Genomic DNA, 55831 nt, shown 5'->3' on the forward strand with positions numbered 1-55831 from the left:
TCACCGAGGTCTTCGCCTGCGGCACCGCCGCAGTGGTCACCCCCGTCGGCTCGGTCAAGGGCGTCGACCGGAGCTGGATCGTCGGCGACGGCACCCCCGGGCCGGTCACGATGAAGATTCGCGAGGAACTCGTGGGCATCCAGTACGGCAGCCGCCCCGACGCCCACCACTGGATCCACAAGATCTGCTGACGGACGCGGCGCCGTACGGCGCTCGCCGTCCGCTGCTCCCTGTCGCGGTGCGCCCCGCCGTCAGGCCATGCGCGCACCGTGTAACGGGCCGGGTGATCTTCCGGAGCCGTGTTCGCGGGCCCGGCTCAGCCGTACGCGACCGGGCAGGCCGTGCCCTTCCCGAGGGTGGACAGCGACACCAGCCCTCCGATCAGACCGGCGCTCACGCTGACCCTCGCGCCGGCCAGGATCAGCGACCGGCCGGGGCACGGCGCCGCGACGGTCGCGAGGGGCATCGGTGCGGCGGACACGACGGGCGTGGGCGTGGGCGTCGCCGTCACCGTGACGGTGACCGTGGGCACCGGAGCCGGTCTGGCCGCGGGCCGCTCGGTCTCGCGCGGGCCGGCGACGGTCACGTGCTGGGTGATGTTGCAGACCCGGGCGCGCCGGCACAGTGCGTTCTGCACGTTCGAGGAGCCGCCGGCGGTGTTGGCGCTCGTGTGCTGGTAGCCCCGGTTGCGCGTGGTCCCTTCCACGGACAGCTTCGTGCCGGGGCGGTCGCGCGGGTCCTTCCCGGTGGGGGCCGCGACGTTCCGCTCCGCGCGGTCGCCGCGGCCGTGCCCGTTGTCGGCGGCGGCCCCGAGCGCGCCGACGGTGGTGACGAGGGCGGTCGCGGCCGAAGTGCCGACGAGTAGGAAACCGGCGAGTCTGCCGTGGAACGCCCCGCCGCCGCGCCGACCAGTCATGCGTCGCCCCCTGCTGTAGGAAACCTGCTGTAGGAAAACCTGCTGTACGAAAACGAGTCCTGGCGAAGAGGTTCATGAATACGAACCGCTTCGCGAGCGTACTCGCCGATGGGGCGTTGATCGTGTGTCCCGCAGGCGTATGGCAGGTTATTACGGCGTCCTTGCCCGGAGTGACGAATAAAACCGGCGATCTCCCTGCAAACGGCCACGTGGACAACGGCCGTGCGGCCGGTCGCAGGCGGGTCGCCACTCGGACGGCGCCGAGGTCGCGGCCGCCCTTCCGGTCATCGTGTCCGATGTGGCCGCGCTGACCTGCGCGAACACTCCCGGACATCTCGTACTATGAGATCGATGTGCCAGAGGGTGACCGGCTGTGGCAAACTGCTCAGCACCATGTACTACGGTCTGCTCATTATCGGCAGGCGCGCCGGCTGAAGGACATCGCCGGCGCGCAGACCTCTCACGTCCGTGAGGGGTCTTTTTGTTTGGGCCTCGAGCCGATTCACAGGCCGATGAGCGCGCGGCGAGACACAACCCCGCGAAGGAGACACAGAGATGGCCGACGATCGTTTCCATGTGTACGACACGACGCTCCGCGACGGCGCCCAGCAGGAGGGGCTGAACCTCACCGTCGCCGACAAGCTTGCCATCGCGCGTCACCTGGACGGCCTCGGCGTCGGCTTCATCGAGGGCGGCTGGCCGGGCGCCAACCCCAAGGACACCGAGTTCTTCCGGCGGGCTCAGACCGAGCTCGACCTGAAGCACGCGCAGCTCGCCGCGTTCGGCGCGACCCGCCGGGCGGGCGTGAAGGCCGCCGACGACCCGCTGGTGGCCGCGCTGCGCGAATCCGGCGCGCCGATCGTGACGCTCGTGGCCAAGAGCCACGACCGCCACGTGGAACTGGCCCTCCGCACGACGCTGGAGGAGAACCTCGCGATGATCCGCGACACGGTCTCCCACCTGACGGCGGAGGGCCAGCGCGTCTTCCTCGACGCCGAGCACTTCTTCGACGGCTACCGCTCCAACCCCGCGTACGCGCTGGAGGTGCTGCGCACGGCCGCGGAGGCCGGGGCGTCGGTGGTCGCGCTGTGCGACACCAACGGCGGCATGCTGCCCGACGAGCTGGCCGACGTGGTGCACGAGGCGGCCGGCACCGGAGCCCGGATCGGCATCCACTGCCACGACGACACCGGCTGCGCGGTCGCCAACACGCTGGCCGCGGTGAAGGCCGGCGCCACGCACGTGCAGGGCTGCGCCAACGGGTACGGCGAGCGCTCCGGCAACGCCAACCTGTTCACCGTGGTGGCGAACCTCCAGCTCAAGCGGGGATTCGACCTCGTGCCGCCGCAGTCGCTGCGCGACATGACCCGCATCGCCCACGCGATCACCGAGGTCACCAACGTCACGCCGAACTCGCACCAGCCGTACGTCGGCACGTCGGCCTTCGCCCACAAGGCGGGCCTGCACGCGTCGGCGATCAAGGTGGACCCGAACCTCTACCAGCACATCGACCCCGCCGAGGTCGGCAACGACATGCGGATGCTGGTCTCCGACATGGCGGGGCGAGCCTCCGTGGAGCTGAAGGGCCGCGAGCTGGGCTACGAGCTCAGTGGAGAGCAGTCCAGGCGGCTGGTCGAGCGGGTCAAGGACCTGGAGGCCAAGGGGCACACGTTCGAGGCGGCCGACGCGTCGTTCGAGCTGCTGCTGCGCGACACGGTCGACGGCGAGCTCCGGCGCTACTTCACGGTCGAGTCGTGGCGGGTGATCGTCGAGCGCCGGCCCGGCGGCGACGTGGTCAGCGAGGCGACCGTCAAGCTCCACGCCAAGGGTGAGCGGATCATCGCGACCGGCGAGGGGAACGGCCCGGTCAACGCGCTCGACCGGGCGGTGCGGCTGGCGCTGGAGAAGCTCTACCCCGAGCTCGCGGGGGTCGAGCTGATCGACTTCAAGGTCCGCATCCTGGAGGGCACCCACGGCACGGACGCGATCACCCGGGTGCTGATCACCTCCAGCGACGCGACCGGAGAATGGGCCACCGTCGGGGTGGGCGAGAACGTCATCGAGGCGTCCTGGCAGGCGCTGGAGCAGGCGGTGACGTACGGCCTGCTGCGGGCAGGCCACAGCGCCTGACCTGCGATCCGGGTGGAGTGAGTGGTGCTCACGTTCTGCAGGTGAATGCAGTGGTTTTAGTGACATTTAGTCTAGTTGGTGCTTAGATAGGCAAAGCTCTGAGGCGGTCATCGCCACGATCGGCGACGCCGGCCGCGGTTCCAGCCTCAGCGCCAATGCTCTGGCTCGACGGAGGGTGACGGCAAGAAGCATCTGTGCACGCAACCCCTGTAGGCCCGCGGCGTCCGCGCCCGTCTCCTGATCTGTCCATCGGAGGCGGCCGCGTCGCGGGAGCCGAGCCACGTCTGTCACTATGGCCAGCCGCGTGACTGCCCCGAGTATGGAAATCTTCGGACGGCAGTCATCCCCCTCGCTGGTGCACCCCATATGGGAGGGTCTGTGAACACCTCGTCCTATTACGACCAGATCGGCGGCGCACCGGTCGTGCGCGACGTCGTCGACCGCTTCTACGTCCGCGTGCTCGGCGACGACGATCTCAAGCCGTACTTCGTCGGCGTCGACATGCCCAGGCTGAAGCGGCACATGGTCGTGCTGCTGTGCTCGGTCCTCGGCGGCCCGGAGCCGTACGAGGGTCGTGACCTGGGCGAGGCCCACGCCGGCATGGGCATCACGTCCGAGCATTACGACAAGGTGGGTGAGCACCTCTTCGCGGTCCTGCAGGAGAGCGGCGTCGGCGAGGACATCCTGCGCGACGTCGGCCTCGTCCTCGGCAAGGTGAAGTCGTCCATCGTCGCCGAGCCCGCGGAAACGGCCGACTGAGTGGATACGCAGGCTCTCAAGGACAGCTGGCACCTCGTCTCCCGTTCGGGTGACCAGGTGCCGCTGTACTTCTACTCGGTTCTCTTCCTGATGAACCCGGACGTGCGTGACATGTTCCCGGTGTCGATGGCACGCCAGCGCGACAAGCTCGTGACCGCGCTCGGGCAGGTCGTCAGCAACGTCGACCAGGTGGAGGGCGTCGTCCCGTTCCTCCAGCAGCTCGGCCGCGACCACCGCAAGTTCGGGGTCACCGCCACGCACTACCCCGCCGTCGGACAGGCGCTGCTCGCCACGCTCGAGCACTTCCTGGGCGACCGGTGGACCCCCGCGCTCGCGCACGACTGGACGCAGGCGTACAACCTGGTCGCCCAGGTGATGGTCGACGCCGCCAACGACGCGTCGAAGGTCTCCCCGCCCTGGTGGGAGGCGGAGATCGTCAGCCATGAGATGCGCACCCTCGGCATCGCTGTCATCCGCGCCCGGCTGAACTACCAGTACCCCTTCCGGCCGGGCCAGTCGGCGTCGATCTCCTACGCCGTTCGCCCGCGTATCTGGCGGTTCTACTCGTTCGCCAACGCGCCGCGCCAGGACAACACCATCGACCTGCACGTACGTATGGTCGACGGCGGCGTGCTCAGCTCCGCGCTCGTCATGGGCGCGCGGCGGGGCGAGATGCTGCGCGTGGGCGCCGCGGTGGGGGAACGGCTGACGCTCTCCCCGGACGTCCAGGGCGACCTGCTCATGATCGCGGGCGGCACCGGCCTCGCGCCGATGAAGGCGTTGGTGGAGCAGATCGCCTACGAGGGCCCGACGCGCAGGGTGGACCTCGTCATGGGCGCCCGGACCTCCAGGGAGTTGTACGACTACGAGTCGCTTGCCAAGATGGCCGCCGAGCACCCCTGGCTGAACGTCGTGCCGGTCGTCTCCCACGATCCCTTCTTCCGGGGCGCCCGCGGTTACGCCGTGGACGTCGCGCTGCAGGGATGGCGTGGCCAGCATGTCTTCGTCTGCGGATCCGAGGAGATGGTCCAGGCCACGGTCGGACGACTGATTGACGCCGGGGTGCCTACCGAGCAGATCCACTTCGACGAGTTCACGAGCGACAGAGGTCGGGAGTCATGACGGCAGAGATGCCCTGGGGAAGCCCGGCGGGCGAGCGCCAGCCCCTCACCCCGGATCGGGTCCGCAAGCAGGAGTTCACGCGCACCTCGCTCGGGCGCCGCGGCTACAGCGAGGACGAGGTGCGCGCGTTCCTCTACCGCGTCGCGGAGGACATGGCGACCAGCGACAAGGAGAAGGCGGACCTGCGGGCGTACATCGACCGCATGAAGCAGTGGTATAAGGAACACGGCCTCAACCCGGAGCAGTCCGCCGCGCCGCAGACCCTCAGCGTCGACGCCATCAACATCCTGTCCCGCGCGCAGCAGACCGCCGACGCCCAGATCGCGGAGGCGGAGGACTACGCGCGGCGGATCGTGGGCCAGGCCCGCCAGCAGTACGAGGAGCTGCTGCTGGAGGCGCAGCGGCAGGCGGAGGAGGCCGCCAACCAGGCGGTCGGCGCCTACCGCGCCTCCGGCAACGGGCTGCAGAGCGCCGAGGCCGAGGAGCTGGAGCGCAGGATCGCCTACCTGCGTACGTTCGCGGACGTCACCCAGGTGCAGTTGCGCGCGGTCCTGGAGGGACTCGCGCATGAGGTCGACAAGCTCGGCCACGTGCCCGACCAGGCCAAGCAGCTGGCGGGCGGCTCCTCGTCGCCGTCGGTGTACGGATAGCCGCCCGCCGGTCTCCTGTCGGGGGAGGAGGTCCGGTCGTGACCTACGACAGCGTGCCGGAGGAGCTCGCGCGCAGCGTGACCGATCCGGCCGGGGTGTGCACGATCAGCGTGCGTCCTGAGCAGGTGACCTCCGGCCGGTCGGTTCCCGGAACGACCACGGTCAGCAACGACTTCGCCACGGGTGAGACGATCGCCGGAGCCGGCTCCTTGCGCATGTAGCCCGGCGAGACCCAGCCCTGGTAGGGCGAGGTCTGCCCGCTCACCACCCGCTGGCCGCCGACGGCCTCGCAGGACGGCATCGTCAGCTGGACGATCGACGCCTTCCACCCGCCGTCGGCCACCACGATCCGTCCGCCCGAGTTGGACACGACCTTCAGCCCGGGGGCGAGGTGCCACAGGTTGCGGAGCTTCGCGCCGCCGCTGTCGAGCACCGCCAGCACGTCCTCGCGGTGGTTGACCAGCACCGACCGCTTGCGCTGCACGCCGTACGCCCTGTCGGTGAAGGTGAACGTCTGCCGGTCCCCGCGCACGGACCTGCCCACCAGCGCGGTGGGAGTGTGCCCGCGGAACTTCCTGCCCACGATCACCGGCACGTTGTGGGCCTCCGGGCTCAGCGTCCATCGCCGGTACGGCGTGTTCTCGTACGAGTGGAAGCCCGCCTCGGTGAGGATCGAGCGGCCCTGGGCGTAGTAGGTGACGCCCATGTGGTCCTCGTGGCCGTGGAACTTCAACGCCGGCCCGAAGCGGATCGAGTAGTAGGCCGACTTGGGGTCGTCCCAGGCCGTGCGGCCGAAGACGTACCCGGCGTCGAAGACCTGCACGGTCGACTTGGCGTGGTCGAAGGCGGCCGGCTGGACGTCGGCGGGCCCGTCGCCGATCGGCACCATGTAGCCGTTGGGCTGGGTGGCGGCGCTGATGTGGCGCGGCAGGCTCTCCCAGCGGGTGGCCAGGGCCGCCGGGACCTTCATCCCGCAGTCCTTGATCGTGTCGACCGCCACCCTGAGCCGGTCGTGCACGTAGATGGCGTAGCGCGGCGCCTGCTCGCGCAGCGCGCCCTGCCCGTCGATGTCGAGCTTCATCGACTTGACCATGCGGCTGACCGCGAGGTTCTTCCACTTCGGGTTCCCGTAGCGGCAGCCGATGCGCAGCAGGCCGATGTCCTGGTCGAGCCCGTGGTTGTGGCCGAGCTCGTAGTGCTTGGGGTCGGACAGCAGCCTGGCGTGCAGGGCGAGGCTGTTCTTCAGCCAGCCGGCCTTCACATACCTGCTCAGGCACACCAGCGCCGGGGCGCGCAGCGCGATCGGGTGCTCGGCCCAGGCGTACGGGCTGGTGGTGCGCCCGCCGTAGGGGTTGTCGGCGACCCAGTCCTTTGCGATCTCCTCGGCCCGGCTCAGGTAGTCCTTCTCGCCGGTCGACTCGTAGTCGGCCACGAGCCGGCCCATCCACCGCAGCGACTGGAACACCATCTGCCAGGACCTGTTCTTGTACGGGTCAATGCGCCAGTCGACGTCCTCGCCCACCGTGACCGCGGGCAGGCCGAGGAAGGACAGCTTGCCGCTCATGACGTCGCCGGAGGTGGGGGTCGCGGGCAGCCAGTCCCCCTGGCACTCCGGTGTGCGGTGCGGAGCCCGTGCCTGGGCGGGCGTGGCCCCGGTGAGCACGGCGAGCGCGGTCAGCGGGAGGACCGCTGACAGGGAGAGGGCTGAGAGGCGGCGGAACACGCCGGGTTCCTTCCGAGATCGAATCGGGGCGGCTCATGCTGTCCGAATTCTGACGATCTGGTCAAGTCGCTTCGGTCACAACTGCACAACTGCTCACAAATGGCCTGCCGGGTTGCGGTCAGGCGCGGGCGGGCGCGGTGCTCTCCCAGATGCTCGGACGGGCGAGCGGGACTCCGGCCGCCACGGCGTCGATCCACTCATCGGTGCTGGTCACGGCGGCGAAGTTGGACTGCATGACGACCAGGACGTGCTCGTGCGCCTGCCGGGCGGACAGCGTTCCGGCGGCGTTCGCCAGCGGCACGGTCCCGGTGGCGTCGGACAGGAACTCGACCGCGAAGCCGAGATGGAAGGCGTCCCTGGCGGTCGACTCGTCGCAGTTCTGGGTCATGTAGCCCGCGATCGCGACCGTGTCGATCCCGTCGAGAACCCCGGCCAGGCCGGTCCCGTGGAAGGCCGACGCCTTGGTCTTGTCCACCAGGTGCGCGTACGGCCGGGCCGCGACCTCCTCGCGCAGTTCCCAGCCGTGCGAGCCCTTCGCGAACAGCGGTGAGGCGGCGGGGGCGGTGTGCCGAACGACGATCACGGGGACGCCGTGCCGCTCCGCGGCGTCCATCGCCCGCAGGATCGCCGCCAGGCTCTCCTCCCGCGGCGGATGGGCGATGGGCAGGTTGCCGGTGAAGTACTCGTTCTGGACGTCGATGACGATCAGTGCTCGGTTCATGGATCCGAGGGTGGCGCGGCCGGCCGTACGGGCGTGAGAGCGGCCTCAGCCATCCACCGAGGGATTCCGGCCGAACGACTGGCGGTAGGCGGCGGGGGAGACGCCGACCAGCCGCCGGAAGTGCGGGCGCAGCGCGACCGCGGAGGCGAAGCCGCAGCGCCGGGCGACCTGCTCGATCGGCAGGCCGCTCGTCTCCAGCAGGCGCTGCGCCTGCAGCACCCGCTGGTGCAGCAGCCATCGGGCCGGGGAGGTGCCGGTGGCCTCCCGGAACCGCCGGTCGAACGTGCGGCGGCTCATGAGCGCGCGGGCCGCCAGCGCGTCCGCGCCGAGCGGGCGGTCGATGTTGCGCACCGCCCAGTCCAGTGTCGCGCCCAGCGGGTCGCCCGCCGCGGGGCCCGGCACGGGATGCTCCACGAACTGGGCCTGGCCACCCGCCCGATGAGGCGCGACGACCATCCGGCGGGCGATCGCGGTCGCCGCGTCCGCGCCGAACTCCCTGCGCACCAGGTGCAGGCACAGGTCGATGCCGCCCGCGCTGCCCGCGCTGGTGAGGATCCTGCCCTCGTCCACGTAGAGGTCGTCCGCGCGCACCGACACGTCCGGGTGGAGGCGGGCGAGCAGCCCGGCGTACGCCCAGTGGGTGCTCGCGGCCCGGTTCTCCAGCAGCCCCGCACCGGCCAGCACGAACGTGCCCAGGCACAGCCCCGCGACGATCGCGCCGCGCTCGTACGCGGCCCGCAGCGCGTCCAGGGCGGGAGCGGGCGGCGGCTCGTCCGGCGGACGCCGGTAGGTCGGCACGATCACCAGGTCGGATGTCGCCACCGCGTCCAGCCCGTGCGGCGTCGCCAGGCGGACCCCGGCGTTCGTCCGCACCTCGGCGCCGCCGTCCCCGCCGACCACCCGTACGTCGAAGGGCGGCAGGCCGGGCCGGTCCTCCCCGAAGACCGAGATCGGCACGGCGGACTCGAACATCGGGGTCCGGTCGAACAGCACGACCGCCACCCGGTGGAACGTCATGGCCGGAATGCTATTGGGCGGCTCGGCGCAGCCCGTCTGTGGCCCGAATCGTGCGGGAAGTGGCCGTGTGGCCGCTCGCGCCCGGGTCGGCCGCTCTGCCAGCCTGGGCCAATGCCGACTCCGTTTCCCACGACGCTTCCCGACACCGCCGCCGCGACGGCCGCGCTGGCCGTCGCCACCCGGTTCTGCTCGCCCGCGCTCCTCAACCACTCGATCAGGTCGTACCTGTGGGGCGCCGGGTACGCCGGGGCGCACGGGATCGCCTTCGACGACGAGCTGTACTACGTGTCCTCCCTGCTCCACGACATCGGGCTGACCGAGACCTTCGACAGCCACGAGGTGCCGTTCGAGGAGGCGGGAGGGCGCCTCGCCTGGGTCTTCTGCACGGCGGCCGGGTGGTCGCCGGACAGATGCGCGCGGGCCGAGAAGATCATCGTGGTCCACATGCGCGACGCGGTCACCGCGGACGAGGACCCCGAGTCGCACCTGCTGCAGGTCGCCACGTCGTGGGACGTGTCGGGGCAGCGGCCGGAGGAGTTCTCCGCGGACGACCGGGCCGCCGTGCTCGCCCGCTACCCCCGGCTCGGCTTCGGTCAGGAGTTCCTCGCCGTGTTCGAGGAGCAGGCGCGGCGCAAGCCGGACTGTGCCGCGGCGCACTTCGTCGCCGACGGCATGGCCGGTCGGGTCGCCGCGAACCCGCTCGACGCCTGACCGGGGCCGTTCAGTCCTGCTTGGGCCCGGTGCTCTCCACGACCTCGAACGACCACAGCTCGGAGTCGGTCGCGGCCGGGCCCTGACCCTGCCCGTGGCCCTGACCCTGCCCGTGGCCCTGGCCATGCCCATGGCCCTGCGCGCCGGCCTCGGCGGCGGCCTGCGCGTGCCCCGACTGGAACGCCCGGCTCTCCTGCCAGCGCCGGAAGTCCTCCTCGCTGCGCCACCGCGTGTAGACGAGGTAGCGGTCACTGCCCTCCACCGGACGCAACAGCTCGAACCACTCGAACCCGTCGGCCGACTCGACCATCCCGGCCCGGTTGGCGAACCGCTTCTCCAGTTCGCGCCGCATCTCCTCGGGCACCGTCAGCACGTTGATCTTCACGACCGAAGGCACATCGACTCCCGTACGCTCGACTTCCCCTGTCACCAGACCACCTTAAGTACGCCACCGTGGGATACCCCACTAGGCTCGTGACGTGCGTATCGCGAGGTTCTCGATGGGCGACCAGGTCGCCTTCGGCGTGGTGGAAGACGGCGGGCAGGTCATCGCCCGGATCGGCGGGCACCCCTTCCACGGGGTGGAGTTCACCGGTGAGCGGATCCCGGTGGCCGAGGTCCGCCTGGTCGCCCCCATGTTGCCCAGCAAGATCATCGCTATCGGAAAGAACTACGCCGACCACGCCAGGGAGATGGGCGGCGAGCCCCCGGCGGAGCCGGTCGTGTTCCTCAAGCCCAACACGACCGTGATCGGTCCCTCGGAGGCGATCGCGTATCCGGCGAAGCTGTCGGAGCGGGTCGACTACGAAGGCGAGCTGGCCGTGGTGATCGGCCGGCTGTGCCGCGACGTCCCCGCCGAACGGGCGGGCGACGTCATCTTCGGCTACACCTGCGCCAACGACGTCACCGCGCGCGACCTGCAGGCCAGGGACGGCCAGTGGACCAGGGCCAAGGGCTTCGACACGTTCTGCCCGCTCGGTCCCTGGATCGAGACCGAGCTCGACCCGGCCGACCTGGCGATCACCACCACGCTCAACGGCGAGGTCAGGCAGAGCGCCCGGACCTCCCTCCTGCTGCACGACATCCCCGCGCTCGTCGCGTACGTGAGCGCGGTCATGACCCTGCTGCCCGGCGACGTCATCCTGACCGGCACGCCCGCCGGCGTGGGCCCGATGTCCGTGGGCGACGAGGTCGGCGTCTCCATCGAAGGAATCGGAACTCTCACTAACCGGGTGATCTCACGTGACTAGGGTGCGCTTCGCCCCTTCGCCCACCGGCATGTTCCACGTCGGCGGCGCCCGTTCGGCGCTGTTCAACTGGGCGATCGCCGAGCAGTCCGGCGGCACGTTCGTGCTGCGCATCGAGGACACGGACGCGGCACGCAACCGGCCAGAGTGGACCGAGGGCATCATCTCGGCCCTCGCCTGGATCGGCATCAACGGCGGCTCGCCGCGCTTCGAGGGGCCGTACTTCCAGTCCGCCTACGAGCAGCAGCACCGCGAGGCCGCGGCCAAGCTGCTCAAGGACGGCAAGGCCTACCACTGCACCTGCACGCGCGACGACGTGAAGGCCAGGACCGGCTCCGAGCACCAGGGCTACGACGGCCACTGCCGCGACCTCGGCCTGACCGAGGGCGCCGTGCGGTTCCGTACGCCCGACGAGGGCGTGACGGTCGTGGACGACAAGGTCCGCGGGCGGGTGGAGTTCCCCAACTCGGCGATGGAGGACTTCGTCATCGTCCGCGGGGACGGCTCGCCGCTGTTCATCCTCGCCAACGTCGTCGACGACATGGAGATGCGGATCGACCACGTGGTCCGCGCCGAGGAGCACCTGTCCAACACGCCCAAGCAGCAGCTCCTGTGGAAGGCGCTCGGGGCGGAGCCGCCGGTCTGGGCGCACGTGCCCGTGATCGTAAACGAGAAGCGGCAGAAGCTGTCCAAGCGCCGCGACAAGGTCGCCCTCGAGTCCTACCGCGACGAGGGCTACCTCGCCGAGGCGATGGTCAACTACCTCATGCTGCTCGGCTGGGGGCCCGGCGACGACCGCGAGATCATGCCGTGGTCGGAGATGATGCCGCTGTTCCGGCTGGAGGACGTGAACCAGGCCCCGGCCTTCTTCGACGAGAAGAAGCTCCGGGCCTTCAACGGCGAGTACATCCGGGCGCTGCCCCGCGAGGTGTTCGTCTCCCGCTGCGAGCCGTGGCTCGACCCGTCCTGGGACCGCGCGGTGTTCGCCCGCGTGGCCGACCTGGTGCAGACGCGGGTCGCCGTGCTGTCGGAGGTCACCGCCAACGTCGACTTCCTGTTCCTGGACGAGCCCGTCTTCGACCAGGCGTCCTGGGACAAGGCGATGAAGCCGGGGGCGGCCGAGATCCTGGCCGGGTACGCCGAGCGACTGGAGACGGTCAGCTGGGACCCCGAGTCGCTCAAGACCGCCCTGGAGGAGGTCGGCCTCGCCCACGGGCTCAAACTCGGCAAGGCGCAGGCGCCCGTCCGCGTGGCGATCACCGGCAGGACCGTGGGCCTGCCGCTGTTCGAGTCGATCGAGGTGCTCGGCCGCGAGCGCTCGCTCGACCGGCTCCGTACGGCTCTCGCCCGGCTGTCCGAGGTGTCCTGACACGTCAGGGCGCCCCACAGCGGGCGCGCGGAGGCAGGTGAGGGCGACGGCGCCGGGGATCCCCTGAAGAGGGTCCCCGGCGCCGTCCGCGTCTCTACAGGAGGCCGCGGCGGTCCAGCAGCGGAGTGATCTCCGGGTCCCGGCCCCGGAAGTCGCGGAACGCCGTCATCGAGTCCACGCTGCCGCCCCGCGACAGCAGGGCCCGGCGGAAGGTGTCGCCGTTCTCCCGGCGCAGCCCGCCGTTCTCGTTGAACCACTCGACGGTGTCGGCGTCGAGGACCTCGCTCCAGATGTAGGAGTAGTAGCCGGCGCTGTAGCCGCCCGCCCAGATATGGGCGAAATACGTGCTGCGATAGCGCGGCGGGACGGCGGGCAGGTCCACCCCCGCATCCCGCAGCGCCCGCCTCTCGAACTCCTCCACGTCCTCCTCGCCGTCGTACGTCGTGTGCCAGGCCCAGTCGAGCAGGGTGGCGGCGAGGTACTCCAGCGTGGCGAAACCCTGGTTGAACTTCTGCGTCTCCAGCATCCGGTCGACGAGGTCCTGCGGCATCGGCTCGCCCGTCTCGTGATGCCTGGCGTATTCGGCCAGGATCTCCGGGTGGGTCGCCCACATCTCGTTCACCTGCGAGGGGTACTCGACGAAGTCGCGCGGCACGGCCGTCCCGGAGAACCGGGGGTAGCGCACGTCGGAGAACAACCCGTGCAGCGCGTGCCCGAACTCGTGGAACATCGTGTTGACCTCGTCGAACGTCATGAGGGTCGGCTCGCCCTTGACGATGTTGAGGTTGTTGACCACGACCGGCCTGGTGCCCTCAAGGCCCGACTGCTTCACGAGGCTGTTCATCCACGCCCCGCCCCGCTTGGAGGCCCTGGCGTGGAAGTCGCCCAGGAACAGGCCCAGCGGGGAGCCGTCCTCGTCGCGCACCTCGAAGACCCGCACCTCGGGGTGGTAGCCGTACAGGTCGGGGCGCTCGTGGAAGGTGACGCCGTACAGGCGGCTCGCCGCGTTGAAGACGCCCTTCTCCAGCACCGTGTTCAGCTCGAAGTACGGCCGCATGCGCCGGCTGTCGATGTCGTAGCGGGCCTTGCGCACCTTCTCGGAGTAGAACGCCCAGTCCCACGGCTGGATCGGGTGCCCGGCGATCTCCTCCAGGTCCGCCTGCTCCTTGCGCGCGTTCGCCACGGCCGGCGGCACGAGCCGGTCGAGCATCTCGGTGACCGCCCGGGTGGTGCCCGCGGTCTGGTCGGCCAGGACGTACTCCGCGTGGTTCTCGTAGCCGAGCAGCCGCGCGCGCTCCCGGCGCAGCACCGCCAGCTCCTTGATCAGCTCCGCGTTGGCCGCGCCCCGCCCGACCGAGGCGAGGTGGATCCGCTCACGCAGGGACCGGTCGGTCAGCTCGGCCAGGGCGGGCTGGCCGGTGGGCAGGACCAGCGAGATCAGGTACCTGCCGTCCAGCCCGCGTTCCCCGGCCTGGTCGGCGAGCGCCTGGATGGCGTCCTGCGACAGCCCGTCGAGCTCGGCCACGTCCTCGACCACCACGGCCCGCTCGTTGGTGTCGGCGAGCAGGTTCTGCTGGAACGCCGTTCCCAGGGCCGACAGCCGTTCGTTGATCTCCCGCAGCCGGGCCTGGTCCTGCGGACCCAGCGTGGCTCCCGCGCGGGTGAAGTCGGTGAGGTAGCGCTTCAGCAGCCACCGCTGCTCCTCGTCGGCCGCCTCGACCGCCTGGATGCGGGCGTACAGCTTCGCGTTGAGGTGGATCGCGTCGGCGTGTTTGGCGAGCTTCGGCGTGACGTCCTTCTGGATCTCCTGCACGCCGGGTGTGGTGTCGGAGGACGCCTGGTTGAAGAACACCGCCGAGACCCGGTCGAGGAGAGCACCCGACTTCTCCAGCGCCTCGATCGTGTTCTCGAACGTCGGAGGATCCGGGTTCTCCGCGATCGCCTCGACCTCCGCGAGGTGCTCGGCCATGCCCTGCTCGAACGCCGGCGCGTAGTGCTCCTCTCCGATCTCCTGGAAGGGAGGCAGCTCGTAGGGCAGGGTGCTCGGACTGAGGAAGGGGTTCGCGGCCGAGGTCATCTCTGGCGACTCCTCACATGGTGCTGGCGTTTGTCCCAGCCTCGCACAGGAGCGCCATGCCCTTCTGCACAGGAGGACCGGAGCCCTCGGACAGGAGGCCCGGACCCCTCGGACCGGGGGATCGGATCACGAGATCAGGCGGCACGCCGCAATCGTTTTGGTAGTGGGTCGCAAGCTGGGCTATTCTTTCGGAGTCGCAAGCGGGAGCCGCGAGGCCCCCGCAAGCAGATGGGGTATGGGGTAATTGGCAGCCCGACGGATTCTGGCTCCGTTAGTCTAGGTTCGAGTCCTGGTACCCCAGCTGGATCCCCCCAAGGGATTCCGCTGGAAACAGCAAGTGCACAGTGCAAGGTCCCGTCGTCTAGTGGCCTAGGACGCCGCCCTCTCAAGGCGGTAACGGCGGTTCGAATCCGCTCGGGACTACTTCACTGCACACGGCTCCGTCGTCTAGTGGCCTAGGACGCCGCCCTCTCAAGGCGGTAGCGCCGGTTCGAATCCGGTCGGGGCTACATCATCGAGAACCCTCGGCACTCCCCGTGCCGGGGGTTCTCGTCGTTACGGGACGCCGCGCCCTGTTCATGGCCCGCTGCGCGGGCGCGAATTCGCTGACAGTCCCTCTCGCTCGCATCCGACTCCCTGGACGGGCGCTTCCCGTCTATCTACGCTGTAGACAATATCTACGATGTAGACAGGAGAAGACGAGATGCGGGAGTTCGTATCCGTGCCGGGTGCCAGGCTGTACACCGAAAGCGCGGGGGAGGGACCGGCTCTTCTGCTCGTCCCGGGAGGGGGAGGCGACGCCGGCATGTACGAGGCGGTCGTCGCGCCGCTGTCCCGCCGTTTCACCGTCATCACCTACGACCGGCGGGGCAACTCGCGCAGCCGGCTCGCAGATCCGGCCGCGCCCACCTCGGTGGCCGAGCAGGCGGACGACGCCGTCGCCGTGCTCGGCCATTACGGCGTCGAGCGCGCGTACGTCTTCGGCAGCAGCGGCGGAGCGATCATCACTGTGGAGATGGTGGCGAGGCACGCGGACCGGCTGCTCGGGGCGGTCGTCCACGAGCCGCCGCTCGTACAGATCATCCCGGGCGGCCCGGAGAGCGAGAGCATGCGCCGGCTCCAGCGCGTCGCCCGCAAGGGCCTGATGCGTGGCTGGGTGGCCTTCGCGACCATGACCATGCCCCGGGCGCCCGCGTTCCTCCTGTCCCCTGCGGGGCGGCTCGTCGCCGCCGGGGCCCTTCGGGTGGCCATGGCCGTCCTGCCGGTCGTACGGCGGGTGCGGGGCGGAGAGCCCGGCGGCATGGAGCGTCTCCTCGGCAACACCCGGCGGCTGCTGCGGGTGGAGCTGCCCGCGTTCGTGGACGAGTACGAACCCGACCTGGCCGCGTTGCGCCGGGCTCGGGTGCCCTGGTGCGCGGCCACCGGACGGGACAGCGTGGGACGCCCCTACCATCGGCCCGCGCACGTCCTCGGCGAGCTGGTCGGCGTACGATGCGAGGAGTTCCCGGGCGGGCACGTCTCCTACCAGGAGACGCCCGACGAGTTCGTCCGCACGCTGACCGAGATCCTGGACGGGTTTTCCCCATGACCGACACGGGCGGCACGGTGGAGGGCAGGCCGGTGCGGCCGACCCTGAGCCACGCCTACATCGTCGCCGTCGCGCTCGCCCTCATCGACCGGGCGGGACTGGACAAGTTCTCGATGCGCAAGCTCGGCGCCGAGCTCGGCGTCGACGCCATGGCCGTCTACCGCTACTTCTCCGACCAGGAGGCGCTGTTCGACGGCGTCGCGGAGGCGCTGTTCGACGAGCTCGACGTGGACTCCCTGCCGTGGGAGGCGTCGTGGCGCGAGCTGACGACGGAGACGGCCCGCCGGATGCGACACGCCCTGCTGCGGCACCCGCACGCCGTGACGATCTTCGCGACCCGGCCCGTACGGTCGGCGGCGGCCATCTCCTGCGGCGACCGTGCCGTCGCCGTCCTGTGCGACGCGGGCTTCACACCGGTGCTGGCGGTCCAGGCGGTCCGGTGCGTCCAGGAGTTCACGGTGGGGCACGTGCTCGCCCTCACCGCCGCACAGCTGGGCGGGCTGCGGCGCAGCAGGAAGCCCGCTCCGGGCTCTGCCGGCTACAACCTCCTCGCGCTGGGCGCGGACGGGGCCGGGCGCGGCGACCACTTCGAAACGGGCCTGACGGCCCTGCTGGACGGCTTCGAGCGTCTTGTACGCTGAGCCGCCGAGCCGCCGGCGGTCGCTCCGCCCGCCGCCCGCCGCCTAGAAGTGCTGGGCGTCGGCGTCGTCGCAGGAGATGGTGAGCACGCCCTCTATCTCGGCCAGCCTGCCCGTGAGGTCCCCGATCGAACCGGGGCCGTGGAGCAGCAGGGTGACCGTGACCGTGCCGGTGTCCCGGCTCCGGCCGGGCTGCTCGAGCGACAGTTCGTCGACCACGAAACGGCGGCCCGTGCACTCGGCCAGGGCCTGGCGCAGCACGCCCCGGCCGTCCAGGTACGACAGGCGCAGCCGCGACTGCGCGTGCTTCGAGCGGGGGAGCCGGGCCGCCAGCGGGGTGAGCCCCAGCATCACGACGAAGTTCCCCACCGTGGCCACGACGGCCAGCAGCCACAGGCCCGCCCCCGCGGCCATGCCGACTCCGGCGGTGAGCCACACGGCGGCGGCCGTGGTCAGCCCCTTGACCGCGTCACGGCGTACGAAGATCAGCCCGCCGCCGATGAAGCCGATGCCGGAGACGATCTGGGCGGCCACCCGGGACGGATCGAACGCCACGGAGTCGCCGAGGACGTCGGAGAAGCCGTATTTGGAAACGAGCATGAACAGCGCGGCGCCGAACCCCACGAGCGTGTGCGTGCGTAACCCGGCGCTCTTCTGCCGGATCTCCCGCTCCAGTCCGATGGCCGCCGACAGCACGAGCGCGATGGCGAGGTCCACAGCCGGCTGCCACCACGCCACAGGGCTCACCATGAGTGAGGTCGGCGTCACGCGACCAGACTAAGTCCGTACGCCCGGGCCGGTCATCCTGTCGTGACCGCGGCGGCGGCGAGGCCGGGACGGACACGCCGTCCCGGCCCCAGCGGGGGACCGCTAGCGTCCCGACCGCGCCTTGAACAGCGCCCGCTTGGCGGCCTTGACCACCTGCTTGTCCGGGTGGGTCTCGCCGATGAGGTCGAGCAGTTCCTCGATGTGGGGGTGGTCGACCTTCCAGATCACGTCCAGCAGCCCGATGAGCGTCTGGGCCGGGCCGATGTCGTGCAGGCTGGACACGAACTCCGGCCGGCCGAGCCCCGCGGAGATCGTCCACATGTCGAGGATGAGCCAGTGCGTGTCCGCCTGGGTCGGCTCCGGCGCGTCCTCGACGTCCATCTGGGTCAGGTGCGTCGCGGCGTACGGCCGCAGTGAGGGCTCCTTCAGCGCCTCCTGCCAGGCCGGGACGGCGGCCTCGCCCAGCGAGCCCACCAGGCTGGCGGCCTGCACCCTGACGAGGGCGTCGGACTCCTCCTCGGCGGCGGCTTCGAGCAGCTCGGAGGCGGCCCGCGCCGGGTCGCGCAGCGCGAGCCAGGCGGCGAACTCCTCGTCGGCCTCCTCCTCGGACATGTCGGCGCTGAACGACAGCAGGTCGAGCGCGGTCATGGCGTCGATGGCGGGCCGGGCGTCGATCTCGATGTCCTCGTCGTCCAGCAGGTGGACGAGGCCCTCCGCGCCGAGCGGCGTCAGGGTCACCGCGTCTCCCTCGACGGTGGCCATGCCGTATCCGGTCAGCCAGGCGAGCACGGGGGCGAGCGGGTCGCCGGCCGCGGCCCAGGCGTCGGCGCCCAGGTCGTCGTACTCCGCCGCGGCCTCGGCCAGCTCCTCGCGCAGCTCCGGCACCCGTCGCGTGCCGCCGGCCAGCAGCACGCGGATCAGCAGCGCGCGGGTGAGGCCGGACAGGGCCAGTGTGAGGTCGTCGTCGTCGAGTTCCGGGTCGCCGTAGTCGAGTGAGTGGAGGCCGAGCATCCAGGCGTCCAGGACGTCGTCGTCGTCCTCGAAGGGCCAGGCCTCGGTGTCGGAGTCCACGCTGACCGTGTCGTCGCCGTCGGGGGCGAGGAACTCCAGGTCGATCGCGAGGTTCCACAGGTTCCAGATGTTGCGCGCGTCGGGCAGGCCGACGGCGCGCACCGCCTCGTCCACCTCGCTGTCGGTGAGCAGGGTCTCCTCGCCCACCTTGCGGCCGGTGCCGACCCACAGCGCCAGGTCGCGGGCCTGCGCGATGAGCGTCACCCGGCGGGCGGCCTCGGCCAGCTCGGTGTCGGGCCGCAGCCGGATCGTGGGCAGGGCGCCGATCTCGTCGGCGAACGGCTCGAAGTCACCGAGGCCCTCGTCGGACTCGCCCTCGTCGAGCTCGTCCTCCTCCTCGTCCCAGTCGCGCTCGGCGATGGTGTCCTCCATCGCGTCCACGAAGTCGTCCTCGACCTCGTCCAGCTCGGCGAGCAGGGTCTCCAGGGAGTCCGAGCCCGGCGAGAGCCGGCCGGTGGACGACAGGAACGTCAGGTACGCCCGGACCGCGGGGATCATGCCGTCGGCCGCGGCGTCGGGGTCCTCGACCACCTGGGGCATGCGCTCCAGCAGGACCGTGCGCAGGTCGCCGCGCTTCCACAGTCCGACGTCGGCGCGGGCGATCAGGCGGTGCCACAGGGCGACGGGGCCCACGAGATCGGGGTCGCTGCCGGGTGCGTTGTCCGGCGCCCAGAGGATGAATTCTTGGAGCAGGGGACGCAGTTCAGCGGCGGCTGCCTCGATGCGGTCTGTCACCCCGCCAGCCTAGTGCCGCGACCGCCAGGATTTGCCCGGAAGGAGCGGTGTCCAGAGTGGTGCATCGCAAGCCGGAGGAGGAGCTCGTAGCGAGCCTACGAGTGATCTTCCCGGGCCCCGTGGAGATTCCGAGCCTGCGAGGAATCTTCGTGGGTGGGGCGACAACGCGGCGAGGTGCCGCTCCGGGCGACGCGACGGGGCAGAGACCGGCGGGAGGGGCGCCAGGGCTGTCGGGACACCGCACTCCGATCAGTTCGCGCGCCGCATGGCTTCGGTTATCCGCTCGGCGGCGGCGACGACGGGGGCGGCGTGCATCCGGCCGGGCGTACGGGTGAGCCGCTCTATGGGGCCCGACACGGAGACCGCGGCGATCACCTTGCCGCCGGCGCCGCGGATGGGCGCGGAGACGCTCGCCACGCCCTGTTCGCGCTCGCCCACGCTGTGGGCCCAGCCCCTCCTGCGTACGCTCGCGAGCGTGGCGGCGGTGAACTTGGCGCCGCGCAGGCCGCGGTGCAGCCGGTCCGGCTCCTCCCAGGCTAGCAGGATCTGCGCGGCGGACCCCGCGGTCATCGGCAGCGCGGAGCCGACGGGCACGGTGTCGCGCAGCCCGCTGGCGCGCTCGGCGGCGGCCACGCAGACCCGCTCGTCGCCCTGGCGCCGGTAAAGTTGAGCGCTCTCCCCGGTGAGGTCGCGAAGATGGGTGAGCACCGGCCCGGCGACGGCCAGCAGCCGGTCCTCGCCCGCCGCCGTGGACAGTTCCGACAGGCGGGGTCCGAGGATGAACCGGCCCTGCGTGTCGCGGGAGACGATGCGGTGGTGCTCCAGCGCGACGGCCAGCCGGTGCGCCGTCGGCCTGGCCAGGCCGGTCGCCTGGACGAGCTGTGCCAGGGAAGCGGGGCCCGCCTCCAGGGCGTTGAGTACGAGAACCGCCTTGTCGAGTACTCCGACCCCGCTAGAGTTGTCCATACCCCGATACTGCCGTCTCGCCATACGAGATGCAAACGCAATGTTGGGATTCACCATATACAGTGTCCATATCCCGATATCTCCGTCTCATCATGAGAGACACGACCGGGGGTCTGAACGCGAGGAGGCGTCACAAACCATGGGTCGCACACTGGCTGAGAAAGTCTGGGAGCAGCACGTCGTACGCCGTGCCGACGGCGAGCCCGACCTGCTCTACATCGACCTGCACCTCATCCACGAGGTGACCAGCCCGCAGGCCTTCGACGGCCTGCGCATGGCCGGCCGCACCGTGCGCCGCCCCGACCTCACGATCGCGACGGAGGACCACAACGTCCCGACCGTGCTCGGGCCGATCTCCGACCCGGTGTCCCGCACGCAGGTCGAGACGCTGCGCAAGAACGCCGCGGAGTTCGGCGTCCGCCTGCACCCGATGGGCGACGCCGGTCAGGGCGTGGTGCACATCATCGGCCCGCAGTTCGGGCTCACCCAGCCGGGCATGACGATCGTCTGCGGCGACTCGCACACCTCGACCCACGGGGCGTTCGGCGCGATCGCGTTCGGCATCGGGACCTCCGAGGTCGAGCACGTGCTGGCCACCCAGACACTGCCCGCCTACCGGCCCAAGACGATGGCCATCGAGGTCAAGGGCGAGCTGCCGGTCGGCGTGACCGCCAAGGACCTGATTCTGGCGATCATCGCGAAGATCGGCACCGGCGGCGGCCAGGGCTACATCGTCGAGTACCGGGGCGAGGCCGTGCGCAAGCTCTCCATGGAGGGCCGCATGACCGTCTGCAACATGTCGATCGAGGCCGGCGCCCGGGCGGGCATGATCGCCCCGGACGAGACCACGTTCGAGTACCTGCGCGGCCGTCCCCACGCGCCCACCGGGGAGGCCTGGGACCGCGCCGTGGAGTACTGGAAGACGCTGCGCACCGACGACGACGCCGAGTTCGACAAGGTCGTGGAGATCGACGCCTCGGCCCTCACGCCGTTCGTCACCTGGGGCACCAACCCGGGCCAGGGCGCGCCGCTCGGTTCCGCCGTGCCGTCGCCCGAGCAGTTCGCCGACCCGGTCGAGCGGTCCGCCGCCGAGCGGGCGCTGGAGTACATGGGCCTGACCGCGGGCACGCCGCTGCGTGACATCCAGGTGGACACCGTCTTCGTCGGCTCCTGCACCAACGGCCGCATCGAGGACCTGCGCGCCGCCGCCGAGATCCTGCGGGGCCGCAAGGTCGTCACCCGTACGCTGATCGTCCCGGGCTCCATGGGAGTCAAGAAGGCGGCCGAGGAGGAGGGCCTGCACGAGGTCTTCAAGGCGGCCGGGGCCGAGTGGCGCGAGGCCGGCTGCTCGATGTGCCTGGGCATGAACCCCGACACGCTGAAGCCGGGCGAGCGCAGCGCCTCGACCTCCAACCGCAACTTCGAGGGCCGCCAGGGCAAGGGCGGGCGCACCCATCTCGTGTCGCCGCAGGTGGCGGCCGCGACCGCGGTGACCGGCCGGCTGACCGCCCCCGCCGAGCTCTGACCCCGCCCGCCTCAGTCCAGGAAGAGACATCATGGAAGCGTTCACCACTCACACAGGCCGGGCCGTGCCGCTGCGCCGCAGCAACGTGGACACCGACCAGATCATCCCGGCGGTCTGGCTCAAGCAGGTCAGCCGTACGGGCTTCGAGAAGGGCCTGTTCGCCGCCTGGCGCGAGGACCCGTCGTTCGTGCTCAACGACCCCGCGTACGAGGGCGCCACGATCCTGGTGTCCGGGCCGGACTTCGGCACCGGCTCCTCGCGTGAGCACGCCGTCTGGGCCCTGCAGCAGTACGGCTTCCGCGTCGTGATCGCCTCGCGCTTCGGCGACATCTTCCGCAACAACTCCACGAAGATGGGCCTGCTGCCGGTCATCCTGCCCGAGGACGTCGTCAAGCAGCTGCAGGACGCGGCCGAGGCGGACCCGACGACCGAGATCACCGTGGACCTGGTGGAACGCCAGGTGCGCTCGGGCGACCTGGTCGTCCCGTTCGAGATCGACGACTACACCCGCTGGCGGCTGATCGAGGGCCTCGACGACATCGGGCTGACCCTGCGTCACGCGGACGCCATCGAGGAGTACGAGAATGGACGGCAGCCATGGCTGCCGACGACCGTCTGAACGACCCTCAGACCGGAGATGAGCTGCTGGCGCGGCGACTGCGTGATGCGCATCGCCGTGTCAGAGCGTTAGCCTTACCACAGGAGGAGCAGGCCCGCCTGGCGCGACGGCTGCTTGCTATCTGTGACGTGGCAAAGCGGGACATAGCCCATGCGGCCGCCCGGCTGGACGCCTTCATCGCCTATCTGGACGGCACATTCGACACGCCGAGCAGGCGAAACATGCCCCCCGGTGATTGAAGTCCCGCGACCTCGTCCCCTAATTTCAAGCGCGTAAGGGGGAGGAAACCGAAATGAACAAGAAAGAGCTCGTCGACGCGATCACTGATCGCGTCGGTGACAAGAAGACGGCGACCGAAGCCGTCAACGCCGTTCTCGACGCCATCCAGGGCGCTGTCGCGAGCGGGGACAAGGTCTCGATCACCGGCTTCGGCGCCTTCGAGATGGTGCACAAGCCGGCTCGTACGGCCCGCAACCCTTCCACCGGCGATCCGATCAAGGTGGAGGAGAGCTGGGCGCCGAGGTTCCGCCCCGGCGCGGATTTCAAGGAGCAGGTCAACGCTGGTGGCAAGGCTGCCAAGAAGAAGTAGCCGGCCCCACCGGTACCAGTGGACGGCGCTCGGAGCCCCCGGGCGCCGTTCGTCGTTTCCCGGCCCGGTGCCGCCTGCCGTACGAGAGCCCGGACCCTACCTTTGACCTGTGCAAACGTGTGTACTCTCGAGTGAGCGAGTCGAGGGGGCGGATGCGGGGGACCCACCGATCGCGTGCATACGGTTCGACCGGGGGACAACGCAGTGCAAGTCGACCAGAAACGTGAGTCCGGCCGGGTGGCGCTGGAGGTGTTCGACCGGGCGCCGGTCGGAGTCCTGGTGACGCGGGGGGAAGAGCATCGGCTGCTCTACGCGAACGACGCCCTCCGGGCGATGTTCGGGGACCGGCCGGCCGGGACGCCGGTCCGGGAGTCATTCGGCGACGACCTCGGTCCGGATCTTCCCGGCCTGCTCGACGAGGTCCTGGCGACCGGGCAGACCCTGTGCGCCGACCAGGTCTCCGTGACCGCGGCACGTCCCGGTGCCGCGCCACGCGAGCGCCTCTTCCGGGTGAGCCTTTCCAGGATTCCCCTGCCGAGCGGCGAGAGCGGACTGCTGGCGGTGGTCCAGGAGGTCACGGCGCAGGTCGTCGCCAGGCGGCGGGTCCGCGCCGTCGGCAAGGAGTTACGCCGCCTGCGGCGCCGCTACCGGAGCATGATGTGGGCGGGCGCGGAGATGGTGTGGGTGACCGGCCCGGAGGGCGAGGTCAGGGAGGTGAGCCAGGGCTGGCAGCGCCTGTCGGGACAGACGCTGGAGGAGAGCCGCGGTTACGGCTGGCTGCGTGCCCTGCACCCCGAGGACCGCGAGCGGGCCCTGGAGGCCTGGGGCCGGGCCACCGAACTGGCGACCCCGATCTGGGAACAGGTCTTCCGCGTCGCGAGCCCGGACGGCGTCTACCGGCACATCCGCTTCCGGGCCGTGCCCGTGTACGAGAACGGCGGGGTGGTGGAGTGGGTGGGCGCCTCCGCCGACGTCGAGCAGGAGTGGCAGGAGGAACGGCGCCGCCGGCTGCTGGACCGGGTCGCGGCGGCGGCGACCGACATCACCAACCTGGAGGAGATGTGCCGGGCGATCGCCGACGTGATCGTGCCGGAGCTCGCCGACGCGTGCCACGTCTACCTGCTCCCCGAGTCGAGCAGCAGTCTCCCGAACGCGCCGATCGTCGCCGAGCGCGTGGCCGCCGCCGTGCGCCCGGGCCTGCCCGCGCTGCCGCCGCGGCGTAAGGAGTACCACCCCGTCGACGGCGGTTTCGTCCGGGCGGTACGGCGGCGCGCCCCCGTCCACGCGTCCTTCCCTCCCGGACGTCCCCCGTTCCCCTGCGCCGGCAAGGTCACGGAGTGGCTGGCCGAGGCCCGGTCGCACAGCATGGCCATCCTGCCGATCGTCGTCGAGGGCGAGGCGGCGGCGGTGGTCGCGACCGCCGTGTGCGCGGATCGCCCGTCGATCACGCCGGACGACGTCCGCCTGATGCGGCAGATGCTCGACCACACGCACGACGCGATCAGCAAGGCCCTGCACTTCCGCCGAACCCAGCGGGTGGCGCTGGCCCTGCAGCACAGCCTGCTGGCCGAGCCGCCCCACGTCCCCGGGCTGGAGCTCGCCGCCCGCTACCAGGCGAGCCCGACCGCCGCCGAGATCGGCGGGGACTGGTACGACGCGTTCCTGCTGTCCTGCGGCGCCGTCAACCTGGTCATCGGAGACGTGGCCGGGCACGACCTCGCCGCCGCCGTGTCGATGAGCCAGGTGCGCAACCTGCTGCGGGCGCTCGCCGTCGACCGCGAACTCGAGTCGCCGGCCGACGTCCTGCGGCGGCTGAACGGCGCCCTGGAGACCCTTGACGGCGAGAACACGGCGACCTGCGTCCTGACCCGCCTCGAAAGATCCGGAGACGGCATGTGGCGGGTGGTGTACTCGACGGCCGGGCACCCGCCGCCGTTGCTGGTGACCGGCGACGGACAGGGCCGCTTCCTCCGGGACGCGGGCAATCCCCTTCTCGGCCTGCGTCACGGACGGCCGTGGACCAGCGCGGCGGAGACGTTGCCGCCGCACAGCACCCTGCTGCTCTACACCGACGGCCTCGTCGAGCGGCGGGGAGAGGATCTCGGCGACGGGCTCGAACGGCTGCGGCGGTGCGCGGAGCCGCTCGCCCGCGAACCCCTGGACCGGTTCTGCGACGAACTGCTCACCGGCATGCCGGTGACGGGAGAGGACGACGTCGCCATGATCGCGCTGCGCGTGCCCTCGCCCGCCGGCGTCTCCTTGTGATCTTCAGGGCCGGAACCAGGATCACGTCGCGGGCCCGGTGACGCTCTCGCCTCGATCGCCCTCGGTGTGAACGCCGGGGGACACCGGGCCCGACGGACCTGGACGCCGCCATCGCGATCGATGTGCGGGTGAGCAGGGCGGGAAACACTGCCGGAGGTGCCGGACACCTAATGAGGTGTTTCGGCGGCCTTCGACGAGGAGACACCTGTGCAAGATCCGCGCGCACCCTCCGGCATGCGAGATCGCTTCGAGGCGCTGTACCGCGCCTGCTATCCCGCGGTGCACCGCTACGCGCTACGCCGTACCGAGTCGGTCGACGACGTCGCCGACGTGATCGCGGAGACCTTTCTCGCCGCGTGGCGGCGAATGGACGACATCCCGGACGGGGATGCGGCGCTGCTGTGGCTGTACGGCGCGGCCCGCCGCGTGCTGGCCAATCACCGGCGCGGGCAGTCGCGCCGCAGTGCGCTGGCCGAGCGGCTGCGTGACGAATTGGCCGTGCGTCAGGAGGCTCCCGCGCCCCTCGATCACCATGCGGAGAGGATCCGCGCCGCTCTCGCCCTCCTGAGCCCGGCCGACCGGGAGGTGCTCGCCCTGTCCGCCTGGGAAGGGCTGACCGGCCCCCAGATCGCCACAGTGCTGAGCTGCAGCAGCACCGCCGCCCGGCTCCGGCTGCACAAGGCCCGTAAGCGGCTGGCCCGGCTGCTTGGCGCCGCGGACGAGGTTCCCGTGATGAAACCACTGCGAGGAGAGACCCGATGAACAAGATCGATCGCATGCTGGCCGCCGTCGACCCGGCCGCCCATCAGGACGAGCCCGCCCTGCGCCAGGGCATGAACGTACTTCTGGAGGAGATCGTCGCGACGCCGCCCGCCCACCGCCGCCCGTCCTGGCTGCCCGGCAGGCGAACCGCCGGCCCGGGACTCGCGCACCCCTCCCCGGCATCCGCCGCGCCGGCACCGAGGCAGGGCCCTTCCCCGCTGCGCCGCCGCCTGCTGGCGGGGGCGGCGGTCACGGGCGTCGCCGCCGCGCTGGTCGCCGTGCCGCTGTTCGGCGGCACGCAGAACGCGGCGTACGCCGTGGTGAAGCAGGCTGACGGCACCATCCAGGTGATGGTCAAGGAGTTCCGGGAGCCGGACGAGCTGGAGGCCAAGCTCGAGGACGCCGGCATCCAGGCCGACGTGACGTTCACCGAAGCGGGCAAGCAGTGCGCCCCCGGCCGCTTCGCCGGCGCGGACCTTGCCTACGATCCGCCGAGCACCGCGAACATGACCGAACAAGAGCGCAGGGAGTTCGACAAGCCGGAGAACTGGCGCTCCCGCGACGCCGCCCGGCCCATCGACCGGGACACCTTCGTGATCTCCCCCAAGTACATCCGTCCGGGAGAGACGCTGGTGCTGGAGTTCCGGCCGGGCAACCATCCGGGGCTGGTCTGGACACTCGGCACCTACTTGGCCAAGGCGGGCAGCCCGATCGCGCCCTGCACACTCGTGGACGCGGAGTCCGATGAGGCGTCGGTGAAGGAGATGACCACGGCCCACGGGTGACGATGCCGGCTGGTCGGAGCGGCGGAAAGTTTTTTGACGCGCATCCGTGTCAAGACCAAGAAGGTCGCTCCGACCAACCGGTGGAAGGGCCCGGCGGAGGCCCGCACACCACGGAGGAGAACGAGATGAAGTTCCTGATCAGCATGCATATCAACCCGGCCGTGCTGGACGCGCTGACCGACGAGGAGAGGGCGGCGATCGGCGAGGGGCACGGCAGGTTCATCGAGGCGCTGAAGCAGTCCGGCGAGCTGATCAGCACGCAGGCGCTGGCCGACCCGTCGCAGGCCGCGGTGGTGTCCGTGCGCAACGGCCAGCCGGTGGTCACCGACGGACCCTTCCTGGAGTCCAAGGAGTACCTGGGCGGCTTCTATCTGATCGACTGCGAGGACAAGGACCGGGCGATCGAGCTGGCGGCGCGGATCCCGGACGCCGCGATCGAGGGTCTCGGGATCGAGGTGCGGCAGGTCATGTTCGCCGACGGACAATTGGAGGCATGACAGCACCGGTCGCCGAGGACCTGCTGCGTGAGCTCACGCCGCAGGTCCTCGGCGCGCTGGTACGGCGCCACGGCCGGTTCGAGGACTGTGAGGACGCGGTGCAGGAGGCCGTTCTCGCCGCCGCCGTGCAGTGGCCGGCCGAGGGAACGCCGGACAACCCGCGCGGCTGGCTGATGACCGTCGCGTCCCGGCGGCTCATCGACCAGATGCGCAGCGACCACGCCCGCCGGGAGCGGGAGGCGGCGACGGCCGCCGACGTGGGGCCGGAGGACGTGCCGGCCACCGACGACACGCTCGTCCTGCTGTTCCTGTGCTGCCATCCCACGCTGACCCCGGCCACCCAGACCGCCCTGACGCTGCGGGCGGTCGGTGGCCTGACCACCGCCGAGATCGCCCGCGCGTTCCTGGTGCCGGAGGCCACGATGGCGGCCAGGATCAGCCGGGCCAAGCAGCGCGTCAGGGCCGCCGGCGGCTCGTTCGTCCTGCCGGACGGCGCGGAGCGCGAGGAGCGGCTACGGGTCGTCCTGCACGTGCTCTACCTGATCTTCAACGAGGGCTACACCGCCTCATCGGGCCGCGAACTGCACCGCGCCGACCTCGCGCACGAGGCGATCCGGCTGACCCGGATGGTGCACGCCCAGCTGCCTGGGGACGGCGAGGTGGCCGGGCTGCTCGCGCTGATGCTGCTGACCCACGCCCGCCGGCAGGCCCGTACGACGGCGGCCGGTGACCTGGTGCCGCTGGACGAGCAGGACCGCGCGAAGTGGGACCGCGGGCTGATCGACGAGGGCGTCGAGCTGGTGAAGGCGTCGCTGGCCGGTCCGGCGCTGGGGCCCTACCAGCTGCAGGCCGCCATCGCCGCCACGCACGCCGACGCGGCCACGGCCGAGGAGACGAACTGGCCGCAGGTGCACGCCCTTTACCTGATCCTGGAGCGGATCGCCCCCAACCCGATGGTCACCCTCAACCGGGCGATCGCGCTCGCCGAGGTGGAGGGCCCGGCGGCCGGGCTGGCCCTGCTGTCCACGCTGGACGGCGACGAGCGGATGGCCGGGCATCACCGGCTGCTGTCCGTACGCGCGCATCTGCTGGAGCAGACCGGCGACACGGCCGGGGCGTACGAGCACTACCGGCGCGCCGCGAAGGCCACCGCCAGCATCGCCGAGCAGCGCTACCTGGAGTCCCGGGCCGGTCGGCTGAGGACCAGATCGTAGCCCGGCCCGGGCCTTCTGCTGGTGACGGGTGCCAGTCGCGGCACGGCGCCGGGAACTCAGGGCGCCGGGAACTCAGGGCGCCGGGAACTCAGGGCGCCGGGAAACTCAGGGCGCCGGGAAACTCAGGGCGTCGGGAACGTGGAGAGCGTCACGTAGGTGACGCGGCCGTCCGCCATGACGAGCGCGACCCGCTGGCCGGGGCGCAGGTGCCGCAGCGGGCCGGCGTCGAACGCCTCGCCCTCGAAGGGGACTCGGGTGCCGTCGTCGAGGAAGACCCAGCCCGAGCGGGTCGCGGGATCGAAGCTCTGCACCGTCGCCTGCACGGCGCAAGCCTACCCCTGCCGGTCCGCAAATCCTTTGACTGGCTAAGCACCTCGGTGCCAGCATCGTCCGGATGACTGCGGGGGTGCGAAGAAGCCTGTGGCGCGCCCGGGACTTCCGGCGCTACGCGGGGGCGGACGCGATCAGCAAGCTCGGCAGCGAGGTCTCCCTGGTCGCCCTGCCGTTGACCGCGGCGATCACGCTGCACGCGAGCCCCTTCCAGGTGGGGCTGCTCACCGCCGCGGAGATGGCGGCGTTCCTGCTGGTCGGCCTGCCCGCCGGAGCCTGGGTGGACCGGATGCGGCGCCGTCCCGTCCTGGTCGCCGCCGACGTGGTCCGCGCGGTGGCGCTGCTGTCGGTCCCGGCCGCCGCCGCGGCCGGGATGCTCGGCCTGCCCCAGATGTACGCGGTGGCCCTGCTCACCGGGCTGTGCACGGTCTTCTTCGACGTCGCCCACCAGAGTTATCTCCCGTCCATCGTGGGCCGGGAGGACCTCGCCCGCGGGCACGGCACGCTCGCCGCGAACCAGTCACTCGCCCAGCTCGCGGGCCCGGGGCTCGGCGGCTGGCTGGTGCAGGCCCTCACCGCCCCGATCGCGGTCGTCGCCGACGCTCTCAGCTATGTGGCGTCCGGGCTGCTGCTCCTCGGCGTACGCGCGGACGAGCGGCGTGGGGCGGGGACGCGTGGGGGCGTGGAGGCCGGGGCGCGTGCGGGAGTGGAGGCCGGGGCGCGTGCGGGCGCGGCCGCCGTACGGGTCCCTGACGCGGGGACCGGTGACGCGCCGGACGCGGTGCCGGAGCGGGAGACCTCGGACGGCCCTCGGGCCGCCGGGCTGCGCTCGGAGATCATGGAGGGGCTCCGGTTCGTCGCCGGGCAGCCCGTCCTGCGCCGGGTCGCCGCCGTCGGGGCGCTGACCATGCTGTCGTTCGGCCTGTGGTCGGCCACGGTGCCGCTCTACCTGGTCCGCGAGGTGGGCACGAGCCCCGGTGCGTACGGCACGCTGCTGTCGGCGGGCGCGGTCGGCGGGGTGGCCGGGGCCTGGCTCGCCCCGCGCGTCGCGGCCCGCCTGGGCGTCGGCCGGGCGATGTACGCGGCGGCGTGGGCGGCCACGCTGTGCACCGCCCCGCTGGCGCTGACGGCGGCCGGGTGGCGTCTGCTGATCCTGCCGGTGACCCTTGCGGCCAGTGGGGTGGCGACCACCGTCTTCAGCGTGGCGCAGGGGGCCTACCGCCAGTCGATCTGCCCGCCGCACCTGCTCGGCCGCCTGAGCGCCACCATGCGCTTCCTGATGTGGGGCTGGATGCCGTTCGGCGGCCTGCTGGCGGGCACGCTCGGCCAGCTCGCCGGGGTGCGGGTCGCGTTCTGGACCGCCTGCGGGGCCTACACGCTCGCCCACCTGCCGATCCTGCTGGCACCGCGGGTCCGCGCGGTCTCCTAGCTCTCCTCGTCGGGGTCCGGCCCGGCGATGTAGGAGGCGAGGCCGCGCAGGATGATCTCCAGGCCGAGTTCGAACCGGTAGTCGTTCGACTCGTCCACCATGATGTCGGCGAGCGCCACCAGGTTCGGGAACCGGTCGGCCGGCAGCGAGGCGAAGTAGCCCTCGATCTCCTCCCGCATCTCCTGCGGCGCCTTGCCGCCGCTCTCCGGATAGCGGTCCTGCCAGAGGACCTCCTCCAGCACGAACCCGTCCAGATAGGTCGAGAGCAGGTCGCCCGCGATGGCCATGACCTCTCTCGGCAGGCCGGCCGCCGCGAAGACGGCCAGCAGTTTCTCCACATGGGGGAGCAGTTCGGGCGAGAAGGGCACACGGCCAAGGGAGATCTTGACCGCGTCGCGGTGACGGAGAAGTCTGCGGCGGCCCTGGCGGGCGAAGTCCCTGATCTGCTCCTGCCAGCGCCCGGGGTCGGGCTCGGGCAGCTCGTAGCCCTCGAACATGCGGTTGTACATGAGCTGCAGCAGCTCGTCCTTGTCGCGTACGTGGACGTACAGCGCCGAGACGGCGACGCCGAGCTCGGCGGCGACCTGCCGCATGCTCAGCCGGTCGTAGCCCTCACGGTCGAGGACCGTGTAGGCGGCGTCGACGATCCGCTCGCGGGTGAGGGGCACCCTGGCCGGCGTACGTCGCTTGGGCGGACGCTCCCACGGCGGTGTGGGCATGTCCGGCTGCGTCATGAGGACCTCCCGCTGTTCCGCCCATGCTAGTGAACACCGCTTCGTGTTCACGAACACTGCTCTCCTAACGAGATATATCTTTTCGACGCGACAAACGAGATATATCGTGGTGAACATCGAACTTGTAGGTGAACAGTGATCGGTGGTAGAACAGCGCTCAGTTTACTATGAACACTGTTCAGTTCCCAAGGAGGGGTGATGTCGGAACCAATCACCGCGACGGCGCCGGCGGCGCCGGCGACCCGAGCGCCGTACCGCTGGCGCTGGGCGGCGCTCTTCGTGATCCTCGCCGGGGAGGTCATGGACCTCCTCGACGCGACGGTCACCAACATCGCGGCGCCGAGCATGCGCGCCGATCTCGGCGGCTCGGAGGGGACCATCCAGTGGATGGGCGCCGCCTACACCCTGGCCATGGCCGTCGGCCTGATCACCGGGGGCAGGCTGGGGGACATCTTCGGCCGCAAGCGGATGTTCCTGATCGGTGCCGCGGGCTTCACTGCCGGGTCCCTGCTCTGCGCCGTCGCCCAGTCGCCCGAGGTGCTCATCGGCGCCCGGGTGATCCAGGGCCTGTTCGGCTCGGTCATGCTGCCGCAGGGACTCGGCATGATCAAGGAGATGTTCCCGCCGACGGAGATGGGCAAGGCGTTCGGCATGTTCGGGCCGGTCATGGGCCTGTCCGCGGTCGGCGGCCCGATCCTCGCGGGCTGGCTGGTCGAAGCCGACTTCTGGGGCACCGGCTGGAGGATGATCTTCCTCGTCAACCTGCCGCTGGGCCTGGCCGCACTGGCCGCCGGAATGCGTTTCCTGCCGGAGTCGAGGTCGCCGCACCCGCTGCGCCTCGACATGGGCGGGGTGACGCTCGCGTCCCTGGGCGGCTTCCTGGTGATCTTCCCGCTGGTGCAGGGCCGCGAGCACGGCTGGCCGCTCTGGGCGTTCGCCATGCTCGTCGCATCGGTCGTCGTCTTCGCCGTCTTCGGGCTGTTCCAGTCGCGCCGCAGCCGTTCCGGCGGCGACCCGCTGATCGTGCCGAGCCTGTTCCGTAAGCGCGCGTTCACCGGCGGCCTGCTGACCGGCATCGTGTTCTTCTCCGGCATGGCCGGGTTCATGCTGGTCTTCAACCTCTACACCCAGATGGGGCTCGGCTACTCGGCGCTCAAGGCCGGGCTGGCGATGGCCCCGTGGTCGGCCGGCATGATCGTCGGCTTCGGGTTCGCGCAGCCGTTGCAGAGGTTCGGGCGCAAGCTCCTCCAGGGCGGCACCCTCGTCATGGCGCTGGGCGTGGCCGGCGTCCTGCTCACGCTGAACATCACGGGCACGCACCCCAACCCCTGGCAGCTCGCCCCGGCCCTCGTGGTGGCGGGGATCGGCATGGGCCTGCTGATGTCGCCGTTCTTCGACATCGTGCTGGCCGGTGTGGAGGAGCACGAGACGGGCTCCGCGTCCGGCACCCTGACGGCAGTGCAGCAGCTGGGCAGCGCGTTCGGCTACGCCCTGCTCGGCACGGTCTTCTTCGACCTGCTCGGCGGCGTGCCGAGCGCCGGGAGCTTCGACCAGGCGATCAAGGTGACCCTCTGGGTGGTCGCCGGGATGCTCGTGGTGACGTTCGCGGTGGCCTTCCTCCTGCCCCGGCAGGCCCGGGAGAACGCGGAGGCGGCCCACTGACCACGACAGCGGACACGATCACGCCGGCACGGGGGCCGGCGTGATCGTCGCGTTTCGCGGCTCAGCCGGGCGCCGGGGACAGCCGGGCGGCGACCTCCGCGGTGGCGGGGCCGACGCCCAGGGCCAGGGCGGCACGCAGGTCCTCCATCGTGTCCACGTCCCTGCGCACCGAGGCGATGTCGGGCGGGGCCAGCTCCTTGGCCCCCCGGGACAGGTGCCTGGCCCTCGACTCGCCGCCGAACCCCGGCCGGAAGGGCACGCCCGGCCGTACGCCGTAGAACGTCGTGCCCACCTCTGCCGCGTCGGGGACGAACGCCTGGTCGAACTCCAGCGCCGCCGCGAGCACCGTCTCCAGCTCCGCGGGCCGCAGCGCGGGCAGGTCGGCCTGCAGGGCGCCCACGGCGTCGTCCGGCGCGAGCCGTACGGCCTCCTCCGCGCCCGCCCGCAGGGCGGTGTTGAGCCCCCGGTCCGGGTCGGCGACCACGTGGGCGCCGAGCGCGGCCAGCCGCCGCGCGGGCAGCGGGTCGGCCGTCACGACCACCACGCGCGCCACGAGCGGGCACCGCAGCGCCGCCGACACGGTGTCGGAGGCCACCGCGACCGCCAGATCGGTCCGGTACGGCCCCGCCGCCGCGGCGAGCCGCGTCTTGGCCCGGATCAAGGTCTTCACCGGGACCACTATTGACCATCGCGCGAGGTGCATGCCTGTAGCATCCCGCCTCGACATCGCCCATGGCCAACCGGGAGACTTGTGCCGGATCCCGGTGATTTGGAGACCCTGTGAGCCACCCCAGCGAGCCCTCGTCCGACCCGAACGCCCCCGCAGTGCCCACCCCCGCCGTGGTGAGCCGCCGTGCCGGCCGGCCGCCGCGCTTCTGGGAGACGCTCGCGGTCGTCGTCGTCAAGCCGCTCTCACGCCTGTTCGTGAAGCGGCGGTGGCGCGGCGGGGAGAACATCCCCCGCACCGGCGGGCTGATCATCGCGGCCAACCACCTGTCATGGTCGGACCCCGTGCTGCTCTCGCACTACCTGTACAACAACGGGCGGTGGCCGACGATCCTGGCCAAGGCGGGCCTCTTCCGGATCCGCGGACTCGGTCACGCCGTCACCCAGCTCCAGGCCATCCCGGTCGAGCGCAACAGCACCGAGGCCACCCAGTCGCTCAAGATCGCCGAGCAGCGGCTGCGGAGCGGCGCCTGCATCCTGTTCTATCCCGAGGGCACGATCACCCGTGACCCCGACCTGTGGCCCATGGCCGGCAAGACCGGTGTCGCCCGGCTGGCCCTCGCGACCGGCGTGCCGGTCATCCCGATCGCCCACTGGGGCGCCCAGGAACTGCTGCCGTACGGAGCGAAGAAGCCTCGCCTGCTGCCCCGCAAGAGCTTCCACGTGCTCGCCGGGCCGCCGGTCGACCTGTCCAAGTACGCCGGGCAGCCCATGCGCGGCTCGGTCCTGCGCGAGGCGACTGCGGACATCACCGCCGCCATCACCGGCCTGCTCGCCGAGATTCGGGACGAGAAGGCGCCGGAAGTCCCCTATGACCCGAAGAACGCGGCCAACGGCTGAGCGGGGCGTACGGTGAGGGAGGAGCGCGCGGAGCAAGAGGAGTGGTGCGGCCAGTGAGCAGGGCGGCTGTTTTCGGAACGGGCTCGTGGGGCACCACGTTCGCGATGATCCTCGCCGAGGCCGGCACCCCCGCGACCCTGTGGGGCAGGCGGGCGGAGATCGTCGACGCGATCAACGAGACCCGGGAGAACCCCGAATACCTGCCCGGGACCCGGCTGCCCGACACGATCCGCGCGACGACCGACCCCGCCGAGGCCATGGACGACGCGGATCTCGTGGTCCTCGCGGTGCCGTCCCAGACGCTGCGCGGCAACCTCCAGGTGTGGAAGCCCCACATCCCGCCCGAGGCGGTGCTGGTCAGCCTCATGAAGGGGGTGGAGCTCGGCACCTGCAAGCGGATGAGCGAGGTCGTCTGCGAGGTGGCCGAGGTGCCGGAGCAGCGGGTGGCCGTGGTCTCCGGGCCCAACCTGGTCCCCGAGCTGGCCCAGCGGCAGCCCGCCGCGGCCGTCGTCGCCTGCCGCGACGAGGAGGTGGCCGTCCGGCTCCAGGAGGCGTGTCACCTGCCGTGGTTCCGGACCTACACGAACCCGGACGTCGTGGGCGTCGAACTCGGCGGCGCGGTCAAGAACGTCATCGCGCTGGCCGTCGGCGTCGCGGCCGGCATGGGCCTGGGCGACAACGTGCGGGCGACGCTCATGACGCGCGGGCTGGCCGAGATCGCACGGCTGGGCGCGGTGCTGGGGGCGGACCAGCACACCTTCGCCGGCCTCGCCGGCATGGGCGACCTCGTCGCCACCTGCACCTCCCCGCTGTCGCGCAACCGCACCTTCGGCGAGAACCTGGGCCGCGGCATGACGATGGCCGAGGTCGTCGCGGCGACGAAACAGACGGCCGAGGGCGTTAAGACGTGCGAGTCGGTGCTCGAACTGGCCAGGAAGCACGACGTGGAGATGCCGATCACCGAGGTCGTCGTCGGCGTCGTCCACGACGGCATGACTCCCGGTGAGGCAGCGGTGCTGCTGATGTCGCGCACCCCCAAACCGGAGCGCTACGGCGTCTGATCAGGGATTCGGACCCCGACGACGCGCGCGGCTGACAAGCCGTTTTGCGCCTCGAACACGGTAGATTCGGGCATCATGAATGAGGATCGCGAGTCCCCGTCACGCGTGCGCGTGGCAGTCGTCTTCGGCGGCCGCAACTCCGAGCACGCCGTGTCCCTGATGGGCGCGGGCAGTGTGCTGGAGGTCATCGACCGGTCGAAGTACGAGGTCATCCCCATCGGCATCGCCCAGGACGGGCGCTGGGTGCTGGCGTCGAGCACCCAGTCCTACGCGATCGAGTCGGGTCGCCTGCCCGTCGTGGACGACTCGGGCACCGCGCTCGCGCTGCCGGGGGACTCCGGCACCCTCGTGGCCCTGGAGCCCGGTGAGATCCCGCACGCGCTCGGGCGGGTCGACGTCGTCTTCCCCCTGCTGCACGGCCCGTACGGCGAGGACGGCACGATCCAGGGCCTGCTGGAGCTGGCCGGGGTCCGCTACGTGGGCTCCGGCGTGCTGGCCAGCGCGGTCGGCATGGACAAGGCCTACATGAAGCTCGTGCTGCACGCGGCCGGGCTGCCCGTCGGCCCGTTCGTGGTCGTACGCGACCGTGACTGGCGCCTCGACCGCGGCCGGGTGCTCAAGGAGATCGAGGAACTGGGCTGGCCGGTGTTCGTCAAGCCGGCCCGGGCCGGTTCGTCGCAGGGCATCTCCAAGGCGCACGATCCCGAGTCGCTGGAAGCGGCCATCGAGCTCGCCCGCGAGCACGATCCGAAGGTACTGGTGGAGGCCGCCATCGTCGGCCGCGAGGTCGAGTGCGCGGTGCTGGAGTCGCTGGACGACGCCGCCCCCGAGGCGAGCGTCCCCGGTGAGGTGCTCGTGGAGGGCGGCCAGGAGTTCTACGACTTCGAGGCCAAGTATCACCCCGGGCAGATGGCGCTCCAGGCACCGGCCGACATCCCGGCCGAGGTGGCCGAGACACTGCGCGCCATGGCCGTGCGCGCGTTCGAGGCGCTCGGCTGCGAGGGCCTGTCGCGGGTCGACTTCTTCTACACGCCGTCCGGTGAGGTGCTCGTCAACGAGATCAACACCATGCCCGGTTTCACGTCGACGTCGGTCGCGCCGCAGTTGTGGGCCGCCACCGGCCTGCCGTACGACGGCCTGGTCGACCGGCTGATCCAGCTCGCGCTGCGCCGGCCCGCGGGCCTGCGGTGACTACTCGGGGATGCTCGACTTGACCGGCCCGGCGAGGTCGACCAGCACGGCCCCGGGCTGGTGGTCCTTCCCGATCGTCACCTCGACGTACGCCACGCGGTTGGTGGACGTGAACAGCGCCGGCCGGCGCGGATCCTGGTACCAGCCGACGCCGTTGATGTCGGCGACCTCCGCCGTCGGCTCCATCGCGGCCGGCCGGGGCACGCCGCAGCGCAGGGCGATCTGGCCGTCGCCCCAGACCGCGACGTACGGCGAGGGAGGCTCGGAGGCGGTCCGGCCGAGACCGTCGAGCGTCTTCGGCAGCGCCGCGTCGAGCGTGCGGCAGGCCGCGGCCGCCTCGCCGGACGGCGTGGGCGGCTCCACGTGGACGGTGGACGAGCAGCCCGCGAGCAGGGCGAGCGCCGCCACGATCGCGACTCCCGGCGTCGTGCCCACGGGCCCCTTCGCCTTGCGCATCGTCTCCCCGGCTCGTGTCCCGCTCAGATGTGGACGATCGGACACGTCAGTGTACGGGTGATGCCCTGCACGCCCTGGATCTGAGCCACCACGAGCTTGCCGAGCTCGTCCACGTTGTTGGCCTGGGCGCGGACGATCACGTCGTAGGGGCCCGTCACATCCTCGGCCTGTGTGACCCCGGGGATGGAGGAGATCTCCTCGGCCACGTTGGCGGCCCTGCCGACCTCGGTCTGGATAAGGATGTAGGCCTGCACCATGACGCCCTCCGGGTAGAGATCAGTGCCGGAGCGTAACCGTACCTCGAATGCACTAGGGGTGTGCTATCACAGTCGGAGATCTCGGCGAATTCGGAGTAATTCAGCGGATATCGGGACGCCTTCCGCGGACTGCGGCCGTACTGCTGGGCCCCGGCGACGACGCCGCGGTCCTCAAGGCCCCTGATGGGCGGGTTGTCGTGAGCACGGATCTACTGATCGAGGGTAGGCACTTCCGCCGCGACTGGTCGAGCGGGTACGACATCGGCCGTAAGGCCGCTGCACAGAACCTTTCCGACATCGTTGCCATGGGAGCCGATCCCACCGCACTCGTGGTCGGTCTGGGGCTGCCCGCGGACGTCCCCGCCGACTGGCTGGACGCGCTGACCGACGGCTTCCGCGACGAGTGCGACCTGGTGGGGGCGACCGTGGCGGGGGGCGACATCGCCCGGTCGGAGACGGTCGTGCTCGGGGTGACCGCGCTCGGCGACCTCGGCGGCAGGCCGCCGGTGACCCGGTCGGGCGCGCGCCCCGGTGACGTGGTCGCGGTGGCGGGCCGCCTCGGATACGCGGCGGCCGGGCTGGCCCTGCTCGGGGCGGGCGTGACCGGCGGTCCCTCGGATCTTGTGGCGTTGCTGGAGGCGCACCGCCGTCCCCTGCCGCCGTACCCCTGCGGCCCGCGGGCCGCGCTGCTCGGCGCGACGGCGATGCTCGACGTCAGCGACGGCCTGCTGCAGGACCTGGGGCACGTCGCCGACGCGAGCGGCGTGGCCGTCGCGCTGGACGCCGCCGCCCTGCCCGTGCCGGAGGCGCTGACCGCGGCGGCGCGCCACCTGGGGGCGGACCCGCTGGAGTGGGTGCTCACCGGCGGCGACGATCACGCGCTGGCCGCGACGTTCCCTTCCGAGGTGCGGCTGCCGCCCGAATGGACGCGTGTGGGAGTGGTGGCGGAGGGCCGCGGGGTGCGGGTCGACGGTCAGACCTGGACCGAAGGGGGATGGGACCACTTCCGTGGATGATGTGAAATTTGTGACATAGGTGTATTAGATCTGTTATTAAGTATGGCGGTCGGCAACAGGAAGGACCGTCATGGGCCGTCACACGGCAGGACGTAAGGCGCGAGAGGGACAGCCCTCCCCGGCTCAGGACGACCATCCGGAGGGGGCCGCCGACCCGGACCACGTGGCCTTCCGTCCTCCGGCGACGCCGACCGGCGGCCCGCCGGCCTCTCCCGGAGCCGGGTACCCCGGGCCGCGGCCGGGCGGCGGAGACGTGCCGTGGCCCGCGCCGCCCTCGGACACACCCGGGAGTGGTAGTCCGTGGCCCGCGCCGCCCGCGCAGGTGACCGGTGGCGGTGTGCCGTGGCCCGCGCCGCCCTCGGAGGCGACGACCCGGATGTTCGCCGCTCTGTCGCCCGAGAGGCTGGAGTCCGAGAGCCTGGTGTCGGCTGGGCGTCCGGCGACGTCCGAGCGTCCGGCGACGTCAGGGGGCGCCGGGGATCGCGGCCTTACCAGGCCTCGCCGGGACGACGACGCGAAGCAGCCGAGACGCATGCGGAGGCTGGCGCTCGTGTCGGGGCTGTCCGTGCTGCTCGCCGTGGGCGTCACGACCGGCGGCGCACGGCTGATCGCCGGGCGGACCTCCCTGACCATGGAGCAGCCGACCACGGCCTGCCCGGTCTCGGAAGACTGCACGGCCGCGGGAGCGCCGGGCTCGGGCCAGGCCCTCGGCGAGACGCGCGCCCCGGGCGATCCGACCGGCGGCCCTGCCCAGAACGACCAGGACCAGCCCGGCCAGGAGGACCCCGGCAGAACCGGCGCCGGGCAGGACGAGGGCGGGAGCACCGAGAAGAACGACACCGCCGGGAACGACACCGCCGGGAACGACACGGCGCGGGGCGGTTCGGCGCATCCGCAGGCCACACCGGTCTCCACGGCGACCTCCGGGAACCCGGATCGCGACCACGCGTCCGCCCGTACGCGCGCCCCGTCCACCACCGCTCCGCGCGCCTCGTCCACCGCCGCTCCGCGCGCCTCGTCCCAGGCGTCTCCACGGGTGGGGGATGCTCCCGCCGCCGTCACCGCAGCCGGAGACGACACGGCGGCGACCGTTCCGGGCGCCGACGCCGCGCCCGGCGACAGCGGGACCAGCGAGGACACGGCGGGCACGGACGCGGCGCAGACAGAGTCCGCACTCGACGGCGACGGTGCGGCGGTGCGGGTGCGCTTCACAGTGAGACGGCATGACGAGAGCGGATACACGGCGCGGCTCGCCGTACGCAACGAGGGGCCTGCCCTGCCCGACTGGACCATCCGGCTGGCCGTCGGCGGGCAGGTGACGGCGGTCGAGGGAGCGGACTGGGAGCAGCGGGGCGACACCCTGACCCTGAGCTCGCGGACCGCGCTGGACGAGGGCGGCGCGCTGACGCTGACCATCCGCGCCGACGGCGCGTCCGCCGCACCCGCCGACTGCGTGCTCTCCGGGGGCCGGTGCGAGGTGACCGGCCCCGGCCCGTCCCGGCACCACGGCTGACCCGCCGAGACCGGATCCGCCCGACCGGATTCGCCCGGCCGGGGATAGCGCCGGCCGGCCCGCGCGGCCCGTTCGCGATGGGGCGTTTTCGGGGAGGCGGCGGGTGTTTTGGTTGGATTGGCCCATGACCACCCCACCACGTGTCCTGACCATCGCGGGCTCGGACTCCGGCGGCGGCGCCGGCATCCAGGCCGACCTGAAGACCATGCTGGCCCTCGGCGTGCACGGCATGAGCGTCATCGCGGCCGTGACGGCGCAGAACTCACTGGGCGTGCAGGGCTACTGGGAACTGCCCCCCGAAGCGGTGCGGGCGCAGCTCGACTCGGTCCTCGGTGACATCGGAGCCCAGGCGATCAAGACGGGCATGCTGGCGTCGTCCGTGCTGGTGGAGACCGTCGCGGAGGTGCTCGCGGGCGTGACCGCGCCCGTCGTGGTGGACCCGGTCGGCGTCTCCAAGCACGGCGACAGCCTGCTCGCGCCGCAGGCTGTGGAGACCGTGAAGAGCGCGCTGCTGCCGGTCGCGACCGTGGTCACGCCCAACCTGTGGGAGGTCGAGCAGCTCACCGGCGTCAAGGTCGAGGACGAGGACGACCTATCCCGAGCCGCCGAGGCCGTGCTGGCGCTCGGGCCGAAGTGGGCGCTGATCAAGGGCGGCCACCTCCCCGGTGAGCCCGTGGACCTGCTCACCGACGGGTCGAGCGAGCACCGCTTCACCGCCGAGCGGCACGACAACCGGCACACCCACGGCACCGGTTGCACGCTCGCCTCCGCGATCGCGTCGTACCTCGCCCTCGGCGAGGACGTGCCCGGCGCCGTACGGCAAGCCAAGGAGTACGTGACCGGCGCGATCGCGCACGGCTTCCCGCTGGGCGCGGGCATCGGCCCCGTGGACCACGGCTGGCGGACGCGGACGGACGCCTGAGCGAGCCGGCTCGCCGTGCCCTGGAGTCGCGGGACGGTGAAGTCACGGCCGTGGGCGTCGCTCAGCGGGCCGGTGGCGCCGAGGTCGGCACAAGACCCGGACCGGCCGGCCGGCCTGTGAACGGCGCCGGGCGGCGACCGCGCCGGCCGCGCCCATACTTGTGGCGCGGCCGGCGGCGGTCCTTGGCGTCATCGGTCCGGTGTGAGGAGGGGTTTGACGTCCAGGATCGGGGTCGCGTCGAGAGCTTCGAGATTGGCGACATGGACGCGCGTCCCGGCGATCGCGAGGATGCGCACTTCATGCAGGCCGATCGGGTTGGGCCGGTCGGGACTGCGGGTGGTGAAGACGCCGGCGCGCGGCCGTGTGGCGTCGCCGCGTGGGTGGACGGTGAGCGTGTCGCGGTCGGCACGGTCGAGCCAGGTGAGCAGGAGCACGTCGGTCCCCGGAGACAGCCCCTCCAGGGCAGGCGCGTACCGCTCGTCGAAGACCAGCCAGGCGTCGGGGCCGCCTTCGTCGGCTTGCAGGGGTGCCACGGCTCGATCGGTGAGGGGCGATTCGACTCGCCCGATCACGCGTAGCGTGCATTCGGTCAACAGCGTGAATCCCTCCGAGTCGCCGATGTCCGCAAGGGCGTCGGCGTGCCAGATCCGACCCACATAATCCAACGTGCGCGGGTCCGGCCGGAAGGAATGATCCTGGGCGAGGCCGTCAGCGGAAGGCGTCGGCGTGCTCGGCGGCCCACTGCCGGAACGTCAGTCACCGGCTCGGACAGGTCTCCCTCCGCGACCTCGGCGCCTCCCGGGAGGCGGCCCGTCCCGGCGTCCCGTACGAACGCGCCCCGGAGTGCCGGCGGAGAGAAACCGAGCGACGACTTCCCGGCCGACGTCGCCGGTCGCGCCCGTAACGAGGATTCGAGCCATGACCGCGGTCAACCGGCCCGGGGCCGGGGTATTCCCGGTGCCGGCGTCGCGCCGGACGCGCGAGAGCCCGCCACCGGACCCGGTGGCGGGCTCTCGCGAGAGTCAGACGGTCAGCGCGTGACCTTGCCCGCCTTGATGCAGGAGGTGCAGACGTTCATCCGCTTCGGCGTCCCGTTGACCACCGCGCGCACAGTCTGGATGTTGGGGTTCCAACGGCGGCGGGTGCGGCGGTGCGAGTGGGAGATGTTGTTGCCGAAAATCGGCTTCTTGGCGCAGACGTCGCAGACGGAAGCCACGGTAATCGCTCCTTTGAATCAGTCGATCGGCCCGGCGCCGGTGCAGCGGCTCGTCCGAGCAATGCCGGGACAACCGGCTGGCCACACGAGGATATCCGATGTTCACCGGTGCACGCCAAACGGGACTCCGGCGAACGGGGATAGTCTCGTACCCGCCAACGGTAGCGCATCGAGGGGCTGGAGCGCGGAAGGAAGGTCGGCCGGATGCTCAAGGAGCTCGATCCCCCCGCGGTGCGCCGCTGGTCCCGCCACTGCGCCGCGGCCCTCGGCCGGGCCAGGGCGGAGATCGACGCGCTCAACGTGTTCCCCGTGCCGGACGGGGACACCGGCACGAACCTGCACCTCACGATCCTGTCGGCGGCCGAGGCGGTGGACGCGCTGCCCGGCGACGCGGACGCGGGCGCCACATGGGAGGCCCTGACGCGCGGCGCCCTGCTCGGCGCGCGGGGCAACTCCGGGGTGATCGTCAGCCAGGCGCTGAGAGGCATGGGCGAGGTGCTCGGGCACGCGCCGGGCGGCGGCGCCGACCTGCGTGAGGGCCTGACGAGGGCGGCCGAGATGGCCAGGGCGGCGGTGGTCCGGCCCGTGGAGGGCACGGTGCTGAGCGTGCTGTCCGCCGCGGCGCGCGCCGTACGCGACACGCCCGACGACCTGGCCGAGGTGGCCCGCCGGGCGGCGGACGAGGCGCGCCGGGCCCTGCGCCGTACGACGGGCCAGCTCGGCGTGCTGTCCCGCAACGGCGTGGTGGACGCGGGCGCGGCCGGCCTGGTGATCATGCTGGAGAGCCTGTCCGAGGTGGTGACCGAGGCGTACAGCGAGCGGCACGAGGTGCCCGCCCCGGCCGCGCGGATCGCGCCGGAGGAGCTCGGACGTCAGGACGCGGGCGGCCCCGGATACGAGGTCATGTACCTCCTGGACGCGGGCGTGGGCGAGGTGGACCGGCTGAGGGGCGAGCTCGACGCGCTCGGGGACAGCCTGGTGATCGTCGGCGGGGAGGGCCTGTGGAACGTCCACGTCCACGTGGACGACGCGGGCGCGGCGATCGAGGCCGGGCTGCGGGCCGGGCGCCCGCACCGGATCAAGGTGACCTACCTCGGGGGACGGCCGCACGAGCCGCGCCCGGCGACAGGCGTGGTCGCGGTCGCCGCCGGGGACGGTCTGGCGGCGCTGTTCCGGGAGGCGGGAGCGGTGGTCGTGCGGCGTGAGCCGGGCTCGGCCCCGACGGCGGCGGCCCTGCTGCGGGCCGTCCGCGAGGCCGGGACCGAGGTGGCGGTGCTGCCCAACGACGCCGTCGTGTACGACGTCGCCGTGGCCGCCGCGGAGATCGCCAGGGAGGAGGGCGTGACGGTGAGCGTCCTGCCCACCCGGGCGTCGGTGCAGGGCCTGGCCGCGCTGGCCGTGCACGACCCGCTGCGCCGCTTCGACGACGACATCGTGGCGATGACGGACGCCGCCGGGCACACCCGCCACGGTCACGTGTGGGTCGCCGACCGCGCGGCGATGACCAGCGTCGGACTGTGCCGGATCGGCGACGTGCTCGGCGTGGTGGACGGCGAGGTCGCGCTTATCGGCGCGGACCTGGCCGCGACCGCGGTCGAGGTCGTCCGGCGCCTGGTCTCCGGCGGCAGCGAGATGGTCACGCTCGTCACCGGCGCCGGCGCGCCCGAGGCGCTCCTCCACGCCGTACGCGACCATCTGGAGCGCGTCCGCCCGGACCTGGAGATCATCGTGTACGAGGGCGGGCAGGGCGGCTATCCCCTCCTGGTCGGCGTCGAGTAGCCGGATTGTCGGCCGCTACGGGTAGAAATTGGTGACGTGACGAGCTTCGACGAGCCGCTCAAGAAGGTGGTCGGCAGGTCGGCCGCTCCACTGGAGAGCGCGCTGGGCATCAGCACGGTCGGTGAACTGCTGCGCCACTACCCGCGGCGGTACGCGCAGCGCGGGGAGCTGACGCCCATCGCGTCGCTGGAGCACGACGAGCACGTCACCGTGGTCGCGAAGGTGTCGTCCGCCGTGCGCAGGCCGATGAAGAACCGGCAGGGCACCTGGCTCGACATCGAGGTGACCGACGGCAAGGAGAAGCTGCACCTGGCCTTCTTCGGCAAGGGCGCCTACGTCGCCGAGCAGCGGCTCACTCCCGGCACCGAGGCGATGTTCTCCGGCAAGGTCGGCGTCTTCGTCGGCGGGAGGACCAGGCGCGTCTCGCTCACCCATCCCGAGTACGAGTCGTTCGACGAGACGGAGGAGACGGCCGAGGAGTTCGCCTCCGCGCTGGTGCCGATCTACCCCTCGGCCCAGGGGCTGCCGAGCTGGAAGATCCGCCGGGCCGTGCGCACGGTGCTCGACGTGCTCAGCCTGGACGACCCGGTGCCGGCCGACATACGGGAGCGGCTGGGACTGCTGCCGATCGAGGAGGCGCTGCGGCGTGTCCACCGGCCCCGCGGCCAGGCCGACGTCACGCGGTCCCACGACCGGCTGAAGTTCGACGAGGCGTTCGTCCTGCAGGCCGTCCTGGTGCGGCGGCGCATGGCCGCGTCCGCCTGGCTCGCCAGGGCCCGCCCCGGGCGCGACGACGGACTGCTGCACGAGTTCGACGCGCGGCTGCCGTTCCAGCTCACCGAGGGGCAGCGGCAGGTGGGCGAGGAGATCGCCGCGGACCTCGCCCGTGAGCATCCCATGCACCGGCTCCTGCAGGGCGAGGTGGGCGCGGGCAAGACCGTGGTCGCGCTGCGCGCGATGCTCCAGGTGGTCGACTCCGGCGGCCAGGCCGTGCTGCTCGCGCCCACCGAGGTCCTCGCCCAGCAGCACCACCGGTCGATCGTGAACATGCTCGGCGATCTCGCGACCGGCGGGATGTTCGGCGGGACGGCGGTCGCGCTGCTCACCGGCTCGATGGGGGCCGCCGCGCGGCGGAGCGCGCTGCTCGACGCGGCCTCCGGCGCGGCCGGCATCGTGATCGGCACCCACGCCGTGCTGCAGGAGCACGTCCAGTTCGCCGACCTCGGGCTGGTCGTCGTGGACGAGCAGCACAGGTTCGGTGTCGAGCAGCGCGACGCCCTGCGCGAGAAGGGCGGCGGCGGGCGTCCCCACGTGCTCGTCATGACGGCGACGCCGATCCCGCGCACGGTCGCGATGACCGTGTTCGGCGACCTGGAGGTGTCCACGCTGTCCCAGCTCCCCTCGGGCCGGGCCCCGATCACCACCCACGTGGTGCCCGCCGCGGAGAAGCCCCACTTCCTCGACCGCGCCTGGCAGCGGGTCCGCGAGGAGGTCGGCCTGGGCCGCCAGGCGTACGTGGTGTGCCCGCGCATCGGCGACCAGGAGGGCGACGAGGGCGACCTGGCGAAGGACGACGACGAGCGCAGGCCGCCCCTGGCGGTGCTCGACGTCGCGCGCATGCTCGCGGAGGGGCCGCTGGCCGGCCTGCGGATCGAGGCGCTGCACGGCAAGCTCGCGCCCGAGGACAAGGACGCGGTGATGCGCGCCTTCGCCCGGGGCGAGATCGACGTCCTGGTCGCGACCACGGTCATCGAGGTCGGCGTCGACGTCCCCAACTCGTCGGCGATGGTCATCATGGACGCCGACCGCTTCGGCGTCTCCCAGCTCCACCAGTTGCGCGGCCGGGTCGGCCGCGGCGGCCTGCCCGGACTGTGCCTGCTCGTGAGCGAGGCCCCGGAGGGCACTCAGGCGCGCCGCAGGCTCGACGCGGTGGCGACGACCCTCGACGGCTTCGAGCTGTCCCGTGTCGACCTGGAGCAGCGCCGGGAGGGCGACGTGCTCGGCGCCGCCCAGTCGGGGCGCAGGTCGTCGCTCAAACTGCTGCAGCTCCTGCGTGACGAGGACGTGATCGAGACGGCCCGGACCGAGGCGACGTCCCTGCTGTCCGCCGATCCCGAGCTGTCGGGCCACACCGCCCTGCGCGCCGAGATCGACACCATGGTCGCCGACGAACGCGCCGAGTTCCTCGAGAAGGCGTGATCGCCGCCCCCGCCGCGGCGCCCTGCGGCTGGGGGCGTCGCGGCACGCGGCGGGCCGGAAAGTGAAACGGGCGCCGTGTGAACACGGCGCCCGTTAAGGACCCAGAGCCCGGCCTTGGGACGGCCTCCCCCCGAATGCCGTCCCCGGCCGGGCCCACCCTCGGGTCAGGTGCCGAGGGCGCCGGCGTGCGGAAGGGCTCACGACCACGCCGGCCGGCCTTCCCCTGGGTCACCGTGAAGGCCGCAGAACTCATGATGCTCATGTGACGGAGCGCCGGATACGGCTCTTACTCATTCGTCGCCGCCGCTTGCCTACTCTTGACCTGGCCGATCTTCCCGCCCTTCGCCCGCCGTGCCGGGGAGGCCGCCGCGGGCGGGACAATGATGACGTGACGCGGGTGATCGCAGGGACGGCGGGGGGACGCAGGCTGGCCGTGCCGCCGGGGAGATCGACCAGGCCGACGAGCGACCGCACCAGGGAGGGCCTGTTCGCCACCGTGGGCTCCACGCTCGGCTCGCTCGACGGGGCCAGGGTCCTCGACCTGTACGCCGGGTCGGGCGCCGTGGGGCTCGAGGCGCTGAGCAGAGGGGCCGCCCACGCGCTGCTGGTCGAGTCGGACGCCAGGGCCGCGCGCACGATCAGGGAGAACATCGCGTCGCTCGGGCTGCCTGGGGCGTCCCTGCGAGCCGAGAAGGCCGAGCGGGTGGTGGGCCGTCCGTGCGAGGAGCCGTACGACTTCGTCTTCGCCGACCCGCCCTACGCGGTCTCCGACGAGGCGGTCTCCCGGGTGCTGACGGCGCTGCGCGACAACGGCTGGCTGGCGGAGGGCGCGCTCGTGGCCGTGGAGCGGGAGTCGAGGGGTAAGGACCTCGTGTGGCCCGAGGGCTTCACGGAAGACAGGGTCCGTCGGTACGGCGAAGCGGCCGTTTGGTACGGTCGCGCAGCCGGGAACCCGTAAATCATGGGGGTGCGCCTTGCGTCGCGTCGTCTGCCCGGGATCGTTCGATCCCGTGACCAACGGACATCTGGACATCATCGGCCGGACATCACGGTTGTACGACGAGGTCGTCGTGGCCGTGCTCATCAACATTGAGAAGCACAGCCTTTTCACCGTCGACGAACGCATCGAGATGCTCCAGGCGGTGACGAAGGAGTACGGCAACGTCCGCGTGGAGAAGTTCCACGGTCTGCTGGTCGACTTCTGCCGGCAGCAGGGCATCCCGTCCATCGTGAAGGGCCTGCGCGCGGTCAGCGACTTCGACTACGAGCTGCAGATGGCCCAGCTCAACTACCGGATGTCGGGTGTGGAGACGTTGTTCATGTCCACCAATCCGGAGTACTCGTTCCTGTCGTCCAGCAGGCTCAAGGAGATCGCGCGCTACGGCGGGGACGTCTCCGGCCTGGTCCCGGACCTCGTCCACCAGCTGCTCGTGGAGCGGCTCAGAGGCTGAACGGGGGCTGGTATTCTTGCCTTTCAGCCTTGCACGACGGCGGTGATTCGCCATGCCTAACGAGAGCAGGATGAGTCTGCACAGCCTCGATCCCCGAGCCCCATGGGTGATCTCCACCCACGACCTGGGGCGCCGACCGGGATCGATGCGCACGCTCAGCCCGGTCCTCCCGGCACCGGCGGACCTCGCGGTCGGAATGATCGGCGTTCCCAAGGACGCCGACGTCGAGCTGGACATCCGGCTCGAAGCGGTGATGGAGGGCGTGCTCGTGACGGGCACGGCGCATGCTCCCCTGACGGGGGAGTGCTCGCGCTGCCTGGACCCGTTGACCTCGGAGATCGAGGTCGACTTCCAGGAGCTCTACTTCTACTCGGCGGAGGACGCCGGAGAGGACGATCTGCTCCTCGACGGCGAACTGCTCGATCTCGAGCCGGTTTTCCGTGACGCGGTGGTGCTCGCACTGCCGCTGAGCCCGGTGTGCGGTGAGGACTGCCCCGGTCTCTGTGCGGAGTGCGGGACCAGGCTGGCGGATGCCGGCCCGGACCACCGGCACGAAGCGATCGACGCCCGCTGGGCGGCGCTGCAGGGTTTGGTTGTGGAACAGGAAGACGATCAGGAGGGTTGACGTGGCCGTCCCCAAGCGGAAGATGTCGCGGAGCAACACCCGCGCCCGCAGGTCCCAGTGGAAGGCGGCGGCGGTCGCACTCGTGAGCTGCCCGCAGTGCCGCTCGCCCAAGCGCCCGCACGTGGCGTGCCCGACCTGCGGCACCTACAACCGCCGTCAGGTCGTCGAGCCGTCGGCCTGATCGCGCGTTAGGCGGACATCGGGACGCCGGCCGGATCGTTAAGGCGAGCCGGTCGGCGTTACCGTGCTTCACAGGAACGTGCGGTGGCGGTTGGACGGTACGCACCCACATGCACGCCCGCGGCCGTGGTGGACGCCGGGGCCATCGGCTCCCGGCGGACCGGCGTCCACCACGCCTTCGGGCCTTCGGCCGGTCCACCTGCCTCCCGTGCACGGCCCTGCCTGCACATAGGAGTTGGGAGGATTTCATGGCCGCACCGTCTGTAAAGCCCGTCCCCGTCGAGATCGCCAGGGACGAGCTCTACCAGGTGCTGAACGTCAGGCTCAGCACCGGCATCCTGGAGCGGGCGCTGACGCACCGCTCGTACGCGTACGAGAACGGCGGACTGCCGACGAACGAGCGCCTGGAGTTCCTGGGCGACTCGGTGCTGGGTCTCGTGGTGACGGACACGCTGTTCCGCAACCACCCGGACCTGCCGGAGGGCCAGCTCGCCAAGCTGCGCGCCGCCGTGGTCAACATGCGGGCCCTCGCGGACGTCGCCAGGACGCTGGACCTCGGCAAGTATCTGCGGCTGGGCCGCGGCGAGGAGGGCACGGGCGGGCGCGACAAGTCGTCGATCCTGGCCGACACGCTGGAGGCCCTGATCGGCACGGTGTACGTCGACAAGGGCCTCGACGAGGCGTTCCGCGTCGTCCACCTGCTGTTCGACCCGCTCATCACGCGGTCGGCGTCGCTCGGCGCCGGGCTCGACTGGAAGACGTCCCTGCAGGAGCTCACGGCCGCCGAGATGCTCGGCGTGCCCGAGTATCACGTGGACGAGAGCGGGCCCGACCACGCCAAGTCGTTCTCCGCCACGGTGCGCGTGGGCGGCAAGGAGTACGGCAAGGGCTCCGGGCGCAGCAAGAAGGAGGCCGAGCAGCAGGCGGCCGAGGCGGCCTGGACCGCGATCCGCGCGCTGCGCGACGCCCGCGAGGGCGCCGGCCCCGTACGCGCCTGAGCCCGGGGGACGGCGCATGCCCGAACTGCCCGAGGTCGAGGTCGTCCGCAGGGGCCTGGAGAACTGGGTCGCCGGCCGGACCGTGGCGGCGGCCGAGGTCCTGCATCCCCGGGCGGTCCGCCGCAACGTGGGCGACCTGCCCGCCCAGCTCAAGGACCGCACGCTGACGTCGGCCGAGCGGCGCGGCAAGTACCTGTGGCTGCCCCTGCGGGACGGCGCCCAGGAGGAGGCCGAAGAGGCCCTGATCGCTCATCTCGGCATGAGCGGCCAGCTGCTCGTCGTCGACCCGCTGTCGCCGGTGGAGAAGCACCTGCGCGTGCGCATGGGCTTCACCGACGGCGGCCCGGAGTTACGGTTCGTCGACCAGCGGACCTTCGGGCACCTCCTGGTGGCGCCCATGGCGGCCGGGCGGGGCCGGCCGGTGCCCGAGCCGATCGCGCACATCGCCGCCGATCCGCTGGAGGACGCGTTCGACGACGATGAGTTCGCCGTACGGCTGCGGCTGCGGCGTACGGGGATCAAACGGGCACTGCTCGACCAGTCGCTGATCAGCGGGGTGGGCAACATCTACGCGGACGAGGCGCTGTGGCGGGCGCGCCTGCACTGGGCCCGGCCGACCGAGACGCTGACCCGGCCGAAGATCGCCGAACTGCTCGCGGAGGTCCGCGCGGTCATGACCGAGGCGCTCGGGCAGGGCGGCACCTCCTTCGACAGCCTGTACGTGAACGTGAACGGCGAGAGCGGCTACTTCGACCGCTCGCTCGCGGTGTACGGCAGGCGGGACGAGCCCTGCCGCCGCTGCGGGACGCCGATCCGGCGGGAGGCGTTCATGAACCGGTCCTCCTACAGCTGCCCGAAGTGCCAGCCCCGCCCGAGGAACGCCCGCCCTTAGACGCACCCCCGCCTGTGGCGGCCGGAGTCGATCTGGATACTTGTAGGCGTGGTTCGGATGACGGCATGGGTCCGGGGACGGGTGCAGGGCGTGGGATTCCGGTGGTGGACCCGGGCCCGCGCGCTGGAGCTCGGACTCGTCGGGTGGGCCTCGAACCTGGCCGACGGGAGGGTCGAGGTCGTCGCCGAGGGCCCGAGGGAGTCGTGCGAAAGGCTCCTGGCGTTGTTACGCACCGGTGACACGCCCGGCCATGTTGAGGGGGTGGTCGAGCGCTGGAGCGATGCGAAGAGAGGTATCGCCGGGTTTGTCGAGAGGTAGGGCTTCCCTCAAACCCCTCAAATCCGGTATATTTATCTAGCGAGAGTGTCCACCGGCACGTCATCGCGGAGCGTTCAACTTGACCGTCTCCAATGCCGGTGCGACTCTTGAGAGGAACCACGCGCACCCCTCCCGCGGCATGAAGTGCGCGAACCAGTCTGGTCACTCAGCGTGGAGGACCCTTTACTATGGCGAAGGCTCTACTCGGCCACGTCGGCGGTCCTGATCCTCGAATGATCTCGGAAATGCGCCGTCTCCAGCAGCGCATCCGCGACCTCGAGGCAGAACTCAACCGGCTCCAGGCCCAGAACGACGCGCTCGCGGCGCAAACTCGTGATGAGGCCCTGGTCCGGCTGCAGGATCGCGAGCCGGCTCTCACCTGAGGTCCGGCAGGAACGGGAAAGGATTGTAGGGACGCCCCGCAAAGGCGTCCCTTGCCATTTCCGCCGCTGTTCCCCGGCAATTGATTCGGCGGCTAATCGATCATAAAGAGATGGGCGAACCGCCCCGCTTGTCGTTTCCGGTCTTCCCTTCACAGGCGTGCCGCCGGTGCCTATCCCGCGTGCCCCGCCGCCGGGAGCTGTAGTCTTTCCCCCCAAACGCCGGGCGGCATGGAGGGGGGCGGACGTGTACCTGAAGACGCTCACCTTACGCGGCTTCAAGTCATTCGCCTCGGCCACCACCCTCCGCTTCGAGCCGGGCATCACCGCCGTGGTGGGCCCCAACGGCTCCGGCAAGTCCAACGTCGTGGACGCCCTCGCATGGGTGATGGGCGAGCACAGCGCCAAGTCGCTGCGCGGCGGCAAGATGGAGGACGTCATCTTCGCGGGCACCTCCAGCCGCCCGCCGCTCGGCCGGGCCGAGGTCACCCTCACGATCGACAACACCGACGGCGCGCTCCCCATCGACTACACCGAGGTGACGATCAGCCGGCTGATGTTCCGGTCCGGCCAGAGCGAGTACGCCATCAACGGCGACACCTGCCGCCTGCTCGACATCCAGGAGCTGCTGTCCGACTCGGGCATCGGCCGGGAGATGCACGTCATCGTCGGCCAGGGCCAGCTCGACCAGGTGCTGCACGCGGGGCCGGAGGAGCGCCGGGCGTTCATCGAGGAGGCCGCGGGCGTACTCAAGCACCGCAAGCGCAAGGAGAAGGCCCTCCGCAAGCTCGACGCGATGCAGGCCAACCTGACCCGCGTCCAGGACCTCGTGGCCGAACTGCGCCGTCAGCTCAAACCGCTGGGCCGCCAGGCCGAGATCGCCCGCAAGGCGGCCGTCATCCAGGCCGACCTGCGGGACGCGCGGCTGCGCCTGCTCGCCGACGACGTGATCACCCTCCGCGACACCCTGCAGCGTGAGGAGGCCGACGAGGCGGCCGTACAGGCGCGGCGCGCCCAGGTGGAGGCCGAGCTGACCGAGGGCCAGCGGCGGGAGGCGGAGCTGGAGGCGGCCGAGAACGAGGCCCAGCCGCGTCTCAAGGCCGCCCAGGAGACCTTCTACCGCCTTTCGGCCCTGCGGGAGCGGCTGCGCGGCGTGGAGAGCCTCGCGGCCGAACGGCGGCGTCACGCCGCCGACGCCGCCTCCATCGAGCGGCGCGGGCGCGACCCGGAGGACCTGGAGCGCGAGGCCGCCGAGGTGCGGGAGCAGGAGCGGGTCCTGGCGGAGGAGCTGGACGAGGCGCGCGAGCGGCTCGCGGCCGCCGTCGAGGTCCGTGCCGAGGCCGAGGAGGCGCTGGCCGCCGAGGAGCGGCGCCTGGCCGCCGCCGCGCGTGCCGCGGCCGACCGCCGCGAGGCCCTAGCCCGGCTGCGCGGCCAGGTCGAGTCGGCCAGGAGCAGGGCCAGGGCCGCGGGGGACGAGATCGGCAGGCTCACCAAGGCCGTCGAGGACGCCACCCGGCGCGCCGAACAGGCTCAGGACGAGCTCGACGCGCAGGCCCTCGACGAGTCGCCGGCCGACCCCGAGCTCACGGCCGAGCTGGAGGCCGCGCAGGAAGGGGTGGACCTCGCCCGCGCCGCGGTGGAGGAGGCCAGGGCCGTGGCCGAGCAGGCCGAGGCCGTCGTGGAGCGGGCGCGGGCCGAGCTGGCCGCGCCCAGGGACGCGCTGGCCGCCGCCAAGGCCGCCGTGGGCACGGCCCGCGCCGCCGACGCCGAATCGCAGCGCGCCGTCGCCGCTCTCCAGGCGCGGTGCGAGGCACTGGAGATGAGCCTGGCCGGGGGAGCGGACGGGGCGGCCGCGCTGCTCGGCGCCGGTCTTCCCGGGGTGCTCGGCCCGATCGCCACGCTGCTGGCCGTACGCCCGGGGGCGGAGGCGGCCGTCGCGGCCGTCCTGGCGGTCGACGGTGTGGCCGTCGCCTCGCTGACCGCCGCCGTCGCGGCCGTCGAGCATCTGCGCGAGGCCGACGCCGGCCGCGCCGCCCTGCTGATCGCGGGGGACAGGAACGGTGACGGCGGGCGGCCGGAGGTGCCCGTCGCGGGCGCCGAGTGGGCCGCCGATCTGGTGACCGTGCCGGACGAGCTGCGCCCCGCCGTGGAGGCGCTGCTGTCCGGCGTGGTCGTGGTGCCCGACCTGCTCACCGCGCGCAAGGTAGTGGACGCCCACCCGGAGCTGCGGGCCGTGACCACGTCCGGCGACCTGCTCGGCGTCCACGCCGCGCACGGCGGCTCCGGTGGCGGCGCCTCGCTGCTGCAGATGCGTACGGCCCTGGACGAGGCCGCCGCCGATCTCGCCACCGCCCGGGCCGGGGCCGAACGGCACGCGGAGGCGCTGGCCGAGGCCGTGGCCGCCGAGCGGGAGTGCCAGCTCGCGCTGGAGGCGGCGCAGGCGCGGGTCACGGAGGCGCAGAGCGGCGTGAGCGCCGCCCAGGGCGGCGTCAACGCCGCGCAGAACGGGCTGAACGCGGCGCAGGCCGGGCTCGACCGCCTGCGCGGCAGGCAGCGGGAGGCCGACCAGCGGGCCGCGGCGGCGGCCAGGCAGCTCGCCCGGCTGGAGGCCGCGGTCAAGGCCGCACAGGACGAGGCGGCCCGGCTCGGCCGGTCCGTGCTGGACGCCCAGGAGTCGCGCGAACAGGCGCAGGCGGCGGTCGTTGAGCTGGAGGAGCAGCTCGCCGAGGCGGAGTACGCCGCCGAGCTGGAGGCGGAGCCGACCACCGACACCCGGGACGACCTGGCCGCCGCCTGCGGCGTCACCCGGCAGGCCGAGATGGAGGCCCGGCTGACCGTCCGCACGGCCGAGGAGCGGGTGCGGGGCATCGCGGGCCGCGCCGACGCCCTGCTGCGCGCGGCGCAGCGCGAGCGGCAGGACCGCGCCCGGGCCGCGGCCGACCGGGAACGCCGCCGCAGGCAGGCGGAGATCGCCGCCGCGGTGGCCGACGGAGCGCGCGCCGCCCTGGGCGCGCTGGAGGGCTCGCTCGCGCGTGCCGCCGAGGAGCGCGACGAGGCCGATCGGGCGCGCGGGCGGATCGACGGCGAGCTCAAGCAGGTGCGCCTGCGCGTACGGGAGCTCGGCTCGGAGCTGGACGCCCTGGTCAACCGCGTCCACGGCAGCGAGATGGCCAGGACCGAACGCCGGCTGCGCCTGGAGCAGATGGAGCAGCGCGCCCTGGAGGAGTACGGCATCGAGCTCGAACCGCTCATCGCCGAATACGGGCCGGGTGTGCCGGTGCCGGGCGACCCGCCGGTGCCGTACGTCCGGGAGGAGCAGGAGAAGCGGGCCAGGACGGCCGAGCGGCAGATGACCCAGCTCGGCAAGGTCAACCCGCTGGCGCTTGAGGAGTTCGCCGCGCTCGAGGAGCGGCACGCCTTCCTCACCTCGCAGCTCGAAGACCTCAAGAAGACCCGGCGCGACCTGCTGCTCGTGGTCAAGGAGGTCGACGACCGGGTCGAGCAGGTCTTCGCGGCGGCGTTCGAGGACGTGGCGCGCGAGTTCGGGGAGATCTTCCAGCGGGTCTTCCCCGGCGGAGAGGGCCGCCTCCTGCTGACCGACCCGGAGGACATGCTGACGACGGGCGTGGAGGTCGAGGCCAGGCCACCCGGCAAGAAGGTCAAGCGCCTGTCGCTGCTGTCCGGCGGTGAGCGGTCGCTGACGGCGGTCGCGTTCCTCGTCTCGATCTTCAAGGCGCGCCCGTCGCCGTTCTACGTGATGGACGAGGTCGAGGCGGCGCTCGACGACACCAACACCCAGCGGCTGCTCACCCTGTTCGAGGAACTGAGACAGACCTCACAGCTCATCGTGATCACGCATCAGAAGCGCACGATGGAGATCGCCGACGCGCTGTACGGCGTGTCCATGCGCGGCGACGGTGTCACCCAGGTCGTCAGCCAGCGCCTCCGCGAGAAGGTCTAGGCGGAGCGGGGCGGCGCGCCCCTCCGGATCGCTCGTGTTCCCCGCTCACCATCGGGGCGCTCATCTCCGCCGTCTTCCCTCGTCGCGCTTGGTCGCTTCGCTCCCGCGCGCTCCTCAGTCCAGATCGGCGGCGCGCCCCTCCGGATCGCTCGAATGAGCTGTGCGCTGGCGGGAGTAATGCGGGTGATCTGGGAAACTGCATGGTGTGGACGGTTACCTCGGCATCATCGTGATCGTGGCCATCGTCGCCATATTGGCGGTGGGTGGCCTCTGGCTGCTGTTCCGGCCGAAGGCGAAGGACCTGCCGCCCGCGCCGCCGGCCCCGCCCGAGCCGAAGGCTCCCGTGATCGAGGAGCCCGCGAAGACGGGACTCGGTGAGGAAGACGGCGGCACGACGACGACACTGCCGCCCCCCGCCCCTCCGATCGAAGAGCTGATCAAGGCTCCCGAGATCGAGGTCCCGCCGCCCTCGGCCGGCCGGATGGTGCGGCTGCGCAGCAGGCTGGCCCGTTCGCAGAACGTCCTCGGACGCGGCCTGCTCGAACTGCTGTCGCGCGACCGCCTCGACGACGACGTCTGGGACGAGATCGAGGAGACTCTGATCACCGCCGACGTCGGTGTCGCGCCGACCAGGGCGATGGTGGAGGAACTGCGGACGAAGGTGAAGGTCCTCGGCACCCGCACCCCTGACGAGGTGCGCAAGCTGCTCAGGGAGGAACTGCTCACGCAGATCGCCCCCGACCTCGACCGGACCCTGCACACCAAGCCGCACGGCGAGCGGCCCGCGGTCGTCCTCGTCGTGGGCGTCAACGGCACCGGCAAGACCACGACCTCGGGCAAGCTCGCCCGCGTCCTGGTCGGCGACGGCGGGAAGGTCGTCCTCGGCGCCGCCGACACCTTCCGCGCGGCGGCCACCGACCAGCTGCAGACGTGGGGCGACCGCGTCGGGGCGGGCGTGGTGCGCGGCCCGGAGGGCGGCGACCCGGCGTCCGTGGCGTTCGACGCCGTGGCCAAGGGCATCGAGGACAAGGCCGACACCGTCATCATCGACACTGCGGGCCGCCTGCACACCAAGACCGGCCTCATGGACGAGCTGGGCAAGGTGAAGCGGGTCATCGAGAAGAAGGCCGCCGTGGACGAGGTGCTGCTCGTCCTCGACGCGACCACGGGGCAGAACGGCATGCGTCAGGCGCAGGTCTTCGCCGAGGTGGTCAACGTCACCGGCATCGCC

The 55831-nt window shown here is 71.7% G+C and carries 55 protein-coding genes and 3 tRNA genes (2 of these 58 cut by a window edge); 42 read left to right on the top strand and 16 right to left on the bottom strand.

All coding sequences use genetic code 11. The annotated features are described in order from the left end of the window. On the top strand, window positions 1-191 hold the end of the coding sequence (locus ACWEQG_RS18075; RefSeq protein ID WP_452285983.1) for a branched-chain amino acid aminotransferase. 901 nt of this gene lie to the left of the window's left edge; the window shows 191 of its 1092 coding nt (coding positions 902-1092); its start codon lies beyond the left edge, outside the window; the stop codon is at window positions 189-191. 125 nt (window positions 192-316) lie between these two features. On the opposite strand, the gene ACWEQG_RS18080 is transcribed toward ACWEQG_RS18075, so the two are convergent. Further along, window positions 317-916 (bottom strand): hypothetical protein, encoded by a 600-nt coding sequence (locus ACWEQG_RS18080; RefSeq protein ID WP_452285985.1) that lies wholly within the window; start codon window positions 914-916, stop codon window positions 317-319. Between the two features lie 555 nt (window positions 917-1471). On the opposite strand from ACWEQG_RS18080, the gene cimA reads away from it, so the two are divergent. From cimA to ACWEQG_RS18100, 4 genes are all read left to right on the top strand, one after another. Beyond that, window positions 1472-3046, top strand: coding sequence for a citramalate synthase (gene cimA, locus ACWEQG_RS18085; RefSeq protein WP_452285987.1), 1575 nt, complete (start codon window positions 1472-1474; stop codon window positions 3044-3046). Window positions 3047-3424: 378 nt separating this feature from the next. Beyond that, a complete protein-coding gene (locus tag ACWEQG_RS18090) occupies window positions 3425-3805 on the top strand; it encodes a group I truncated hemoglobin (RefSeq protein WP_452285988.1) in 381 nt (126 codons plus the stop codon). Further along, entirely contained in the window at window positions 3806-4927 is a 1122-nt protein-coding gene (locus ACWEQG_RS18095) for a globin domain-containing protein (RefSeq protein ID WP_452285990.1), read from the top strand. It begins immediately after the preceding gene. Further along, window positions 4924-5577, top strand: coding sequence for a DivIVA domain-containing protein (locus ACWEQG_RS18100; protein ID WP_452285992.1), 654 nt, complete (start codon window positions 4924-4926; stop codon window positions 5575-5577). Before ACWEQG_RS18095 ends, ACWEQG_RS18100 begins: the two co-directional genes overlap by 4 nt. Window positions 5578-5620: 43 nt before the next feature. Here ACWEQG_RS18100 and ACWEQG_RS18105 read toward each other — a convergent pair whose 3' ends face one another. From ACWEQG_RS18105 to ACWEQG_RS18115, 3 genes are all read right to left on the bottom strand, one after another. Beyond that, on the bottom strand, window positions 5621-7300 hold the full coding sequence (locus ACWEQG_RS18105) for a heparinase II/III domain-containing protein (RefSeq protein WP_452285994.1): 1680 nt from the start codon (window positions 7298-7300) through the stop codon (window positions 5621-5623). Between the two features lie 118 nt (window positions 7301-7418). Then, window positions 7419-8021: a cysteine hydrolase family protein gene (locus ACWEQG_RS18110; protein WP_452285995.1), complete on the bottom strand. Its 603-nt coding sequence runs from the start codon at window positions 8019-8021 to the stop codon at window positions 7419-7421. 45 nt (window positions 8022-8066) lie between these two features. Beyond that, entirely contained in the window at window positions 8067-9038 is a 972-nt protein-coding gene (locus ACWEQG_RS18115) for a GlxA family transcriptional regulator (RefSeq protein WP_452285997.1), read from the bottom strand. A 111-nt stretch (window positions 9039-9149) separates the two neighbouring features. Here ACWEQG_RS18115 and ACWEQG_RS18120 point away from each other — a divergent pair, with 111 nt between their 5' ends. Further along, window positions 9150-9749, top strand: coding sequence for a cyanamide hydratase (locus ACWEQG_RS18120; protein ID WP_452285999.1), 600 nt, complete (start codon window positions 9150-9152; stop codon window positions 9747-9749). Window positions 9750-9759: 10 nt separating this feature from the next. Here the strand turns inward: ACWEQG_RS18120 and ACWEQG_RS18125 are convergent, their stop codons facing one another. Further along, a complete protein-coding gene (locus tag ACWEQG_RS18125; protein WP_452286322.1) occupies window positions 9760-10146 on the bottom strand; it encodes an antibiotic biosynthesis monooxygenase family protein in 387 nt (128 codons plus the stop codon). Window positions 10147-10228: 82 nt separating this feature from the next. Here ACWEQG_RS18125 and ACWEQG_RS18130 point away from each other — a divergent pair, with 82 nt between their 5' ends. Then, window positions 10229-10999: a fumarylacetoacetate hydrolase family protein gene (locus tag ACWEQG_RS18130; RefSeq protein ID WP_452286001.1), complete on the top strand. Its 771-nt coding sequence runs from the start codon at window positions 10229-10231 to the stop codon at window positions 10997-10999. Further along, a complete protein-coding gene (gltX, locus tag ACWEQG_RS18135; RefSeq protein ID WP_452286003.1) occupies window positions 10992-12365 on the top strand; it encodes a glutamate--tRNA ligase in 1374 nt (457 codons plus the stop codon). The genes ACWEQG_RS18130 and gltX overlap by 8 nt, the downstream gene beginning before the upstream one ends. Window positions 12366-12459: 94 nt before the next feature. Here the strand turns inward: gltX and ACWEQG_RS18140 are convergent, their stop codons facing one another. Next, window positions 12460-14442: a M3 family metallopeptidase gene (locus ACWEQG_RS18140; protein ID WP_452286005.1), complete on the bottom strand. Its 1983-nt coding sequence runs from the start codon at window positions 14440-14442 to the stop codon at window positions 12460-12462. Window positions 14443-14671: 229 nt separating this feature from the next. Between ACWEQG_RS18140 and ACWEQG_RS18145 the strand changes: the two genes are divergently transcribed. The 5 genes from ACWEQG_RS18145 (at window position 14672) to ACWEQG_RS18165 (ending at window position 16671) form a co-directional block, all read left to right on the top strand. After that, window positions 14672-14743, top strand: a tRNA-Gln gene (locus tag ACWEQG_RS18145). A gap of 49 nt (window positions 14744-14792) precedes the next feature. Further along, a tRNA-Glu gene (locus tag ACWEQG_RS18150) sits at window positions 14793-14865 on the top strand. A gap of 13 nt (window positions 14866-14878) precedes the next feature. Further along, window positions 14879-14951, top strand: a tRNA-Glu gene (locus tag ACWEQG_RS18155). 194 nt (window positions 14952-15145) lie between these two features. After that, window positions 15146-16030 carry an alpha/beta fold hydrolase gene (locus ACWEQG_RS18160; protein WP_452286007.1) on the top strand — a complete coding sequence of 295 codons (885 nt, stop codon included), beginning with the start codon at window positions 15146-15148 and terminating at the stop codon, window positions 16028-16030. Then, window positions 16027-16671: a TetR/AcrR family transcriptional regulator C-terminal domain-containing protein gene (locus ACWEQG_RS18165; RefSeq protein WP_452286009.1), complete on the top strand. Its 645-nt coding sequence runs from the start codon at window positions 16027-16029 to the stop codon at window positions 16669-16671. The genes ACWEQG_RS18160 and ACWEQG_RS18165 overlap by 4 nt, the downstream gene beginning before the upstream one ends. 42 nt (window positions 16672-16713) lie before the next feature. Here ACWEQG_RS18165 and ACWEQG_RS18170 read toward each other — a convergent pair whose 3' ends face one another. From ACWEQG_RS18170 to ACWEQG_RS18180, 3 genes are all read right to left on the bottom strand, one after another. Beyond that, window positions 16714-17436 carry an MgtC/SapB family protein gene (locus ACWEQG_RS18170; RefSeq protein ID WP_452286011.1) on the bottom strand — a complete coding sequence of 241 codons (723 nt, stop codon included), beginning with the start codon at window positions 17434-17436 and terminating at the stop codon, window positions 16714-16716. A 102-nt stretch (window positions 17437-17538) separates the two neighbouring features. Next, entirely contained in the window at window positions 17539-19242 is a 1704-nt protein-coding gene (locus ACWEQG_RS18175; RefSeq protein WP_452286013.1) for a hypothetical protein, read from the bottom strand. A gap of 249 nt (window positions 19243-19491) precedes the next feature. After that, window positions 19492-20208, bottom strand: coding sequence for an IclR family transcriptional regulator (locus ACWEQG_RS18180; RefSeq protein WP_030506070.1), 717 nt, complete (start codon window positions 20206-20208; stop codon window positions 19492-19494). 139 nt (window positions 20209-20347) lie between these two features. On the opposite strand from ACWEQG_RS18180, the gene leuC reads away from it, so the two are divergent. The 9 genes from leuC to ACWEQG_RS18225 all read left to right on the top strand — a co-directional run bounded on the left by leuC (window position 20348) and on the right by ACWEQG_RS18225 (window position 28464). Continuing rightward, the gene (gene leuC / locus ACWEQG_RS18185) at window positions 20348-21733 is read left to right on the top strand and encodes a 3-isopropylmalate dehydratase large subunit (protein ID WP_363462795.1); all 1386 of its coding nucleotides are present in this window, start codon (window positions 20348-20350) and stop codon (window positions 21731-21733) included. Between the two features lie 31 nt (window positions 21734-21764). Next, the gene (gene leuD / locus ACWEQG_RS18190) at window positions 21765-22352 is read left to right on the top strand and encodes a 3-isopropylmalate dehydratase small subunit (protein ID WP_363462794.1); all 588 of its coding nucleotides are present in this window, start codon (window positions 21765-21767) and stop codon (window positions 22350-22352) included. Continuing rightward, window positions 22331-22591, top strand: a complete 261-nt coding sequence (locus ACWEQG_RS18195) for an SCO5555 family protein (RefSeq protein WP_079312744.1) — start codon at window positions 22331-22333, stop codon at window positions 22589-22591. The genes leuD and ACWEQG_RS18195 overlap by 22 nt, the downstream gene beginning before the upstream one ends. A gap of 53 nt (window positions 22592-22644) precedes the next feature. Continuing rightward, window positions 22645-22941 (top strand): HU family DNA-binding protein, encoded by a 297-nt coding sequence (locus ACWEQG_RS18200; RefSeq protein WP_111698130.1) that lies wholly within the window; start codon window positions 22645-22647, stop codon window positions 22939-22941. A 204-nt stretch (window positions 22942-23145) separates the two neighbouring features. Beyond that, complete coding sequence (locus tag ACWEQG_RS18205) at window positions 23146-25206, top strand: SpoIIE family protein phosphatase (protein ID WP_452286015.1); 2061 nt, start codon at window positions 23146-23148, stop codon at window positions 25204-25206. Window positions 25207-25413: 207 nt separating this feature from the next. Then, the gene (locus ACWEQG_RS18210) at window positions 25414-25968 is read left to right on the top strand and encodes an RNA polymerase sigma factor (protein WP_452286017.1); all 555 of its coding nucleotides are present in this window, start codon (window positions 25414-25416) and stop codon (window positions 25966-25968) included. Next, window positions 25965-26753, top strand: a complete 789-nt coding sequence (locus ACWEQG_RS18215; protein ID WP_452286019.1) for a hypothetical protein — start codon at window positions 25965-25967, stop codon at window positions 26751-26753. The genes ACWEQG_RS18210 and ACWEQG_RS18215 overlap by 4 nt, the downstream gene beginning before the upstream one ends. A gap of 125 nt (window positions 26754-26878) precedes the next feature. Beyond that, entirely contained in the window at window positions 26879-27250 is a 372-nt protein-coding gene (locus ACWEQG_RS18220) for a YciI family protein (protein WP_363462790.1), read from the top strand. Further along, window positions 27247-28464, top strand: a complete 1218-nt coding sequence (locus tag ACWEQG_RS18225) for an RNA polymerase sigma factor (protein ID WP_452286021.1) — start codon at window positions 27247-27249, stop codon at window positions 28462-28464. The genes ACWEQG_RS18220 and ACWEQG_RS18225 overlap by 4 nt, the downstream gene beginning before the upstream one ends. A 122-nt stretch (window positions 28465-28586) precedes the next feature. Here ACWEQG_RS18225 and ACWEQG_RS18230 read toward each other — a convergent pair whose 3' ends face one another. Then, window positions 28587-28787, bottom strand: coding sequence for a hypothetical protein (locus ACWEQG_RS18230; protein ID WP_363462788.1), 201 nt, complete (start codon window positions 28785-28787; stop codon window positions 28587-28589). A 71-nt stretch (window positions 28788-28858) separates the two neighbouring features. On the opposite strand from ACWEQG_RS18230, the gene ACWEQG_RS18235 reads away from it, so the two are divergent. Next, on the top strand, window positions 28859-30223 hold the full coding sequence (locus tag ACWEQG_RS18235) for an MFS transporter (RefSeq protein WP_452286023.1): 1365 nt from the start codon (window positions 28859-28861) through the stop codon (window positions 30221-30223). On the opposite strand, the gene ACWEQG_RS18240 is transcribed toward ACWEQG_RS18235, so the two are convergent. Continuing rightward, a complete protein-coding gene (locus ACWEQG_RS18240; protein ID WP_452286025.1) occupies window positions 30220-30957 on the bottom strand; it encodes a TetR/AcrR family transcriptional regulator in 738 nt (245 codons plus the stop codon). The two genes, ACWEQG_RS18235 and ACWEQG_RS18240, sit on opposite strands and share 4 nt — an antisense overlap. Window positions 30958-31155: 198 nt before the next feature. Between ACWEQG_RS18240 and ACWEQG_RS18245 the strand changes: the two genes are divergently transcribed. Further along, complete coding sequence (locus ACWEQG_RS18245) at window positions 31156-32619, top strand: MFS transporter (protein ID WP_363462785.1); 1464 nt, start codon at window positions 31156-31158, stop codon at window positions 32617-32619. A 61-nt stretch (window positions 32620-32680) separates the two neighbouring features. On the opposite strand, the gene cofC is transcribed toward ACWEQG_RS18245, so the two are convergent. Beyond that, the gene (cofC, locus tag ACWEQG_RS18250; protein WP_452286027.1) at window positions 32681-33322 is read right to left on the bottom strand and encodes a 2-phospho-L-lactate guanylyltransferase; all 642 of its coding nucleotides are present in this window, start codon (window positions 33320-33322) and stop codon (window positions 32681-32683) included. Window positions 33323-33399: 77 nt separating this feature from the next. Between cofC and ACWEQG_RS18255 the strand changes: the two genes are divergently transcribed. From ACWEQG_RS18255 to ACWEQG_RS18265, 3 genes are all read left to right on the top strand, one after another. After that, complete coding sequence (locus tag ACWEQG_RS18255) at window positions 33400-34185, top strand: lysophospholipid acyltransferase family protein (RefSeq protein WP_452286029.1); 786 nt, start codon at window positions 33400-33402, stop codon at window positions 34183-34185. 53 nt (window positions 34186-34238) lie between these two features. Then, window positions 34239-35246: an NAD(P)H-dependent glycerol-3-phosphate dehydrogenase gene (locus ACWEQG_RS18260; RefSeq protein ID WP_452286031.1), complete on the top strand. Its 1008-nt coding sequence runs from the start codon at window positions 34239-34241 to the stop codon at window positions 35244-35246. Window positions 35247-35321: 75 nt separating this feature from the next. Continuing rightward, complete coding sequence (locus tag ACWEQG_RS18265) at window positions 35322-36437, top strand: D-alanine--D-alanine ligase family protein (protein WP_452286033.1); 1116 nt, start codon at window positions 35322-35324, stop codon at window positions 36435-36437. Here ACWEQG_RS18265 and ACWEQG_RS18270 read toward each other — a convergent pair whose 3' ends face one another. Then, on the bottom strand, window positions 36438-36893 hold the full coding sequence (locus ACWEQG_RS18270) for a DUF3515 domain-containing protein (protein ID WP_452286035.1): 456 nt from the start codon (window positions 36891-36893) through the stop codon (window positions 36438-36440). Between the two features lie 23 nt (window positions 36894-36916). Further along, window positions 36917-37150, bottom strand: coding sequence for an Lrp/AsnC family transcriptional regulator (locus ACWEQG_RS18275; protein WP_169947584.1), 234 nt, complete (start codon window positions 37148-37150; stop codon window positions 36917-36919). A 65-nt stretch (window positions 37151-37215) separates the two neighbouring features. On the opposite strand from ACWEQG_RS18275, the gene ACWEQG_RS18280 reads away from it, so the two are divergent. From ACWEQG_RS18280 to thiD, 3 genes are all read left to right on the top strand, one after another. Further along, window positions 37216-38166, top strand: a complete 951-nt coding sequence (locus ACWEQG_RS18280) for a thiamine-phosphate kinase (protein ID WP_452286324.1) — start codon at window positions 37216-37218, stop codon at window positions 38164-38166. Between the two features lie 532 nt (window positions 38167-38698). Continuing rightward, window positions 38699-39679 (top strand): hypothetical protein, encoded by a 981-nt coding sequence (locus ACWEQG_RS18285; protein ID WP_452286037.1) that lies wholly within the window; start codon window positions 38699-38701, stop codon window positions 39677-39679. Window positions 39680-39803: 124 nt separating this feature from the next. Next, a complete protein-coding gene (thiD, locus tag ACWEQG_RS18290) occupies window positions 39804-40601 on the top strand; it encodes a bifunctional hydroxymethylpyrimidine kinase/phosphomethylpyrimidine kinase (protein WP_452286039.1) in 798 nt (265 codons plus the stop codon). 188 nt (window positions 40602-40789) lie between these two features. Here the strand turns inward: thiD and tsaA are convergent, their stop codons facing one another. Both tsaA and rpmB read right to left on the bottom strand, forming a co-directional pair. Next, window positions 40790-41257: a tRNA (N6-threonylcarbamoyladenosine(37)-N6)-methyltransferase TrmO gene (tsaA, locus tag ACWEQG_RS18295; protein WP_452286041.1), complete on the bottom strand. Its 468-nt coding sequence runs from the start codon at window positions 41255-41257 to the stop codon at window positions 40790-40792. Window positions 41258-41631: 374 nt separating this feature from the next. Then, window positions 41632-41817 carry a 50S ribosomal protein L28 gene (rpmB, locus tag ACWEQG_RS18300; protein WP_030506042.1) on the bottom strand — a complete coding sequence of 62 codons (186 nt, stop codon included), beginning with the start codon at window positions 41815-41817 and terminating at the stop codon, window positions 41632-41634. A 204-nt stretch (window positions 41818-42021) separates the two neighbouring features. Here rpmB and ACWEQG_RS18305 point away from each other — a divergent pair, with 204 nt between their 5' ends. From ACWEQG_RS18305 to ftsY, 12 genes are all read left to right on the top strand, one after another. Then, the gene (locus tag ACWEQG_RS18305; RefSeq protein WP_452286044.1) at window positions 42022-43596 is read left to right on the top strand and encodes a DAK2 domain-containing protein; all 1575 of its coding nucleotides are present in this window, start codon (window positions 42022-42024) and stop codon (window positions 43594-43596) included. A 36-nt stretch (window positions 43597-43632) separates the two neighbouring features. Further along, the gene (recG, locus tag ACWEQG_RS18310; RefSeq protein WP_452286046.1) at window positions 43633-45795 is read left to right on the top strand and encodes an ATP-dependent DNA helicase RecG; all 2163 of its coding nucleotides are present in this window, start codon (window positions 43633-43635) and stop codon (window positions 45793-45795) included. A 388-nt stretch (window positions 45796-46183) separates the two neighbouring features. Continuing rightward, a complete protein-coding gene (gene rsmD, locus ACWEQG_RS18315; RefSeq protein ID WP_363462775.1) occupies window positions 46184-46753 on the top strand; it encodes a 16S rRNA (guanine(966)-N(2))-methyltransferase RsmD in 570 nt (189 codons plus the stop codon). 16 nt (window positions 46754-46769) lie between these two features. Then, the gene (coaD, locus tag ACWEQG_RS18320; RefSeq protein ID WP_169984181.1) at window positions 46770-47246 is read left to right on the top strand and encodes a pantetheine-phosphate adenylyltransferase; all 477 of its coding nucleotides are present in this window, start codon (window positions 46770-46772) and stop codon (window positions 47244-47246) included. A 70-nt stretch (window positions 47247-47316) separates the two neighbouring features. Then, window positions 47317-47871 carry a YceD family protein gene (locus ACWEQG_RS18325; protein ID WP_452286048.1) on the top strand — a complete coding sequence of 185 codons (555 nt, stop codon included), beginning with the start codon at window positions 47317-47319 and terminating at the stop codon, window positions 47869-47871. Between the two features lies 1 nt (window position 47872). Next, window positions 47873-48052: a 50S ribosomal protein L32 gene (gene rpmF / locus ACWEQG_RS18330; RefSeq protein WP_030506036.1), complete on the top strand. Its 180-nt coding sequence runs from the start codon at window positions 47873-47875 to the stop codon at window positions 48050-48052. A gap of 247 nt (window positions 48053-48299) precedes the next feature. Continuing rightward, complete coding sequence (gene rnc / locus ACWEQG_RS18335) at window positions 48300-49049, top strand: ribonuclease III (protein ID WP_452286049.1); 750 nt, start codon at window positions 48300-48302, stop codon at window positions 49047-49049. 16 nt (window positions 49050-49065) lie between these two features. After that, entirely contained in the window at window positions 49066-49941 is an 876-nt protein-coding gene (mutM, locus tag ACWEQG_RS18340) for a bifunctional DNA-formamidopyrimidine glycosylase/DNA-(apurinic or apyrimidinic site) lyase (protein WP_452286051.1), read from the top strand. 57 nt (window positions 49942-49998) lie between these two features. Further along, entirely contained in the window at window positions 49999-50259 is a 261-nt protein-coding gene (locus tag ACWEQG_RS18345; protein ID WP_452286053.1) for an acylphosphatase, read from the top strand. Between the two features lie 188 nt (window positions 50260-50447). Beyond that, window positions 50448-50642 (top strand): hypothetical protein, encoded by a 195-nt coding sequence (locus tag ACWEQG_RS18350; RefSeq protein WP_079312688.1) that lies wholly within the window; start codon window positions 50448-50450, stop codon window positions 50640-50642. Window positions 50643-50886: 244 nt separating this feature from the next. Beyond that, a complete protein-coding gene (locus ACWEQG_RS18355) occupies window positions 50887-54600 on the top strand; it encodes a chromosome segregation SMC family protein (RefSeq protein WP_452286055.1) in 3714 nt (1237 codons plus the stop codon). Between the two features lie 205 nt (window positions 54601-54805). Next, a protein-coding gene (gene ftsY, locus ACWEQG_RS18360; RefSeq protein WP_452286057.1) for a signal recognition particle-docking protein FtsY crosses the window boundary here: on the top strand, window positions 54806-55831 show its 5' portion. The gene runs 156 nt beyond the window's last position; only the first 1026 of its 1182 coding nucleotides appear in the window; it begins with the start codon at window positions 54806-54808; its stop codon lies beyond the right edge, outside the window.

The organism is Microbispora sp. NPDC004025 (genome assembly GCF_053604425.1).

Coding starts and splice junctions, on each gene's coding strand:
- ACWEQG_RS18345 (WP_452286053.1), top strand. CDS start 49,999: ATGACGGCATGGGTCCGGGGACGGGTGCAGGGCGTGGGATTCCGGTGG.
- leuD (WP_363462794.1), top strand. CDS start 21,765: ATGGAAGCGTTCACCACTCACACAGGCCGGGCCGTGCCGCTGCGCCGC.
- ACWEQG_RS18115 (WP_452285997.1), bottom strand. CDS start 9,038: ATGACGTTCCACCGGGTGGCGGTCGTGCTGTTCGACCGGACCCCGATG.
- ACWEQG_RS18225 (WP_452286021.1), top strand. CDS start 27,247: ATGACAGCACCGGTCGCCGAGGACCTGCTGCGTGAGCTCACGCCGCAG.
- ACWEQG_RS18350 (WP_079312688.1), top strand. CDS start 50,448: ATGGCGAAGGCTCTACTCGGCCACGTCGGCGGTCCTGATCCTCGAATG.
- ACWEQG_RS18195 (WP_079312744.1), top strand. CDS start 22,331: ATGGCTGCCGACGACCGTCTGAACGACCCTCAGACCGGAGATGAGCTG.
- ACWEQG_RS18305 (WP_452286044.1), top strand. CDS start 42,022: ATGCTCAAGGAGCTCGATCCCCCCGCGGTGCGCCGCTGGTCCCGCCAC.
- rnc (WP_452286049.1), top strand. CDS start 48,300: ATGGCCGCACCGTCTGTAAAGCCCGTCCCCGTCGAGATCGCCAGGGAC.
- ACWEQG_RS18285 (WP_452286037.1), top strand. CDS start 38,699: ATGCGGAGGCTGGCGCTCGTGTCGGGGCTGTCCGTGCTGCTCGCCGTG.
- thiD (WP_452286039.1), top strand. CDS start 39,804: ATGACCACCCCACCACGTGTCCTGACCATCGCGGGCTCGGACTCCGGC.
- cimA (WP_452285987.1), top strand. CDS start 1,472: ATGGCCGACGATCGTTTCCATGTGTACGACACGACGCTCCGCGACGGC.
- ACWEQG_RS18110 (WP_452285995.1), bottom strand. CDS start 8,021: ATGAACCGAGCACTGATCGTCATCGACGTCCAGAACGAGTACTTCACC.
- mutM (WP_452286051.1), top strand. CDS start 49,066: ATGCCCGAACTGCCCGAGGTCGAGGTCGTCCGCAGGGGCCTGGAGAAC.
- ACWEQG_RS18200 (WP_111698130.1), top strand. CDS start 22,645: ATGAACAAGAAAGAGCTCGTCGACGCGATCACTGATCGCGTCGGTGAC.
- ACWEQG_RS18165 (WP_452286009.1), top strand. CDS start 16,027: ATGACCGACACGGGCGGCACGGTGGAGGGCAGGCCGGTGCGGCCGACC.
- ACWEQG_RS18100 (WP_452285992.1), top strand. CDS start 4,924: ATGACGGCAGAGATGCCCTGGGGAAGCCCGGCGGGCGAGCGCCAGCCC.
- ACWEQG_RS18240 (WP_452286025.1), bottom strand. CDS start 30,957: ATGACGCAGCCGGACATGCCCACACCGCCGTGGGAGCGTCCGCCCAAG.
- ACWEQG_RS18325 (WP_452286048.1), top strand. CDS start 47,317: ATGAGTCTGCACAGCCTCGATCCCCGAGCCCCATGGGTGATCTCCACC.
- ACWEQG_RS18140 (WP_452286005.1), bottom strand. CDS start 14,442: ATGACCTCGGCCGCGAACCCCTTCCTCAGTCCGAGCACCCTGCCCTAC.
- ACWEQG_RS18160 (WP_452286007.1), top strand. CDS start 15,146: ATGCGGGAGTTCGTATCCGTGCCGGGTGCCAGGCTGTACACCGAAAGC.
- cofC (WP_452286027.1), bottom strand. CDS start 33,322: ATGCACCTCGCGCGATGGTCAATAGTGGTCCCGGTGAAGACCTTGATC.
- ACWEQG_RS18220 (WP_363462790.1), top strand. CDS start 26,879: ATGAAGTTCCTGATCAGCATGCATATCAACCCGGCCGTGCTGGACGCG.
- ACWEQG_RS18265 (WP_452286033.1), top strand. CDS start 35,322: ATGAATGAGGATCGCGAGTCCCCGTCACGCGTGCGCGTGGCAGTCGTC.
- ACWEQG_RS18245 (WP_363462785.1), top strand. CDS start 31,156: ATGTCGGAACCAATCACCGCGACGGCGCCGGCGGCGCCGGCGACCCGA.
- leuC (WP_363462795.1), top strand. CDS start 20,348: ATGGGTCGCACACTGGCTGAGAAAGTCTGGGAGCAGCACGTCGTACGC.
- ACWEQG_RS18270 (WP_452286035.1), bottom strand. CDS start 36,893: ATGCGCAAGGCGAAGGGGCCCGTGGGCACGACGCCGGGAGTCGCGATC.
- ACWEQG_RS18080 (WP_452285985.1), bottom strand. CDS start 916: ATGACTGGTCGGCGCGGCGGCGGGGCGTTCCACGGCAGACTCGCCGGT.
- ACWEQG_RS18235 (WP_452286023.1), top strand. CDS start 28,859: ATGACTGCGGGGGTGCGAAGAAGCCTGTGGCGCGCCCGGGACTTCCGG.
- ACWEQG_RS18275 (WP_169947584.1), bottom strand. CDS start 37,150: ATGGTGCAGGCCTACATCCTTATCCAGACCGAGGTCGGCAGGGCCGCC.
- ACWEQG_RS18180 (WP_030506070.1), bottom strand. CDS start 20,208: ATGGACAACTCTAGCGGGGTCGGAGTACTCGACAAGGCGGTTCTCGTA.
- ACWEQG_RS18215 (WP_452286019.1), top strand. CDS start 25,965: ATGAACAAGATCGATCGCATGCTGGCCGCCGTCGACCCGGCCGCCCAT.
- ACWEQG_RS18120 (WP_452285999.1), top strand. CDS start 9,150: ATGCCGACTCCGTTTCCCACGACGCTTCCCGACACCGCCGCCGCGACG.